The 57671-nt window shown below is 39.6% G+C and carries 55 protein-coding genes, 1 CRISPR repeat array and 2 other annotated features (2 of these 58 cut by a window edge); of the genes, 40 read left to right on the forward strand and 15 right to left on the reverse strand.

What is annotated here, in order from left to right:
- From IGI42_RS22225 to IGI42_RS22235, 3 genes are all read left to right on the forward strand, one after another.
- On the forward strand, nt 1-1133 hold the 3' portion of the coding sequence (locus IGI42_RS22225; RefSeq protein WP_438718249.1) for a glycoside hydrolase family 43 protein. The gene continues 499 nt to the left of window position 1, outside the view; 1133 of the gene's 1632 nt are visible here — the last part of the coding sequence; its start codon lies beyond the left edge, outside the window; the stop codon is at nt 1131-1133.
- Nucleotides 1121-2536 carry a PTS mannitol transporter subunit IICB gene (locus tag IGI42_RS22230; protein ID WP_438718251.1) on the forward strand — a complete coding sequence of 472 codons (1416 nt, stop codon included), beginning with the start codon at nt 1121-1123 and terminating at the stop codon, nt 2534-2536. Before IGI42_RS22225 ends, IGI42_RS22230 begins: the two co-directional genes overlap by 13 nt.
- A 178-nt stretch (nt 2537-2714) precedes the next feature.
- Nucleotides 2715-3431, forward strand: coding sequence for a dihydrofolate reductase family protein (locus tag IGI42_RS22235; protein ID WP_438718252.1), 717 nt, complete (start codon nt 2715-2717; stop codon nt 3429-3431).
- An 82-nt stretch (nt 3432-3513) separates the two neighbouring features.
- Here the strand turns inward: IGI42_RS22235 and IGI42_RS22240 are convergent, their stop codons facing one another.
- The 3 genes from IGI42_RS22240 to IGI42_RS22250 all read right to left on the reverse strand — a co-directional run bounded on the left by IGI42_RS22240 (nt 3514) and on the right by IGI42_RS22250 (nt 5951).
- Nucleotides 3514-4155 carry a DUF2922 family protein gene (locus IGI42_RS22240; protein ID WP_438718253.1) on the reverse strand — a complete coding sequence of 214 codons (642 nt, stop codon included), beginning with the start codon at nt 4153-4155 and terminating at the stop codon, nt 3514-3516.
- Nucleotides 4156-4606: 451 nt separating this feature from the next.
- Entirely contained in the window at nt 4607-5470 is an 864-nt protein-coding gene (locus IGI42_RS22245; protein ID WP_438718254.1) for an aldo/keto reductase, read from the reverse strand.
- A 46-nt stretch (nt 5471-5516) separates the two neighbouring features.
- Nucleotides 5517-5951 carry a MerR family transcriptional regulator gene (locus IGI42_RS22250; protein ID WP_438718334.1) on the reverse strand — a complete coding sequence of 145 codons (435 nt, stop codon included), beginning with the start codon at nt 5949-5951 and terminating at the stop codon, nt 5517-5519.
- A gap of 263 nt (nt 5952-6214) precedes the next feature.
- Here IGI42_RS22250 and IGI42_RS22255 point away from each other — a divergent pair, with 263 nt between their 5' ends.
- The 13 genes from IGI42_RS22255 (at nt 6215) to IGI42_RS22315 (ending at nt 18033) form a co-directional block, all read left to right on the forward strand.
- Nucleotides 6215-6922: a DUF4405 domain-containing protein gene (locus tag IGI42_RS22255; RefSeq protein WP_438718255.1), complete on the forward strand. Its 708-nt coding sequence runs from the start codon at nt 6215-6217 to the stop codon at nt 6920-6922.
- 47 nt (nt 6923-6969) lie between these two features.
- Complete coding sequence (locus tag IGI42_RS22260; protein ID WP_438718256.1) at nt 6970-7386, forward strand: hypothetical protein; 417 nt, start codon at nt 6970-6972, stop codon at nt 7384-7386.
- 12 nt (nt 7387-7398) lie between these two features.
- A complete protein-coding gene (locus IGI42_RS22265; RefSeq protein ID WP_438718258.1) occupies nt 7399-8175 on the forward strand; it encodes an alpha/beta hydrolase in 777 nt (258 codons plus the stop codon).
- A 171-nt stretch (nt 8176-8346) separates the two neighbouring features.
- Nucleotides 8347-8583 carry a type II toxin-antitoxin system RelB/DinJ family antitoxin gene (locus tag IGI42_RS22270; RefSeq protein WP_438718259.1) on the forward strand — a complete coding sequence of 79 codons (237 nt, stop codon included), beginning with the start codon at nt 8347-8349 and terminating at the stop codon, nt 8581-8583.
- 300 nt (nt 8584-8883) lie between these two features.
- Entirely contained in the window at nt 8884-9903 is a 1020-nt protein-coding gene (locus tag IGI42_RS22275) for an AraC family transcriptional regulator (protein ID WP_438718260.1), read from the forward strand.
- Nucleotides 9904-10155: 252 nt separating this feature from the next.
- Entirely contained in the window at nt 10156-11076 is a 921-nt protein-coding gene (gene ttdA / locus IGI42_RS22280; RefSeq protein ID WP_438718261.1) for a L(+)-tartrate dehydratase subunit alpha, read from the forward strand.
- Nucleotides 11076-11687, forward strand: a complete 612-nt coding sequence (gene ttdB, locus IGI42_RS22285) for a L(+)-tartrate dehydratase subunit beta (RefSeq protein WP_438718262.1) — start codon at nt 11076-11078, stop codon at nt 11685-11687. Before ttdA ends, ttdB begins: the two co-directional genes overlap by 1 nt.
- A gap of 70 nt (nt 11688-11757) precedes the next feature.
- Entirely contained in the window at nt 11758-13029 is a 1272-nt protein-coding gene (locus tag IGI42_RS22290) for an SLC13 family permease (RefSeq protein ID WP_438718263.1), read from the forward strand.
- Nucleotides 13030-13098: 69 nt separating this feature from the next.
- The gene (locus tag IGI42_RS22295) at nt 13099-14496 is read left to right on the forward strand and encodes a pyruvate carboxylase subunit B (protein ID WP_438718264.1); all 1398 of its coding nucleotides are present in this window, start codon (nt 13099-13101) and stop codon (nt 14494-14496) included.
- 8 nt (nt 14497-14504) lie between these two features.
- Nucleotides 14505-14789 carry an OadG family protein gene (locus tag IGI42_RS22300; protein WP_438718265.1) on the forward strand — a complete coding sequence of 95 codons (285 nt, stop codon included), beginning with the start codon at nt 14505-14507 and terminating at the stop codon, nt 14787-14789.
- 13 nt (nt 14790-14802) lie between these two features.
- A complete protein-coding gene (locus IGI42_RS22305) occupies nt 14803-15132 on the forward strand; it encodes a biotin/lipoyl-containing protein (RefSeq protein ID WP_438718266.1) in 330 nt (109 codons plus the stop codon).
- Nucleotides 15133-15147: 15 nt separating this feature from the next.
- Nucleotides 15148-16278: a sodium ion-translocating decarboxylase subunit beta gene (locus IGI42_RS22310; RefSeq protein WP_438718267.1), complete on the forward strand. Its 1131-nt coding sequence runs from the start codon at nt 15148-15150 to the stop codon at nt 16276-16278.
- Between the two features lie 474 nt (nt 16279-16752).
- A complete protein-coding gene (locus IGI42_RS22315) occupies nt 16753-18033 on the forward strand; it encodes a DUF1576 domain-containing protein (RefSeq protein ID WP_438718268.1) in 1281 nt (426 codons plus the stop codon).
- A gap of 156 nt (nt 18034-18189) precedes the next feature.
- Here the strand turns inward: IGI42_RS22315 and IGI42_RS22320 are convergent, their stop codons facing one another.
- On the reverse strand, nt 18190-18846 hold the full coding sequence (locus tag IGI42_RS22320; protein ID WP_438718269.1) for a CPBP family intramembrane glutamic endopeptidase: 657 nt from the start codon (nt 18844-18846) through the stop codon (nt 18190-18192).
- 122 nt (nt 18847-18968) lie between these two features.
- On the opposite strand from IGI42_RS22320, the gene IGI42_RS22325 reads away from it, so the two are divergent.
- The gene (locus IGI42_RS22325) at nt 18969-19820 is read left to right on the forward strand and encodes an arginase family protein (protein WP_438718270.1); all 852 of its coding nucleotides are present in this window, start codon (nt 18969-18971) and stop codon (nt 19818-19820) included.
- A gap of 60 nt (nt 19821-19880) precedes the next feature.
- Here IGI42_RS22325 and IGI42_RS22330 read toward each other — a convergent pair whose 3' ends face one another.
- Both IGI42_RS22330 and IGI42_RS22335 read right to left on the reverse strand, forming a co-directional pair.
- Nucleotides 19881-20453, reverse strand: a complete 573-nt coding sequence (locus IGI42_RS22330) for a DUF3267 domain-containing protein (RefSeq protein WP_438718272.1) — start codon at nt 20451-20453, stop codon at nt 19881-19883.
- 130 nt (nt 20454-20583) lie between these two features.
- A complete protein-coding gene (locus IGI42_RS22335; RefSeq protein WP_438718273.1) occupies nt 20584-21258 on the reverse strand; it encodes a lysostaphin resistance A-like protein in 675 nt (224 codons plus the stop codon).
- Between the two features lie 168 nt (nt 21259-21426).
- Here IGI42_RS22335 and IGI42_RS22340 point away from each other — a divergent pair, with 168 nt between their 5' ends.
- The 4 genes from IGI42_RS22340 (at nt 21427) to IGI42_RS22355 (ending at nt 25206) form a co-directional block, all read left to right on the forward strand.
- Complete coding sequence (locus IGI42_RS22340) at nt 21427-22347, forward strand: ABC transporter ATP-binding protein (RefSeq protein WP_438718274.1); 921 nt, start codon at nt 21427-21429, stop codon at nt 22345-22347.
- A complete protein-coding gene (locus IGI42_RS22345) occupies nt 22331-23938 on the forward strand; it encodes an ABC transporter permease (RefSeq protein ID WP_438718275.1) in 1608 nt (535 codons plus the stop codon). Before IGI42_RS22340 ends, IGI42_RS22345 begins: the two co-directional genes overlap by 17 nt.
- A 1-nt stretch (nt 23939) precedes the next feature.
- Nucleotides 23940-24578 carry a TetR/AcrR family transcriptional regulator gene (locus tag IGI42_RS22350; protein ID WP_438718276.1) on the forward strand — a complete coding sequence of 213 codons (639 nt, stop codon included), beginning with the start codon at nt 23940-23942 and terminating at the stop codon, nt 24576-24578.
- Between the two features lie 262 nt (nt 24579-24840).
- Nucleotides 24841-25206, forward strand: a complete 366-nt coding sequence (locus tag IGI42_RS22355; protein ID WP_438718277.1) for a hypothetical protein — start codon at nt 24841-24843, stop codon at nt 25204-25206.
- Between the two features lie 48 nt (nt 25207-25254).
- On the opposite strand, the gene IGI42_RS22360 is transcribed toward IGI42_RS22355, so the two are convergent.
- Complete coding sequence (locus IGI42_RS22360; RefSeq protein WP_438718278.1) at nt 25255-27015, reverse strand: putative polysaccharide biosynthesis protein; 1761 nt, start codon at nt 27013-27015, stop codon at nt 25255-25257.
- A 158-nt stretch (nt 27016-27173) separates the two neighbouring features.
- Complete coding sequence (locus tag IGI42_RS22365) at nt 27174-27869, reverse strand: TIGR00266 family protein (RefSeq protein WP_438718279.1); 696 nt, start codon at nt 27867-27869, stop codon at nt 27174-27176.
- A gap of 94 nt (nt 27870-27963) precedes the next feature.
- Here IGI42_RS22365 and IGI42_RS22370 point away from each other — a divergent pair, with 94 nt between their 5' ends.
- Together IGI42_RS22370 and IGI42_RS22375 are read left to right on the forward strand one after the other, a co-directional pair.
- The gene (locus IGI42_RS22370) at nt 27964-28746 is read left to right on the forward strand and encodes an ABC transporter ATP-binding protein (protein ID WP_438718280.1); all 783 of its coding nucleotides are present in this window, start codon (nt 27964-27966) and stop codon (nt 28744-28746) included.
- Between the two features lie 226 nt (nt 28747-28972).
- Nucleotides 28973-29780: direct repeats of the CRISPR family, unit length 29 nt; unit sequence GTATTAATCTAAAAGAGTGGAATGTAAAT.
- A 165-nt stretch (nt 29781-29945) separates the two neighbouring features.
- Entirely contained in the window at nt 29946-30506 is a 561-nt protein-coding gene (locus IGI42_RS22375; protein ID WP_438718281.1) for a helix-turn-helix domain-containing protein, read from the forward strand.
- A 47-nt stretch (nt 30507-30553) separates the two neighbouring features.
- On the opposite strand, the gene IGI42_RS22380 is transcribed toward IGI42_RS22375, so the two are convergent.
- Nucleotides 30554-32305: a hypothetical protein gene (locus IGI42_RS22380; RefSeq protein ID WP_438718282.1), complete on the reverse strand. Its 1752-nt coding sequence runs from the start codon at nt 32303-32305 to the stop codon at nt 30554-30556.
- Nucleotides 32306-32561: 256 nt separating this feature from the next.
- Here IGI42_RS22380 and IGI42_RS22385 point away from each other — a divergent pair, with 256 nt between their 5' ends.
- Complete coding sequence (locus IGI42_RS22385; RefSeq protein WP_438718283.1) at nt 32562-33620, forward strand: zinc-binding dehydrogenase; 1059 nt, start codon at nt 32562-32564, stop codon at nt 33618-33620.
- 157 nt (nt 33621-33777) lie between these two features.
- Here IGI42_RS22385 and IGI42_RS22390 read toward each other — a convergent pair whose 3' ends face one another.
- Both IGI42_RS22390 and ald read right to left on the reverse strand, forming a co-directional pair.
- Nucleotides 33778-35481, reverse strand: coding sequence for a M3 family oligoendopeptidase (locus IGI42_RS22390; RefSeq protein WP_438718284.1), 1704 nt, complete (start codon nt 35479-35481; stop codon nt 33778-33780).
- A 238-nt stretch (nt 35482-35719) separates the two neighbouring features.
- Nucleotides 35720-36835 (reverse strand): alanine dehydrogenase, encoded by a 1116-nt coding sequence (gene ald / locus IGI42_RS22395; protein ID WP_438718285.1) that lies wholly within the window; start codon nt 36833-36835, stop codon nt 35720-35722.
- Nucleotides 36836-37084: 249 nt separating this feature from the next.
- On the opposite strand from ald, the gene IGI42_RS22400 reads away from it, so the two are divergent.
- Nucleotides 37085-37483 carry a hypothetical protein gene (locus IGI42_RS22400; protein WP_438718286.1) on the forward strand — a complete coding sequence of 133 codons (399 nt, stop codon included), beginning with the start codon at nt 37085-37087 and terminating at the stop codon, nt 37481-37483.
- A gap of 56 nt (nt 37484-37539) precedes the next feature.
- Here IGI42_RS22400 and IGI42_RS22405 read toward each other — a convergent pair whose 3' ends face one another.
- Both IGI42_RS22405 and IGI42_RS22410 read right to left on the reverse strand, forming a co-directional pair.
- Nucleotides 37540-39078 (reverse strand): helix-turn-helix domain-containing protein, encoded by a 1539-nt coding sequence (locus IGI42_RS22405; protein ID WP_438718287.1) that lies wholly within the window; start codon nt 39076-39078, stop codon nt 37540-37542.
- The gene (locus IGI42_RS22410) at nt 39056-40594 is read right to left on the reverse strand and encodes a helix-turn-helix domain-containing protein (RefSeq protein ID WP_438718288.1); all 1539 of its coding nucleotides are present in this window, start codon (nt 40592-40594) and stop codon (nt 39056-39058) included. Before IGI42_RS22410 ends, IGI42_RS22405 begins: the two co-directional genes overlap by 23 nt.
- Before the next feature lie 318 nt (nt 40595-40912).
- Here IGI42_RS22410 and IGI42_RS22415 point away from each other — a divergent pair, with 318 nt between their 5' ends.
- The 3 genes from IGI42_RS22415 to IGI42_RS22425 all read left to right on the forward strand — a co-directional run bounded on the left by IGI42_RS22415 (nt 40913) and on the right by IGI42_RS22425 (nt 43147).
- Entirely contained in the window at nt 40913-41188 is a 276-nt protein-coding gene (locus tag IGI42_RS22415; RefSeq protein WP_438718289.1) for an HU family DNA-binding protein, read from the forward strand.
- A 215-nt stretch (nt 41189-41403) separates the two neighbouring features.
- A complete protein-coding gene (locus tag IGI42_RS22420; protein ID WP_438718290.1) occupies nt 41404-42300 on the forward strand; it encodes a permease in 897 nt (298 codons plus the stop codon).
- A gap of 10 nt (nt 42301-42310) precedes the next feature.
- Nucleotides 42311-43147: a TIGR03943 family putative permease subunit gene (locus IGI42_RS22425; protein ID WP_438718291.1), complete on the forward strand. Its 837-nt coding sequence runs from the start codon at nt 42311-42313 to the stop codon at nt 43145-43147.
- Nucleotides 43148-43382: 235 nt separating this feature from the next.
- On the opposite strand, the gene IGI42_RS22430 is transcribed toward IGI42_RS22425, so the two are convergent.
- The gene (locus IGI42_RS22430) at nt 43383-44549 is read right to left on the reverse strand and encodes a cation diffusion facilitator family transporter (protein WP_438718292.1); all 1167 of its coding nucleotides are present in this window, start codon (nt 44547-44549) and stop codon (nt 43383-43385) included.
- Nucleotides 44550-44774: 225 nt separating this feature from the next.
- Here IGI42_RS22430 and IGI42_RS22435 point away from each other — a divergent pair, with 225 nt between their 5' ends.
- Both IGI42_RS22435 and IGI42_RS22440 read left to right on the forward strand, forming a co-directional pair.
- Nucleotides 44775-45119 carry a hypothetical protein gene (locus IGI42_RS22435; RefSeq protein ID WP_438718293.1) on the forward strand — a complete coding sequence of 115 codons (345 nt, stop codon included), beginning with the start codon at nt 44775-44777 and terminating at the stop codon, nt 45117-45119.
- Between the two features lie 130 nt (nt 45120-45249).
- Nucleotides 45250-47136 carry a glucosaminidase domain-containing protein gene (locus IGI42_RS22440; RefSeq protein WP_438718294.1) on the forward strand — a complete coding sequence of 629 codons (1887 nt, stop codon included), beginning with the start codon at nt 45250-45252 and terminating at the stop codon, nt 47134-47136.
- 320 nt (nt 47137-47456) lie between these two features.
- Here the strand turns inward: IGI42_RS22440 and IGI42_RS22445 are convergent, their stop codons facing one another.
- A complete protein-coding gene (locus tag IGI42_RS22445; protein ID WP_438718295.1) occupies nt 47457-47909 on the reverse strand; it encodes an OsmC family protein in 453 nt (150 codons plus the stop codon).
- A 199-nt stretch (nt 47910-48108) separates the two neighbouring features.
- Here IGI42_RS22445 and IGI42_RS22450 point away from each other — a divergent pair, with 199 nt between their 5' ends.
- The 10 genes from IGI42_RS22450 to trpB all read left to right on the forward strand — a co-directional run.
- Nucleotides 48109-48942, forward strand: a complete 834-nt coding sequence (locus tag IGI42_RS22450; protein WP_438718335.1) for a formate/nitrite transporter family protein — start codon at nt 48109-48111, stop codon at nt 48940-48942.
- A 153-nt stretch (nt 48943-49095) separates the two neighbouring features.
- Entirely contained in the window at nt 49096-49908 is an 813-nt protein-coding gene (yidA, locus tag IGI42_RS22455) for a sugar-phosphatase (RefSeq protein WP_438718296.1), read from the forward strand.
- 68 nt (nt 49909-49976) lie between these two features.
- Entirely contained in the window at nt 49977-50315 is a 339-nt protein-coding gene (locus IGI42_RS22460) for an iron-sulfur cluster biosynthesis family protein (protein WP_438718297.1), read from the forward strand.
- 372 nt (nt 50316-50687) lie between these two features.
- On the forward strand, nt 50688-51791 hold the full coding sequence (locus tag IGI42_RS22465) for an NADH-dependent flavin oxidoreductase (protein ID WP_438718298.1): 1104 nt from the start codon (nt 50688-50690) through the stop codon (nt 51789-51791).
- A gap of 66 nt (nt 51792-51857) precedes the next feature.
- Nucleotides 51858-52085, forward strand: a binding site (T-box leader).
- Nucleotides 52086-52122: 37 nt separating this feature from the next.
- Nucleotides 52123-52354, forward strand: a binding site (T-box leader).
- Between the two features lie 51 nt (nt 52355-52405).
- Complete coding sequence (gene trpE / locus IGI42_RS22470; protein ID WP_438718299.1) at nt 52406-53767, forward strand: anthranilate synthase component I; 1362 nt, start codon at nt 52406-52408, stop codon at nt 53765-53767.
- A complete protein-coding gene (locus IGI42_RS22475) occupies nt 53764-54345 on the forward strand; it encodes an anthranilate synthase component II (protein ID WP_438718300.1) in 582 nt (193 codons plus the stop codon). The genes trpE and IGI42_RS22475 overlap by 4 nt, the downstream gene beginning before the upstream one ends.
- Nucleotides 54329-55342 carry an anthranilate phosphoribosyltransferase gene (gene trpD / locus IGI42_RS22480; protein WP_438718301.1) on the forward strand — a complete coding sequence of 338 codons (1014 nt, stop codon included), beginning with the start codon at nt 54329-54331 and terminating at the stop codon, nt 55340-55342. The genes IGI42_RS22475 and trpD overlap by 17 nt, the downstream gene beginning before the upstream one ends.
- Nucleotides 55342-56097 carry an indole-3-glycerol phosphate synthase TrpC gene (gene trpC / locus IGI42_RS22485; RefSeq protein ID WP_438718302.1) on the forward strand — a complete coding sequence of 252 codons (756 nt, stop codon included), beginning with the start codon at nt 55342-55344 and terminating at the stop codon, nt 56095-56097. The genes trpD and trpC overlap by 1 nt, the downstream gene beginning before the upstream one ends.
- Nucleotides 56097-56714, forward strand: a complete 618-nt coding sequence (locus tag IGI42_RS22490; protein ID WP_438718303.1) for a phosphoribosylanthranilate isomerase — start codon at nt 56097-56099, stop codon at nt 56712-56714. The genes trpC and IGI42_RS22490 overlap by 1 nt, the downstream gene beginning before the upstream one ends.
- A protein-coding gene (gene trpB / locus IGI42_RS22495) for a tryptophan synthase subunit beta (protein ID WP_438718304.1) crosses the window boundary here: on the forward strand, nt 56692-57671 show its 5' portion. The gene runs 214 nt beyond the window's last position; only the first 980 of its 1194 coding nucleotides appear in the window; its start codon is at nt 56692-56694; the stop codon falls past the right edge of the window. The genes IGI42_RS22490 and trpB overlap by 23 nt, the downstream gene beginning before the upstream one ends.

A 57671-nucleotide genomic window follows, 5' to 3' on the forward strand; every position in this document is an offset into this window, starting at 1 on the left:
TAGTGGGTAAACCCACCATGATTTTCAAAGGAACCCACCTGCAAAAAACAGAAGGTCCCGTTATTTATCAACTGAAGGGCTATTATTATTTATTCACGGCAGAAGGAGGGTCTCAATTTGGTCATTCTGTAACGGTGGCTCGATCTAGTCAGTTAAAAGGTCCCTACGAAGTTCATCCTCAAAATCCGATTTTGAATGCTTGGTATGCACCAGAGAATTACTTGCAAAAAACTGGACACGGCTCATTGATTGAGACATCGAATAATGAGTGGTATTTGACTTATTTAGCCACTCGACCGATTAAACGTGCCGGTAAGGGCTTGTTCGAGGAACGAGGGTTTTGCACTCTAGGGCGTGAGACGGCGATTTCCAAAGTCTATTGGGAAAACGACTGGCCCTATATTGAAGGTGGGCAAGTGGCACAACAATTTGTCGAAGAAAGCGGACTACCGGAAGTTCCTTGGCCAAAGCCAGCTAAAAAGCAAACCTTCAAAGATGGATTACCAAACGAATTTCAAACGTTGCGTGTCCCTTTTAATGAGAAGATGGGAGAGATTTCAGAAGCTGGTTTGACTCTTTTTGGTCAGGAATCCTTGTATTCAGTGTTTGAACAATCCTTAGTGGCTCGCCGCTTTGAGGAGTTGAGTTTTACGGCGGAGACACAGGTAGACTTTTCACCTGAATACTATCAACAGATGGCTGGATTGGTTTGTTATTATAATAGTAAAAACTGGACTTCTCTGCAAATTACCCATGACGAAGAAAAGGGAAAAATTTTGACCTTGTTAGCCTGCGAAGGTTCTAGCCTATCTTGGCCTTTGCAAGGAAAAGAAATCATTTTAGACGCAACAACTAAGATTCAGCTAAAAGTAATGGTCGATCCAGTGCATTATTGTTTTGCTTACTCTATCGATGGCTTAACTTGGAATGAACTTCCTTGTACATTTGATACTTACAAACTGTCGGACGATTACATTGCAAAGCCATTTTTAGGGCCAACGGGCAGTGCCTTTACGGGAGCTTTCGTTGGCGTACATTGCAACGACTTGCTTGGAACAAGAAAAGCCGCAACATTCAACTATTTTAGCTATGAGGAAATAGCTGACAAGGAGGAACTGAGATGCAAGAAGTAGTGAATGAAACAAAAGGACAAGGTGTACGCGTGAAGCTACAACGCTTTGGTAGTTTTTTGAGCGGGATGATCATGCCCAACATCTTGGCATTTATCGCTTGGGGGATCTTAGCCGCATTATTTATCCCTACCGGCTGGTTACCCAACGAAGGTTTTAACGAAATAGTCGCTCCGACACTCAATTATTTGTTGCCTTTATTGGTTGCTTATACTGGTGGGAAACAAGTCTATGGCACTCGTGGAGCCGTGGTAGCAGCAATGGTTACTATGGGATTAATTGTTGGTGCGGATGTAACCATGTTCTTAGGTGCAATGGTCATCGGTCCTTCCTCTGCTCTTCTAATGAAAAAAGTCGATCAATTGTATGAAAACAAAGTTCCGGCCGGTTTTGAAATGCTGGTGCGCAATTTCAGTGCTGGATTTTTAGCAGCTATCGTCACCATTTTGTGCTACGTTGGGGTTGGTCCATTATTTGATGGGTTAAACAATCTCTTAACTAGTGGCGTCAATTTCTTAATGGATTACCGACTGATTCCTTTTGTTAGTGTTTTTATGGAACCAGCGAAAGTGCTATTTTTAAATAATGCAGTCAACTTTGGGGTTTTGACACCGATTGGTTTGGAGCAAGTTGCAGAAGCCGGACGATCTATGATGTTTGCAGTAGATAATCCCGGAGTTGGACTAGGAATTTTACTGTCTTACAGTATTTTTGGTAAAGGGGTTTCCAAGAAAACGGCTCCTGGTGCGATCATTATTCATTTCTTTGGCGGAATTGCTGAGATTTATTTTCCTTATGTGTTAATGAACCCTTTGTTGCTAATTCCAGCTATTTTAGGTGGCATGTCTGGAATCGCTACATTAATGATAACCAATGCGGGTATGGTTAGCCCAGCGTCTCCAGGTAGTATCTTCGCATTCATGGCAGTTACGCCAAGAGGTAGTCACCTTGGCATTTTATTAGCAATTGCCGTCGCAACAGTGGTTACTTTCATAGGTGCTTCAATTGTTCACAAGCTGACTAATAATGAAGAAAGTGACGAAGCCTTCGAATCAGCAGCTAGCAAGACAAAAGAAATGAAGCAGGCGAGTAAATCAAGTGTGGGTGCAACCAATCCGATTACTAAAATCATTTTTGCCTGTGATGCTGGAATGGGTTCTAGCGCGATGGGAGCGTCCATTGTCCGCAACAAGGTCAAAAAAGCCGGTATGGATTTAGAAGTAGTCAATCAATCGATTCGCGAATTGTCAGCAGATGCCCATACACTAGTAATTACTCAAAATGAACTCTTGGATCGGGCGAAAAAACAAGCGCCCAATGCTGCCGAATTCTTCGCAGTAGATCAGTTTTTGCAGGGAGAACAGTATGATGAGTTATTAAAAGATCTTGCTAATCGTAAGAATTAGATCGGTTACAGACACAAGTGCAGCCACTAAACAAGGTTGTTACTTGTGTTTTTTTGATGTAAATTTTCTGGTTGGACAATAAGTAGTGATTTTTAAGAAAGTCTGTTAATTACCTATTGACCTGAAGTTCACTTCAAGGGGTAGGATAATAGAAAAGCTCTTCGGAAAGGAACAAATTATGAAGCGACCTTATCTTATTTGCCATATTTTAAGCAGTATCGATGGAAAAATCAACGGGAAGTTTATGAAAGCCCCGCTAACTGGAAAATTTACTAAACAATACGCCGTTACTCGTGATGCGTTTAAGGCTGACGCTTGGGCTTATGGAAGTCTTACGACCAAAGAATTTTTAAACAACCGTAAACTGGAACTAAGTCATCCGATGACCATCGTGCCTGAGGGAGATTTTGTGGCTAAGACTGAGGCTGCTATGTATTTCGTATCAGTGGACACAGAAGGTGAGGTACCATGGGAAAGTGGCACGTATAAAAAAGCTGGACGTCCAGATTCTCACGTGATTGAGATTGTCACTGAGGGAACACCTAAGGAATACCTGTCACACTTGCGATCAATCGGTGCGTCATACGTGATCGCAGGTAAAGAGTGTCTAGATTGTCGGCTTGCAATGGAAAAACTTTATCAATTGTTCGGGATTGAAAAGGTGCTGCTTTGTGGGGGCGGTGGTATTAATTGGACCTTTCTGCAACAAGGCTGTATTGATGAATTGAGTTTAGTTATTGCGCCAATCACTGATGGCGGAACTGATTCCATAACGATTTTTGAGCAATCACCCCATTGGCCATCAGAAGACACGATCGGTTTCACTTTGACAAAGCATCAAGTAATCGAAGAAAGCGGATTTTGGCTGACTTATCAGGTGAACAACAAGAAGTAACTGAAAAAAAGTCTTATAACGACCCTCCAAGTGATAGATTTTTGGTCTAACCTTAGAGGGCCGATACGAATCTATTGTTTAGTTAGCGTTTTTTCTTCTTTTTCCGCTTTTGCTTTTTCTTATTCGCCTCATGATAGGCACGCAGTCGATCCAATCGTTCTTTTCGCGAATCCGCCACAAAATTGTCTGATGCGGAAGGTTGTTCTTTGTCAGTATCGTTTGTGTCAGTTTCAAGTTGACGAGCTGACTCACTAGCTATCCGTGTGTAGGTATTACTGGCAACCTTCTCGGTAGTAGTGGCTAGGGAGTTGCTTTCTTTCAAATCGCTGGTTTCTTCTAATGGTGAATTTACTTTACTAAAACCCGCATTATCTATCGTTTCAGTTGAATTTAGACCTTCGTTTGCTTCAACAGGTGTTGATTTTTCAGCCAGTTGATCTTCTGAAGCAACGATAGATGGTGCAAAAGCGTTGGTTTGATCTGTTACAGGTGCTTCAGCTTCTTTACGTAAATCAAAAATCGGGGTTTCGATGGTTTCGACAAATTTCGCTGAAACCACTTTTTGAAACTGGCGAACACCATTTTTTTGAAACAGGTTCAACGTGGTGATGGTCTCTAAAGCAGCTTGAATCTCTTCGGGACTTTTATTAGGATTTGGATCATTAAAGGACCAATGGTGTTTTTTACCTTGAGCATCCTCAAATACAGTGACTAGTTTTAACATATATATCTCTCCTCTTTATTTTAAGTTATGATGATTCATTCAGTTTTGTTCCGGCCGGTGACTAAAAGATACCTTAAAAGAATAAAAAAACAAAATGCGATTTTTTCCAAATACCTATACATTTTTTCCAGTGCCACTTTGTGAAAAGTTGATTTTATCGCACAGTAAAATGTACTAAAAGAAATTATAGGGGGTAGTATGGAAATTTTCGATTTTAAGATGAAATAGCTGATAAAGACCGATACAATAGGGTTTCTTTCGTTAAGGTAAGATAGACCTAAACAAGAATGTCCGATAAAATAACATCTGATGTGGCGATTGCTTGGATGAATCAACAAAAAATGGACATACTCTGTCTTTCTCGAGCATGTCCATTATGATTGATCTAATTTTTCGATTAGTTCGCAAAAAACTCCCTCAAGCTTTCACCTGGAGGAGAAGAAACCTGTAATTAAACACCCATGTGGCGACTTGCCATCCATTTGATCATTTGTGGATCAGCATGGGAGAAGAATTGGCTTTCGCCAACATTCAAAGTAGCGATTTTTTCTTTGTCTTCATCGGATAATGAGAAGTCAAAGACATCCATGTTTTGAGCCATGCGGTCTGGGTTGACTGATTTTGTCAGAACAATCACATCTTGTTCAACTAACCAACGAACGATAACTTGTGCCACAGATTTGCCATATTTGTTACCAATTTCAGTTAATACTTCATTTTGGAAGATACCGTTTTTGCCTTCAGCAAATGGTGCCCAAGCTTCCACTGCGATGCCTTCTTCTTTTAACGCAGCGATGTTGGCTGTTTGTTGTTGGAAAGGATTAATTTCGATTTGGTTGACTTGTGGTGTTACTTTGTTAAATTCTGCTAAGTCAACGGCACGATCGATTGCAAAGTTGGAAATACCAATGGCACGAACTTTGCCTTCTTCCTGCAATTCTTCCATTGCCCGCCATGCGCCGTAAACATCGTTATATGGTTGGTGTAACAACAACAAATCCACATAGTCCAATCCTAAACGATCCAATGAGCGTTCAACAGAACCTTTGGCTTTGTCGTAAGAAGTGTTTTCTACCCAAATTTTTGTCGTAACGAACAACTCTTCGCGAGCAACGCCAGCTTCAGCCAGACCTTTAGCGATTCCTTTGCCGACAGCTTCTTCATTCAAGTATGATTGGGCAGTATCGATGTGGCGGTAGCCGGCTTTGATCGCTTCGATCACCGATTGTTCTGCTTGTTGTGGATCAGTAATTTGGTAAGTACCAAATCCTAAAATGGGCACTTCAACACCGTTGTTTAGTTTAATTGTTTGCATTTTTGTTGCCTCCTGTGTAGTTTTAATTGAATTTCTAATGATTGGATTACTGATTGCTTTTACTTCGAAAATATTCCATCGTCCAAAGCTCGTCAATGTTATCTTCGGTCATTTCGCCGGCATTGAACTTGGCGATATGCTCGTCATAGGTATCAATTTTGTAGGCCAATAAATCACGGGTCTTGTGCATCTCTTCTAGTTTTACATCTAACTCCTTCAGCTGCTCCCGCAAAATATCTTTTTGAGCCAAACGTTCGTCGCCTTCAAGTTGTGACAGCAAAGCAAATTCCACCAGCGATTCGATGGACAGACCGGCTTTACGCAGGTTTTTGACTAAAAAGACCCAGTTTAGGTCCCGCTTGGTAAAAACACGGTAGCCCTTTTCATCACGGGTAATTGGCGGAATGACACCGATTCTCTCATAGTAGCGAATGGTATCAACAGTCAAGTCAAACATGTCTGCGACTTCTTTTATATTCATTCTCTTCATGCTCCTGCGCCTCCTTCTACCAAAATGAATGGCTAGGCTCGGTCACTCATTCAGTAACTAAAGTATAAGGTATGGAGTTGGCTCCAAGGCAAGCGGAAAGTTTGCTTTTCTCGAAAAAAACTTTTTCTGCTATGAATCGTAAAAAGTACTTGCCTTGGTGTGGACTTTAACCTGTACACTAGGTGTATGAAAAGAATACTGGCTAATTGCTAATACGTATGAATCCAGCAGTTGGACTAATTGGAGGAAAGAAGATGACGAACCGAAGAAAATGTCAAATTTTAATTGATATGGCGATGACGGTGATGCTGCCGGTATTGATGGCCTATTCCTTAGTGGGGGAGGAGCCTCATGAATGGGTAGGGGTGGCAATGTTTGCGGCTTTTGTGATTCATAATGTGATGAATCGCCAGTGGTATAAAGGCTTGACTCGTGGAAAATATAATGCAGTTAGAAAGACTCAGGTAATTGTAAATGTGGCGTTGTTTGTTTTAATTCTGGCAATGATGCTTAGTGGGATTGCGATGTCCCGTCATGTATTTACTTTTTTACCTTTTGATTTCAGTATAAGTTTGGCTCGCTTGGTTCATTTGGCAGCGGCTTACTGGTTCTATGTGATGACTTCAGTGCATCTAGGGCTTCATTGGACGACTATGATGGGGATCTCTAAGAAAATGTTCAAGTTAAAAAGATCTCAGATGCGTAAAAATGTGCTAAGAGTACTTACCTTAGTGATTGCTGGCCTTGGTTTGTATGAATTTATTACGAGAAATTTCTTATTATATATGTTTTTACGGACGGAGTTTGTTTTTATCGATTTCTCAGAACCATTATGGCATTTTTTCTTGTCCTATTTTGCTATTATGGGTTTGTTTGTAGCGGTCGGGCATTATGGTTTGATGTTGGTGAAAAAGATTCCTACTAAGAAAAGAACACGTTCTGTTAATAAATTAGCGGATTAGCCTAAAATAATTTGTGTAATCATTGAAATGAAGGGAGGGAAAAAGGCATGAACAAGAAAATATGGAAAGTAAAACGTGCTCAGATGTTTTTTCAAATCGGTGACACACTGAATGAAGTAATGATTGAACCGGAATTTTTTGAAAAAAAACTGAAGCACTGCTGTCTAAAGAGTCCATTACTCTTTACAAAAGAGCTGGAAAATCATTACTATTTTTCGGAATCGCTGGAACTAATCATCGATGATGAAACGAAGTGTTATTCTTCGGTGGGGGATATTTGTTACTTTCCTGATTGGCAGTGTCTGGGTATTAATTTGGAAGATGAAGATTGTACTTTATGTATTCCTCGCTATAAAATTGGCAAGCTTAAGGGTAATTTTCGCCAAATTCAATCTCTGACTCCCGAAGAGGAAGCACAATTGTACTGGCAATACACCTTAGAGCCACCAAACCAGAAGGACTAGAGGGTAAATTGCATGAGAAGAAAATTTACTGGAGGGCTGACTGTCTTAGTGGTGGTGAGTGGCTTAATGATCAGTTTATTGAATCAGGAATCCGTTAACGAAGATCCTGTCGCTGAAAATTCAACAACAGTTCCACAAATAAAAACAAAAGATTCAACTGAGCCAGTGATACTTAGCGAGGATCAACGTGGTTCATTAGAAACTATTTCGTATCAAACAGCTTTCGAAGATGTAAGCTACGATAAGTCGGCGCAAATTTATTTGCCGGCGGGTTATGAAGAAAATTCCCACCAGCAATATGATGTGTTGTATTTACTACATGGACATACCATAGATTATCAAGATTTTTTGACGGATCGTGATACTGGGGAAGACTCAGCGATTAAGGAAATGCTGGATCGGCTGATTGCTGCTGACGAAATCAAGCCATTGATTGTGGTATCTCCAACGTATTATCCAGATCGAAGCATGATTGAAAGTAGCTGGAGCGCAGATGATCCCTTGAATTTGCGTTTTGCTACAGAGGAACTGTCCAACGACTTAATCCCGACTGTTGAAGAAACTTATCGTACATATGCTAACTCGGTCAGTAGGGCTGATTTAGAAGCTTCGCGTCAACACCGGGCTTTTGCGGGATTTTCGATGGGAGCGATCACGACTTGGTATGTTTTTGAACACCAGTTAACCCTCTTTTCCAAATTTATCCCGATGGCTGGTGATAGTTGGACGGTTCAATCTAGTGGAGGTAGTGGGGCACCAGCAGAAACGGCGGAGAAGCTGGCTCAGTAGAGCTGTTTGGATAAATCATGGCTTTAGTCAAAGTAAATCACGTATTATATAATTTCAATAGAATAACACTCCCGTTAAATTATTCGAATAAATTGACCTAGTAAGTGTATACACTCGTACACGCGCAGAGAGCTTTGTGTTAAAATGTGGGTATAAGGATGGTGAATTATTATGGCAACAATTAGAGTTGATGATAATGTGAAAAAAGAGGCTGATCGAATGTTTGATGAAATCGGCTTGAACACTTCGGTGGCGGTAAAAATGTTTCTAACCAAATTTATAAAAACTGGCAAATTCCCTTTTGAGATCGAAATCATAGACAACAAAGGAAGGGATGAAGCAAAACACACACTTTCTGAAGCAACGGATTTGGTTGAACCCTCTGATACAGTTGATGATAAAAATTGATGCTGAAAAAGGCAAATCAAGATCAAGCATTAGCAGCTCTTGATTTGTCTTTTTCTCTGCTTTTCAATCCACACACGTCCAATATCCTTTATAAAACTGAACAGGTATGAAAAAAAGGGAATTGATCCTGTCGAGTAAACTTATCCTGATTTCAAAGAGTCAAAAAAATATTTCCAAATAATTGCGTTAAATTTGCTATACTGTACTTATTAGAATTGTTCCAAAGAGGGAATGAGTAAATAATGAGATCAACCATCGAATAACACATCGCATATTATGAAGTAAGGATAGGGTGAAGAAATGGAAAGTCGCAAAGAATACAGGTTTGATGCTGTCGCTATTTCCTATGATCAGCTAGTTTATAAAATCGGCAGTTATCATTACAATTGGCACGATGAGATTGAGATTTTGTGGTTATTGACGGGCAAGATTGAAGTCAATGTAGATGGAGAGACGTTCTCACTGGAACAAGATGATCTTATCGTCATTAATTCCAACAGTGGTCATGCGACGTTTGCGACAGTACCTGATAGCATTGCCATGAGATTATACATATCCCCTAATTTTTTCTCTTCTCAGGGCTTTGATTTGTCAAAGGGACGCTTTGAAATGAACGCTAGTCAGGAAAGAATGAATCCGCAATTTGCTTCATTAAGAAAAGATTTAGCCAAATTACAGTTATTGTCAGCGGATAATTTTTCCAACCAGCTTAGTCATAATGCGCTGCTGTTTAGGATTGCTGAAAAGCTGCTTAATTTTTTTGTGGTGAATGAAAAAAAATCCAAAGGCTACACGGTGGGGCAAAAGCGCAACTTCTTGGATCAGGCAATTCAATATATTGAAGAGAATTTTAAAATGGAGCTTACTTTAGAACTGCTGGCTCAACAATGCAATTATTCTACGTCCTATTTATCAAAAATATTTAAAACGGAGTTAGGGATTAATTTTTATGAATATTTGACTAGGTGCCGTTTGCAGCATGCCGTTCGTGCGTTGACCATGACAGAGGACAAGATCGCATCCATCGCTTACGATAATGGCTTTAGTGATGTGAAGGCGTTTAATAAAATGTTCAAAAAACATTTTGGGATGACTCCTTCTGAGTACCGCAAACAGGTTAGCCCAGATCTTCAGGAAATCGACCGTACCTTCAAAGTTGATTTAGATGAAGCGGAACGTGCAGCAATTGAAGCACAACTTTTGAATTATCAGGATCCTCAGCAAGTAACGAGCAATAACCCATGTTTAGTATGTATGAGTAAAGACTACGAGCAGAAATATGAGGAGCTAGTTAGCAATATCCGCAAGATGGTTCAATAAAAAATAGAGAAGATTAATTTTAGAGGAATCACAAAAAAGTGGTTACCTCTTTTTTGTGCCCGAAATAATTGAAAGCGAATACAAAAGCTGTAGAACAAGCAGATGCTAGGGGAACTTTCTTGCTTGTCTGGCGAAAAATCAACGACATATATCATGTTCATCGGATCACAAATGACGTTGACATAAGAAAGAATTGGATAGATTGAAGGGGTTTTTCGGGCAATAATAGAAAAAAAGCAAGGAGGAACCACCATGAGATATACCTATGAAGAAAAAGTATTATCTTCCGAAGCACAAAAAATGCGGGATATTCTGGTTGAATATATCGCAGTAGTAGGAAGACGGTTACCAGATGATGTAACAAAAAAATTGGAGGAGTTATCAAAAATTGAAGTAGATCCGCTGCAGCAGCTGGTTTACGATACGATGAAGGAAAACCAACTGTTGGCAGAAGAATTAAACCGTCCCAGCTGTCAAGATACTGGCGCCTTACAATTTTTTGTAAAATGCGGGACCAAATTTCCATTATTAAGTGAACTAAACGATATTTTGAAAGAAGCAGTCTATCTAGCGACCAAAAAAGCGCCATTGCGCCATAATGCGGTTCAGACGTTTGACGAATACAATACTGGCTTGAATATCGGCACAGGACTGCCGACTGTTTACACAGAAATTGATGGGGACAGTGACTCTTTAGAAATGTATGTGTACATGGCTGGTGGGGGCTGCAGTTTACCAGGGGCCGCTAAAGTATTGATGCCTGGTGAAGGATATGAAGGCGTCGTCAGATTTGTGATGGATCAAATGACCAGTTACGGGATCAACGCCTGTCCACCGCTTCTAGTAGGAATCGGTATTGGAACCTCTGTTGAGACAGCAGCACTAAATTCAAAATTAGCTTTAATGCGAGAAGTAGATAGTGTCAGTCCGAACGAAAACGCAGCTAAAATGGAAAGTCTGCTAGAAGAAGGAATTGATAACATTGGCTTAGGACCTCAAGGATTCGGTGGGAAGAAGTCAGTCATGGGGGTAAATATTATCAACACCGGTAGACATCCATCGGTTATTGGAGTAGCCGTTAATGTAGGCTGTTGGTCTCATCGCCGGGGGAAAATTATTTTTGATAAAGAGTTAAACTATCAGTTACCATTACACGAAGGAGTGGAGCTATAATGAAAGAATTTCACTTAAAAACACCGGTTAGCGCCGAAGATATTAAAGACATTCGAATTGGTGACATTGTTTACTTAGAAGGAACACTCGTGACCTGTCGTGACGTAGCGCATCGGCGCGTAGTAGAAGAGGGGCGTCCACTGCCAGTGGATGTAAAGGATAAAGCCATTTTACATGCGGGGCCGATTGTGAAAGATCATGGCGATAATAATTATGAAATGATTTCGGTTGGACCAACAACGAGTATGCGGATGGAAAAATTTGAAGAAGCCTTTATTAAGGAGACTGGGGTTCGGTTGATTGTCGGAAAAGGCGGCATGGGCAAAGGAACTGAAAAGGGCTGTAAAGACTATCAGGCACTTCATCTCGTTTATCCTGCTGGTAACGCTGTTTACGCCGCAGAAAAAGTGGAGCGAATTGTTGATGCACAATGGAAAGACTTAGGAATGCCAGAAACCTTGTGGGTAAACGATGTTAAAAATTATGGTCCGCTGATTGTTTCGATTGATACACAAGGCAATAACTTATTTGAAAATAATAAGGTGGAATTTAACCGACGAAAAGAAGCAGAAATTGCTCGTATAAGTAAAGAAGTTGGATTTATCAAATAAAATATGGAGGTTGCGCTAGCAACCTCCCAGCTTCATAATACCTAATACACAATTGAAAAGGGGTACTGAAATGAGTCCTGCTATAATTACGTTACTATTTTTAGCTTTTGCGATTATTATGTTTGTAACTGAAAAAATACCTTTAGCTCTAACTTCTATGATTGTTTGTATTGGCTTGATTTTGACAAAAGTATTGGAACCAAAAGAAGCCTTTAATGGATTTGTTAATACCAATGTCATTTTGTTTGTTGCGATGTTTGTGGTGGGCGGTGCTTTATTTGAGACTGGTATGGCCAATAAAATCGGTGGTGTTGTTTCCAAATTTGCGAAATCTGAACGTCAACTGATCGTGGCTATCATGGTGATTACCGGTGTCATGTCGGGTTTCTTGTCTAACACTGGAACAGCAGCAGTTTTGATCCCCGTTGTTATCGGGATCGCATCAAAATCAGGCTATTCCCGTTCAAGATTATTGATGCCGTTAGCCTTTGCGGCGGCAATGGGCGGCAATCTTTCGCTAATTGGAGCTCCCGGGAATTTGATCGCCCAATCGGCTTTACAAGATATGGGCTTGAGCTTTGGCTTCTTTGAATTTGGCTATGTAGGAATTCCTATTTTGATCATCGGTATCATTTTCTTCGCATTGGTTGGCTATCGCTTTTTACCCAAGGATACTCAATTGGAGGATGATGGCGCTTTCTCTGAAGAGGATACGGATTTCTCACATGTACCAAAGTGGAAACAAACCTTGTCACTAATCATTTTGATTATGACGATATTAGGTATGATCTTCGAGAATCAAACAGGAATTCCGTTGTACGTTGCCGGTTGTGTAGGGGCGATTTTACTGGTCCTATTTAAAGTAATCACAGAAAAAGAAGCCTACAAAGCAATTGATATGCAAACAATTTTCTTGTTTGGCGGAACGCTTGCCTTGGCGAATGCACTAGAAGTGACTGGAGCAGGCGAACTAATTGCCGATGCAGTGATCGGTATGCTTGGGCAAAATGCCTCACCATTTGCTTTATTGACAGCGATCTTCCTGCTATCAGCTGTTTTAACCAATTTCATGTCCAATACTGCAACGACCGCGTTACTCGTTCCGATTAGTCTTTCGATTGCTACCGGTATGGGCGCAGACCCACGAGCGGTATTAATGGCTACGGTTATTGGCGGCTCATGTGCCTATGCGACACCGATTGGTATGCCAGCGAACACCATGGTGTTATCACCGGGCGGCTACAAATTCATGGATTATGTAAAGGCTGGATTACCGTTAATCGTTGTTTCTACTATTGTAAGTTTAGTTTTACTGCCTATATTATTTCCGTTTTACCCTTAAGTGACAAGCTAAAGCCTCCTTTATTTAACAAGGAGGCTTTGACTTTCAGAAAAGCGAAAGGACGATACGATGAACGTTCAAATTACTGACACAATATTACGTGATGCGCACCAAAGTTTGATGGCTACCCGAATGTCAATGGAAGACATGGAGCCCATCTTACCTTTACTGGATCAAATTGGTTATGCTTCGTTGGAATGCTGGGGAGGAGCAACCTTTGATGCCTGTATTCGTTTTTTACAAGAAGACCCCTGGGAAAGACTCAGAAAGATCAAACGTTTAGCACCTAATACACCACTGCAAATGCTGATTCGGGGCCAAAATTTATTAGGCTATCGCCATTATGCCGACGACGTGGTGGAACGATTTATTCAATTATCAGCAGAAAACGGTGTTGATGTTTTTCGTATTTTTGATGCCTTAAATGACCCTAGAAACTTGGAAACAGCGGTAAAAGCAGTAAAAGATACCGGTAAAGAAGCCCAGTTAGCAATTGCTTATACAATCAGTGATGTACATACAATTGATTATTATCAGCAGCTAGGACGAAAATTTGCCGAGATGGGTGCCGATTCCCTTTGTATCAAGGATATGGCGGGGATTTTGACCCCTAACAAATGTCGTCAATTGGTCAAACGATTAAAACAAGTGACGGGATTGCCAATTATTGTACACACACATTGTACAAGTGGTATCGCTCAATTGACCTATCAAGCGGCCATCGAAGCAGGAGCTGATCGCATCGATACTGCGTTATCACCATTTAGTGAAGGAACCAGTCAACCAGCTACTGAATCGATGGCTTTAAGCTTGAAAGAAGATGGGTATGACGTCTCTTTGGATGTACAAAAGCTGGAGGAAGCGGCTAATTACTTTCGTGAGGTTAAGGATCGCTATTTAGAAAACGGCTTGCTAGATCCGAAGATGCTTACACCCGATCCACGAGCACTGATTTATCAAGTGCCAGGCGGTATGCTGTCAAATATGTATTCACAATTAAAGCAGGCAAATGCGACAGACCGTTATGAGGAAGTATTGAAGGAAGTCCCTGAGGTACGAAAGGATTTAGGTTTTCCACCATTAGTGACCCCCTTAAGTCAGATGGTTGGAACCCAAGCGGCCATGAATATTTTAACCGGTGAGCGGTACAAAATGGTTTCTAACGAAGTTAAATCTTATCTATTGGGAGAATATGGCAAGTCGCCGGTTCGGATCGATGAAGCATTTATTCAATCCATTGTTGGGGAACACCCCCGCATAGATGATCGCCCAGCAAATCACCTTGATGCTGAGCTTGAAAAGTTAAAAACGGAGATCGGTTCTTTAGCCAAAAATGATGAAGATGTACTGACTTATGCGTTATTTCCGCAGGTTGGAAAAACCTTCTTAGAGGAGAAGTATTCATTGGCGGCTGCCAAGAATGATGTGAATGAGATTGTAAAAATATTTGGCTATACGAGAGGATAAATGAGGGTATGGAACATACGTTGACGGATTCATTAAGCTTAACCATCGTGGCGATGTCAATCGTCTTTCTTCTACTGACAGGACTGATGGTCTTAATGGAATTAACTGCAAAATTTGTTAAAAAAATAGAAAAACAACCAGCAGAAAAGTTGGCAACGACTACGAAAGTGTCTAGTAACCTGACTGCTACAGCAGAGTTAGAACGAGTCGCTATGCTGTGTGCTTTAGCGAAAGCTTCAGAAGACGAATCAGGCAAACATTATCAAATTGAAAAAATCCAACGAGTAAGATAAGGAGTGTTTTTGAATGAAGCAATACGAGATTACGGTAGACGGTCAAGTGTACCAAGTATCATTAAAAGAAATTAGCGCACAGGAAGCAACAGCTGCCAAAACCAATCCGGTACCCAAGCCTGCTAAAGGTTCAGGTAAAGAAATACCGGCACCTATGGCTGGCAATATCTTATCTATAAATGTAAAAATAGGTGATACAGTATCTACTGGTGATACGTTGGTTGTGCTTGAGGCGATGAAAATGGAAAATGAAATTGTATCTCCAATCGATGGGGTTGTTTCTGAGATTATGGTTGAAACAAATCAAACGGTTGAATCGGGGCAATTACTGATTCTACTATAAAGATGGAGGAAAACTATGTTAGAGATAGTAAATCAAATGATCGAAACATCGGGTTTTGCCAACCTTACATTTAACAATCTATTTATGATTTTACTCGCTTGTTTTTTCCTGTACTTAGGAATTAGAAAACAGTACGAACCTTATCTGATGGTTCCAATTGCGTTTGGTATTTTACTGGTTAATTTGCCGTTGGCTGGATTAATGAATGAAGCGGCCAACAATAGTCCCGGGGGATTACTTTATTATTTATACCAAGGAACGAATTTGGGGATTTATCCGCCTTTAATCTTTCTTTGTTTAGGTGCTTCCACCGATTTTGGTCCATTGATTGCTAACCCGAAAACAATTTTGCTAGGTGGGGCTGCGCAATTTGGGATTTTTGCTGCCTTTTTCCTAGCTACAGCGTTAGGAATGACACCGACAGAATCTGGAGCGATAGGGATCATCGGAGGAGCAGATGGACCAACCGCCATTTTTGTAACTACTCGTTTGGCGCCGCATTTATTATCCGCAATTGCTTTGGCCGCTTATTCCTATATGGCGTTGGTTCCAATTATTCAACCGCCAATTATCCGCTTGCTGACCACTGAAAAGGAACGCAAAGTAGAAATGGTTCAAACTAGAACGGTCTCACCTACCGAAAAAATCTTGTTCCCGATCGTTACCACAATATTTGTAAGTCTACTTGTACCTAGTGCGACCACACTCATTGGTTGCCTGATGCTAGGAAATTTGATCAAAGAAATCAAGATTGTTCCAAAATTAACAGAGACACTACAAAATTCACTGATGTATATTGTAACGATCTTGTTAGGTGTTACGGTGGGGGCAAAAGCCGATGGGGATTTATTCTTATCCCCTACCACATTAAAAATTATTATTTTAGGTTTACTGGCTTTTGCGATCGGAACAACTTCTGGAGTATTGCTTGGCAAAGTCATGTACAAGCTTTCAGGCGGGAAAATAAATCCAATGATTGGTGCAGCGGGCGTTTCGGCTGTTCCGATGGCTGCTCGAGTGGTCCAAAAAGAAGGGCAAAAAGAAAATCCAGGGAATTATCTTTTAATGCATGCCATGGGACCTAATGTAGCGGGTGTTATTGGATCAGCTGTGGCTGCCGGAGTACTACTAGCATTTTTTAGTTAAATTAGAAGCTGAGGAGTATAAGATTCAACTCCTTAGCTTCTAATTGTGAATTTGACTACTTATTTCTGTGGGAGGGGTGAAAGCATTCAGCGCTGTTAAACTTTTCATCATTTAGCTTTTTTTAAGATTTTGAAATTTTGCAGTGTTCTTTAAGTGTTTTTTTATATACATTTGCTTACCAACCTTTTATAATTAAAATGAGATTAAAATTAAGTGATATTATAGAAACTTTGAGTCCGGAAAAGGTAGATATCTGACAGTCGAAAAAAGCAGATGACCACAATAAAATCGTTATTTACTGACAACAACTATTCAGTAATAGAGGTGTAGGTGGTAAAAGATTGTAAGGCAAATTGTCTTGGACTCGTTTTTATTCAATGAGAACAGGAGGGAGTATGTCGATTTTAAAGCGATTAGCTTAAATTGAGTTGTTGATGTGAATTGGTGCCTCTTTGATTTAGAAAAGGAGACAAAATGAAAAATATAAGTATGACTAAGAAGAATGATGCAGCATGGGTGCAGCAACAAGGATATCTTTTCCTTTTCTGCCTAAGTCTTTGTTTTATTGGCATTAGCCTAGCGATTAGTTCACCCAAAGAAATGATTACCGGACTTAACACGATTCTTTTTTCTCCCGCAGTATTACTTACTGACTATTCTGTCGTAGGTAATAATGGTAGCGCTTTTTTTAATAGTGGTTTTTTGATGCTTTTTTGCACGTTTTTGCTAAAAATTCACCGCCGAAAATTTTGCGAAGAAATGATCTCGGCTGTTTTTGCTTTAGGCGGTTATGCCTTTTTCGGGAAAAATATTTATTGCTTGTTACCGATTATCTTGGGCACCTTTCTCTATGCAAAAATTAGAAAGGAACCGTTTTCGGAGTATATTTTGGTGGGCTTCTTCGGCGGTGCTTTATCTCCGGTAATTGGTCACGTTTCATTCTCTTTAGGGATTGAAGCGCCTTATAATTTTATGTTGGCTTATGTATTAGGTGCGCTAATTGGCTTTGTTTTACCGCCGCTTACCACTCACTTTTTCCACTTTCATAAAGGAAACAGCCTGTATTCTGTTGGGTTTGCTTCGGGAATTGTGGGCATTATTTTGCTGAATATTTTTAAAGTATTTAGTGTAGAACCGACAGCGATTCCAATGACGTTGGTGGCCGATAGCCGCTTTTTCCAATTTTGTTTGGTAGCTATTTTGTCGTTTATTCTGATCTTAGGTTTGATTATTGAAGGATTTGATCTTTCTGAGATAAGAAAGTTTTCAAGAGAAGATGGCCATCGGGTGAGTAACCAGCTGACTCATTGTGGCTTTGGCATGATCCTATTAAATATGGCTTTTGTCGGTTTTCTTTTAGTTGCAGTACTTTCTCTCATGCAAATACCGATTAATGGCATTTTATTTGGGACAACCTTAGCAGTAGTAGGTTATAGTGCTCGAGGTATGAATGTAAAAAGTATTGTTCCTATCCTTTTAGGAGCAGGATTGATTTTGTTCTTGGTACCAGATTATTCAGTGGATCGGATTGAGGTAATAATGGCATTGCTTTTTAGTATTGGGTTATCACCGATTACGACAAATCATGGCTGGCTTTGGGGATTTATTGCAGGGATGTTCCACTTGATTGTTGCGCCTGCTATCTGTGGGTTCCATGGGGGCTTAAGCTTGTATAATTCTGGATTAGCTAGTGGATTGATTGCCGGGTTTCTTGCTCCTATAATTGATATTGCGAAACAAAAAAAGCGGTTGTAACAGAAGTGTTTAGCTACGAGAAATAAGCCGCATAATCCAAAAATAGCTTCATATTTTTGCGATTATGCGGCTTATTTCGTAAAAGAGCTACTTCAGTCACACCGATTATTCGGTTTTCAGTGGCTGTGGCGTTTAATGTCACAGCCACGTAATTTTTTACATAAAAAACACTATGACAAGCGCCGGCAATAAATTATTCAAGGCATGGGTCAACATCGACATTTCAATTCGACGAGTTTTGTAATAAACAAAGGCCATCGTCAAAGCCAAACTAGCATAGGTGAAAAAGCTGATAAAATCAGTCGGCACATGCACCACGGTAAAGAGCACAGAAGAGAAAACAAAAGCCAGAATTGGATATTTGCGGAAAAAGAATTTAAAGAAAAATCCGCGAAAAACTAATTCTTCCAAGACTGGTGCCATCACTACCATCGCAAAGAACATTAAAACCGGTGAAGCTTGTGTCGACAAAGCTTGCAGCGCCTGGTCATTTTCGGTGGCCTGCAAGTTGGCAAACAAGGCTAAGAACATCACGAAAACCCGCAGGAAAATCCCGCCGCCAACTGCCCAACCAATAGAAGAACTTAATTTTTTGGCTTTTCCTAAATAGGAGGAGCCGTTAGTTGTCCAAATATTGTTCTTTTTTGCTATCAAGGCAAAGACAACTAGCAATACCAGTAAAGTTACTCCTCCAATGAAAACATGCTTGGTTCCCGCCAACATGACTACTGTTAAGGGGATAGTTCCAAATAATATTAGTAATATCAAAAGAACAATTCGTAAAAATAAGTTCATCTGTCTATTTTCTTCCAACGTTTCAACACTCCAATCTTATTGTTCGATATACTTAATTGTACCAGAAAGATAAGATTTTTCGGTGAAGGAAAGATTGTGAAGGAATTATATGGGAAAAACTCGATAAGGAGAAACTAATTATGACTCACACGATTCGTTTGAAAATCCCTCAATGGCAGGGAGGAAATAACCCAACTTATTCACTGGGTTCCGAATTATTGTCTTGGCTAGTACCTAAAAATGATCAACAAAAGGAAGTTGACGTACCGATTCCTATTTTTGAAGCGCCGTTGGAAAAGGAAAATGGTGTCACCGCTCAAAGTATCGTTGCTGCGAATGTCGATCGTACTGCCGAAGTGATTGCCGAAGAAAATCCCGACAAGATCATCACGTTAGGCGGCGACTGTCTAGTTTCTCAGGCACCTTTTGATTATTTGCACGGTAAGTATGGCTCTGATCTAGGGATCATCTGGCTTGATGCTCATCCTGATATTTCGACGCCGGAGATTTTTTACAATGAGCATGCGATGGTTCTGGGTAATTTGTTGGGACAGGGCGATCCAGTATTAGCCGAAAAGGTACAGCATCCTTTTGATGCAGCATCAGTTTTGTATGTAGGTTTGCAGCAGCCCTCGCCGGATGAGCACGTTCTTCTAGATGAGATGGGAATGGACTATCAGGTGCAGACAGAAAAAATGATCACACCTGATGAAGTAAAAGCTTGGTTGAAAAAGAATGGCTTTACCAAAGCAGTCGTTCATTTTGATCTGGATGTTTTGGACCCGAAAGAGTTTCGAATGTTGTATTTTGCGGAACCAAGTGTTGAGGAGTATGGTGTAGCTGGCGGTAAAATGACTTTGGACCAAGTGAAGGAAATTATACTGGCGATTGCGGAGCAAAGTGAGGTTGTAGGTTTGACGATTGCCGAGCTTTTACCGTGGGATGTAAAAAATTTACAAAAACTGTTCAATGATTTTGAGATATTTTTCTAATAATCACAAAGAAATCCTACCAGCATGATGTGGCATGATTTCTTTGTGTAGATAAATTTTTTATTTTACTTGGTCAAAAACAACATATCCTGCTTTTGTAGGATGATCGATGATTTGTGCATTTTTTTCTTCTTTTGATACCTTTGAAATGATTAGCAGATCTCCACCGGCTGCCGTGAAGTTTACCAGTGCAATCAGCAAAGTAACGGTACTGGGAATAACCAATAATAACAAAAGACTAACTAGTCCTAAAATCATTAATGGCAAGACAGCACCAATTAAATAGGCTTTTTTCTTGAGTGGGGATTTACAGGCACAATAAGGCATCATAGAAGTGAAACCATAGTTTATCTGATTCCATTCTAATTTTCCTGCTAATACCCAGCCAAGCCCATGCAAAAACTCATGGATAATGACACTAACCACAATAATAAGTAAAAATACCAGAAAAAAACGCATCCCACCGATATCCATCAAAGAAGCACGCTTAGATAGAACAAATCGGAACCAAAATCCTATGACGACAATAAAAGGTAAGGCATACAAAAGGCCGACTATTGTCGCAGTTGTGCTTGAAAAAGTAACTTCTCTTTTTCCATGGCGGGTGTCTAAAAGCATCTTCTCAATAGTCATAGTTTATCCCCCCTGATTTTAATTAAGCAAATCATAGTAAGACGAGCGGTATCAGCCTGTGTTCAACCCGATTCTTCTAAATGGACTATTCTCTAATCTATCAATGATTGTGGGATTTGTTTATCCGTTACTATATCAAACCAAAACTAACAAAGATTGCTGGCAATATATTATTGATAAAATGGGTTAGTATTGACATTTCCATGCGGCGAGTTTTGAAGTAAACAAAGCCCATCACCAAAGCCAAACTACCATAAGTCACAAAGCTGATTAGATCAGTTGGCATATGAACCAGCGTAAACAACAAGGAAGAAAGCAGATAAGCGAAGATAGGTTTTTCTCGGAAAAAGAATTTAAAGACAAATCCGCGGAAGACAATTTCTTCAATGACTGGGGCCATGATGCCCATCGCAAAAAACATTAAGAGTCCAGAAGTTTCGCCAGCCATCGATTGTAGCGCTTGATCGTTGGCGGTATTCAAAGGAATAATCATATTTAATACAACTACCCATACCCGTAAAAAAATACCGGCACCAACGGCAATCCCGATAGAAGTGGACAGTTTCATGCCTCTGCCCATAAATGAACGTCCATCCTTTGTCAAAACCTTACTTTTTGCAGCAATAAACACGATCAGGCCCAATAAAACTAGCTGAACAGCTGCACCTACTAATACACCGGGTGTCCCTTCGATGAAGCTGGCAAACACGACAATAGTAGTAGGCATAAGGCCTAAAATCATTAGGATAACCCATAGTACGATACGAATAAATAAGTTCGGTTGATTTCTTTCAATTGTTTCCATGGTTCAACACCTCTTTCTATTTCACATTATAAGGAAGACTTTGCTAGAAAAGGGCAGTGTTTCACAAATAGTAGTTATTTCGTCCTAAACGGTCAAAAACGCATTGACTCACCGGTCAATGCCGCGGTATACTTGTATTGACCAAAGAGTCAATGAGAGGTGATTAAGATGCAAAAACCAATTATTCAATTGCAACAGGTGAAGAAACGTTTTGGTAAATTTGAGGCACTGAAGGATGTCAGCTTTGAATTAAATAAAGGTGAAGTAATGGGCTTTATTGGACCAAATGGCGCTGGAAAATCAACCACGATCCGAGTATTGTTAGGAATGCTAAAAAAGAATGGCGGCGAAGCAAAGATTTTTGGGAAGGATGTTTGGCAAGATGCAGTAGCAATCCATCGTCAAGTAGCTTATGTACCAGGGGACGTGAATTTATGGCCGAATTTAACTGGTGGTGAAATGATTGACTTACTATTACGCTTGAACCAGCAGAAGCGAAACCAAGAAACTGAGCGATTGATTGAGATATTTCATTTGGATACGAGTAAAAAGTCTCGAAATTATTCTAAGGGAAATCGTCAGAAGGTGGCGTTAATAGCGGCTTTGTCGCAGCCGGCGGAGCTATATATTTTTGATGAGCCCACTTCCGGCTTAGATCCATTGAACGAGCGAACCTTCCAAAAAGAGGTCCTGCGTTTACGTGAAGCGGGTAAAAGTGTGCTGTTATCTAGTCACATCTTATCTGAAGTTGAGAAAATGTGTGATCAAATTGCCATTATCCGTGAAGGTGAAATTATTGAACAGGGAAGCTTGAAGGAGTTAAGGCATTTGACTCGTTTGGAATTGACGGTGGAAACGATTGGAACCTTGGCTGAATTAACCCAGCGTACCGCCATTTATGATTTGAAGTTTGAGAATACGGAAAAAACAAAAGCGACGTTTACTTTAAATCAAGAGGAACTAGCAAACCTAATGATCTGGTTGAGTCAGAAGAAGCTGGTTTCAATTGTTAGCACACCGCCAACCTTAGAGGATTTGTTCCTGCATTACTATGGCAAGGAGGGGAGCGGCGATGGGCAAAGCAACTAGCTTTCTCTTTTTCTCGAATTTGAAGCAGAATCGGGTGTTATTGCTGGTTTGGACAATTATGCTGGTGGGTTTATTTGCTGGAATGGCCTTTTATTTTAACGATTTGTTTGGTACACAGGTTGAGATCGATTCGATTGCAAAAACAATGCAGTCGCCCGCAATGGTCAGCATGTTTGGCGCCTTTGAACCAGAGCTGATGAAGACAACAGCGGGGTTGATGGCAGCGATGTTGACCGTCTTTATGGGGATTTTTATGATCATTTTGAATATTCAATTGGCAGTTAATGGTAGTCGCAAGCAGGAGGACAGCGGCTTATTGGAATTGGTGCGCTCGCGAGCTGTGGGTCGTAATGTGCCGGCAGCCGCAAATGCTCTCCTGATTTTCTGCATTAATTTTGTTTTAGGTGTGTGCTACTTTGTTACACTACGCTTGGCTGGGCTTAATGATAGTAACTTGGCAGGAGATGCGGTGTTTGCGGCATTGCTGGCTAGTGTGGGCTGGATGTTTGGATGTCTTACTTTGCTGATGGCACAAATAGCCAATGATACTCGTCAGACGTATATGTTAAGTTATTTGATTTTTGCCGTGAGTTATTTGGCACGGATGATGACCGACGTAACCAATCCTGACTACTCGTGGTTTTCACCATTGGGTTGGTTAACCAAAGCTGATATATATAATGGAAATAACTGGTTTCCGATTGGGCTGATGATGACGGTAGCCGTAGTTTCAATAGGAGTGGCCTTGATTTTATCCAATCGACGAGATTTGGATCGCGGACTGCTGCCGCAACGAAATGGCCGACACACAGCTAGTAAATTATTGAGCACGCCGTTTGGTTTAGTTTTACGTTTAGAGCGAAATGTGATCATCGGCTGGGTGATCGGTTCGGTCGTTCTGGGGGCTGCCTATGGATCTGTTTTTAACAGTATTGGCGATATATTGAAAATCAATCCTACCTATGAACAAGTTTTAGGGGTAGATGCGATGAATACGGCAAACAAGACGATTATGCTGAACTACGTGAATATGCTAGCAGTGATTTTCTGTCTGACCTCGGTAATCTGTGGGGGAATAATTTTATACAATTTGAAACAGCATGAGGAAAAAGGCTATTTAGAAATTGTCCATACTAAGGCAGTTTCTCGCACGAAGTTGTTTATTAGCTATTATGCTGTTGCTGTCATTGCCGGTTTGCTTTGTTTGGCGGGCTCGATTTTGGGAATGGCAATTGCTGGAAATCTTACCTTAGACGAGCGTCTGGATGTTGGGTATTTTTGGCAAACCTTTGGGGTGAATAGTTTAGTCGTGCTGACATTTCTTGGACTTGCAGCGTTTCTAGTGGGATTTTTGCCGAAACTTTCCGCTTTTTTGTGGGGATATTTGATGGTAGGCTTTATCAGCTGCTACTTTTTACCACTATTGGACTTTTCCGATGAATGGGGGCAAATTTCTCCTCTTGGCTGGACGGACACAGTGCCAGTTGGTTCGCTTGCCACACACTGGCTGATTGCCATGATTATTCTCAGTATTTTGCTAACATTACTAGGAGTAATTGGGTATAATAAACGTGACGTGCAGGGGGGATAATGTGAAGGAAATTGTCAAAGATCCGAATAAAGAGCAGGCGATGATCGATGCCAGCATGGAGCTGTTTGGTGCTAAAGGCTTTTTGGGAACTAAAATGGAAGAAATTGCCAAAAAAGCTGGTGTATCCAAGGGCCTATTGTTCCATTATTTCGGTAGCAAAATAAATTTATACTTAGCCACATATGATTACACGCGAAATTTCTTTTACGGACTGGCAGAACTGGATGTGTGGACGACAGCAAGTGATTTCATTGAAATGGTGACCCGATCAACGCGCCATAAACTAGGATTACAAATCAAATACCCAATTGAATTTAATTTTCTCTTTTGCTGTTTAAGGGAGCAGCCCCAATTGCCTGATGAGGTGAAAAAAGCACTGGATGAAAAGTTGCAGGGGGAATACCAATTTACTATGGAGTTGATCGAGCCGGTGCTGGATCGGATGGAAATCAAAGAGCCCTTCACAAAGAAGGATGTTCTGCGAGTTCTTTATTATGTGGTTCAGGGAGAAACTGAAACGATTCAGACAGTCATGAACCAGCACCCAGAATGGACGACCATGGATCAGCTAGAGCCACTGATCGTACAGATGAAAAACTCGTTGGCAATGGTACAAATGGGATTCTTGAAAGAGAAGTAAATGAAGGAAACGAGAAAAGGTGAGGCTTATGAATGGGTGGATTTGCTGGATTTCTTACATGGGCTCGTAAAACACTAGTTGATCCAATCTCCTAGGAAAAACAGAACAGGAAATTTTTGACCGAGGAAAGTGTTCTCTCGGTTTTTTGTTTTTTAGCCGAAATCATCGGCTTAAATTTATTTTTTAATCATGCGTTATTCGTCCATGATATACTAAAGAAGAATTACCGATAGAATGAATTATTTTAAGAGGGGGAATAAAGATGATAAGAGCTGTCTTTTTCTTGCTTTACATGTTAGCTATAGTTGGACTGAACCGAAAAGCGAAACATGGGAAAATTGTAATTATTGTAGCTGGAATATTGATGCTGATTTTACTTGCTGTTTATTCATTTTACTTCCAGAATAACCTAACTGCTAAGGTTATTACTCAAATTTACCCATGGGTCCAGGTTTCATCTGTAGCCTTCTTTTTGCCTCTTGTATACGGTAGTTTGAGCATGGTAATAAGAGCCGCAGGCAATCAAAATCACAAATTGCTGATTTCTGTTGTTTATCTTTTAGCGGCATTTGTTGTTTTTTATATGTGGCATGTAGCCGTGGTAGCTTTGACCGTAGGCTTGGTCTAAATCAAAAAAACCTAGATCACATAAGCAATCTAGGAAATGAAAATCATATTAACGCATCCGCAAACGTCGACGAATGCCTTCTACCCGTGTACCTAACAATTTGTCGGCAATACGGGTTTTTAGTGCTAGCAGCATGTAAGTGAATCCGCCAAAAGCAGCGACGATCAAGATAATCAATAGCGATTGCGTCTTAGAATCAGGGCTCAAGAAAAGCTGACAACCCCATTTCACCAAGGTAGCAACAATTCCCATAACAACAGCCATACCCGCAATGTTCAAGATGGACTTAGCTGTTGCGCGCATCGGAAATCCTGTCACACCGTGAATTCGATCAAGAATAAATAGGACTGCTACCAATAATCCCATAAACGTTGCCAGTAAAGGACCATAAGCCTTAAATAGGAAAGTTAACGGCAGTTGAGCCATCAACTTCACCACAATGCCGATCAGTAAGAAACTTACGGCTTGTTTATTGCCATCCAAGCCCTGGAGCATTGTAGAGCACACCATGAATAATCCCATGATAATTCCTACGAAACAAGAGGCGGCTAGTAAACGTGCGGCTAAGGCATTTGGCTGATAGAACAACGTGTTCAAAGGATAAGCGAGCACCATCATGCCTACAGTTGCTGGCATCATCGCAAAAAAGAATAGCTGAAAGTTATTGGAAGCCAAACTAGCCAATCCGGTAAAGTCTTTTTTAGTGAATCGTTCAGTAATCAGCGGTAACCCGGCAGTTGCCATCGCAGTTCCAAGGGCGATAACTACCATTGTCAGCTTATCAGGATTCGGCGAGATGTAAGCGAATAACTCCGCATTTCGTTCTGCAGTATTGGTGGTTACCCATGCCATAATTTTCTCGAAAGAATATTGGTCAATTAGTTTAAAAATACTAATTCCACTGCCCACAATAATAAATGGCACGGCTTGCATTACCATTTGTGTGACTAGTTGGCGACCTGAAAAACTGATTTCATTTTTGCTTTCTCGTTCTAATTCACGATACATTGTTCGTTGCTTGAATAATGAGAATAACAGCACTGACATGGCAGCTATCACACCGATAAATGCCGCAAAGGTAGAATGGACTACTGCTGTTTTGTAGCTTCCTTGGTTGATCTGCATGATCAAATAAGCAGAAGCAAGCATATAAAATACCCGTGCAATTTGTTCAATAATTTGTGATAGAGCATACGGCTTCATGTCGCTGTTTCCTTGGAAGAACCCACGAATCACACTCATCATTGGAAAAATTAGTAATACAACACTTAACGAACGCATCACTGGAATTAAATCAGGATCACCTTGAGCCAGCAGTGGTGCTCCAAAGAACATGACGCCCGCAAAAACAATCCCGCCAACCAGCATGATCCGCAAGGTATAGAATAACAAGCGTTTACTTGTTTTAAATTCATTCATTGAATTGTAACGGGCTGTTTGTTTTGCTACGGCTGCTGGAATACCCGCTGTCGAAATCATCAGAAACAACGCATATACATTGTAACCCTTCCCATATAAAACATTGGCCGCATCTCCATGTGGCTGCATCCACATATACCAAGGAATCACGTAGACGGCACCAAGTAATCGAGAAAAAATATTGCCGATCGTTAACCAGACCGTGCTTTGGACCATTTTTTCCTGAGTAGTGGCTTGTTTTTTCTTTTGCGATTTGGGTGCTTCCTGTTGAGGTGCTTGTTGAGGTGGCTTTTTCAGTTCTTCTTTATGATAACGTGCCATCCGTGAAACCAGCGGCTTACCTTGATAAATTTTTGTTTCTAAGTCGTTGTAATCATTTTTTTCAGTCATTCTAACCAGCCTTCTCCAAAAAGATTCTTTCATATTTTACCTGTTATTGGCAATAGTTACAATGGCGAATAGAAATCTTAATGGAATTGCCAAGAAATCGGTTACTTTTCCGACAAAAAAAGCCTCACAACACGCTTGTGTCACAAGGCAAAGTCTATTTAGCTTTTAGCTGAAAAACCATGGATTTGACTAGCAAAAGTTTCAACATTACGGGTTTGAATATAAATTTCCCCCACGCCATGAAACTCATTAACTAGACCTTCACCGGTTTTAAACCCAAACATGCCAGAGGCAACCTTAATGTCATAATCTAAAGAACTGGTCCAAGCAATAACGTGTTGATTATCGACAATCGCTGGTTCAGAACCGTCTAAAACGATTTTTTCGACATCGCCAAAGGCAGAGACTAATAAATCGCCACTACCAGAAGTCTCCATTACAAACAATCCACCAGTACCACCTAATAAAGCTCCCGACAACTTTTGGCGTTTCATTTGATAACTAACACTTTGGTCACTAGCTAAAAAGGCACCCGTATTTAGCCGCCAATTTTCCTGTCCTACATCCAATTTGAAAATAATTCCCGGCGCACCTGGAGCAATTGCAATTACCGCTCCTTCGGATAAACCAGTCGCTGTGCTAATAAAGAAACTTTCACCACTGGAAACTGAACGACCAAGAGCACTGATAGCACCGCCAAATCCTTTTTTACCATTGGCATTCATATGGCCTTCAAGTTCAATTTGTCCCAGTTCGTAAACCATTGCGCCCGGTTCAATTCGAATTTGTTCATTTTTTGCTAACTGAATCTTTGCGATTGGAGCAAAAACACTTTCAGTAATTTCAACCTTCATTTTTTCAACCTTCTTTCTTGAAAAAATTATACCATTAGAACGATCCAAGAAGGAGATTTTTTGGTATGATAAATAAAAGGTAGGAGGATGACAGATGGCAATTTTAACTTTTGAAGATATTTCATTAATCCGGCAGAAAAAAGTTTTGCTGGATACCATTAACTGGCAAATCGAAGAGGGAGAAGACTGGGCTTTGTTAGGGCTAAACGGGGCAGGCAAGACGTTGCTTTTACAGATGATCTCTGGAAATATGTGGCCGAGTAAAGGAAAACTAACTGTTTTAGGTGAGGTATTTGGTAAAACGTCAATTCCCGATTTAACCAAACGCATTGGCTGGGTCAGCAATATTTTGCAATACCGATTCCAGCAAAATGAAACGGCAGAACGAATCGTGCTGTCAGGAAAATTTGCCAGCATCGGCATTTATCAAGAATATACTGAAGAAGAAATGCAGGAAGCCAAAGACATTTTAGACTCGCTAAGCGGCAAAGATTTGGTTGGTAAACCATACCAGGTTCTATCACAGGGGGAACGTCAAGTGGTTTTAATTGCCCGCGCACTGATGGCCCAACCTGAACTCTTAATCTTAGATGAACCTTGCACAGGACTAGACTTATTCGCTCGGGAAGATTTATTAGAGCGTATCCAGCAAATCAAACAAGGTGAAAATCCACCAAGTCTCCTGTACGTCACCCATCACACGGAAGAAATTTTACCGTTGATTAGCCACGTCTTGATGGTAAAAGATGGAAAAATCTTTAAACAAGGGACTCGTGAAGAATTGATCACTGAAGAAACGTTAACCCAATTTTACACCCGTCCAATCGATATTCATGAATTAACTGCTGACCGCTTAATGGTCATGCCTAAGAAATAAATAGTGAAAAAATGACGAGTTTCTTCCTATTTAATAATGTAGAAACTCAATCTGTCGACCGTCAATAATCCTAAAATCCCATAGTTACGACAGATGACTAAAAGCCCAGTATTGAAGGAGTTTTGAGAAATCAGGCGTTATCTTTGGTGAAATGTGAACTGGAAATGGATCGGTCGACAGAAATGATTGCTTTAGCCTTGATATGATCAGCCTAAATCGGTGCGGGGTATTAATCTAAAAGAGTGGAATGTAAATTTCATTAACTTACTTAGAAAGTCAGTTTCTTTTTGTATTAATCTAAAAGAGTGGAATGTAAATCTTTTTGAGTACAGATGATGGATTGTTAGATGTTGAGTATTAATCTAAAAGAGTGGAATGTAAATTTTGCTCCGTATAGATCGTAAAGATACAACATGTCTTCGTATTAATCTAAAAGAGTGGAATGTAAATGATTACTCGACATTAGTAAGTTTGGCTTCGGGATTGTATTAATCTAAAAGAGTGGAATGTAAATCCGGCAAGCTTAGTTCAGACGCAAACATAAAACATCGTATTAATCTAAAAGAGTGGAATGTAAATTGGGTCAAAGCCAGCAAAAACGCTCGCTCTAATATGGTATTAATCTAAAAGAGTGGAATGTAAATTATTTCTTAAACGATCAAAGTAGCTTCTCAATAAATCGTATTAATCTAAAAGAGTGGAATGTAAATATAAGATGTTGGAGATACTAAAGGGTGAAGCTCATGGTATTAATCTAAAAGAGTGGAATGTAAATTTTGTACAAGCACCCCGCATTTGATAGAATGCTAAGTATTAATCTAAAAGAGTGGAATGTAAATTTCCACCCTTCTAGACAAACAAAAAAGAGCTTTTAAGTATTAATCTAAAAGAGTGGAATGTAAATTAGGCAATCATACAAATCATCACGATTACAAAATCGTATTAATCTAAAAGAGTGGAATGTAAATGACGGAATAGTCGAAGTGATCCGTGAAGAACAAACCGGTATTAATCTAAAAGAGTGGAACCGAAACAGATACATATTTTTTGTAGTAGCCTGCAAGTAAGCAACATCTTTTAAACATGCATCAATTTTTTCATCACAACACATCTCAGCCCCGCCACATCAGCAATGCAAAGAAAAATTGCTAGCAATAATTACCTTGTCGCTTATACTCTAAGTGTAGGAGGTAGAAGCCATGGTTGGAGATATTTTAAAAACCCGAAGAAAAGAATTGAATTTGACTCAGCAACAGGTGGCCGATAAGCTACACATATCTAGACAGACCTTTTCCAATTGGGAAAATGAGAAAAGTTTTCCTGACATTTTTATGCTGATTGAGTTAAGTATTTTTTTTGAGTTGTCATTGGATTACATGATCAAAGGGGATGAAAAGCTGATGAAAAAGATTAAAGAGGATGCTACTTTAAATCCGTTGATTCAGCAAAGCATATTTTTATTTGTTGTCTGTTTAGCTGCTTCTGTTTGGGCGATCTTATCATTGCCCAGAACAGGATTAGTAATCGAAAACGGCTTAACTGTTTTGTCGGTCGATGTTTTATGGCAATTAACCATGATTATTGCGGTTCTGTGGATGATTTTCATTTATATGCGCAATTTCTATGCCCTAGCTGAGAACATGTTGATAAAAACGATCCATAAAGTCATTCAAGCCTTTTTAGCACTTTCCTTCATCATTACCATCTGCTGCTTTGTCATGACGATACTAAATTACATGGGGATTATTGCCTTCAAATAAATAGACAAAAAAGGAAGACACAGCTTAATTCTTCCTTTTTTTTCATCTCATCGTTTCAATGGATAGACATATCCAGTTAAACCAACTAGATTTTTTCCAATGATTTCCTTCATTTTACCAAAGACAGCTGCCATGATAAAAAAGGCAAAACTCAGTAGTGAAATCATCAATGACCATTGAAAGAATGTGGGAGCTTGATATCTTAGCTCTAAGTGGTTTCTATTCAATTTCTGGGGAATAGTAATTACGCCAATTTCACTATAGTCAATATCCTTTTTATTGAGAACTTGCCCATTTAGTCTCAACACAGTATTGTGATAGCTAAAGACAGGCACCTGTATTTTTTTCTGATCTTTTCCATCCCAAGCAACAACCAAACGACCATCCTCCACCTTTTTTTTAAAGAATGGATCTTTATCGATGATTTGCGTCTGATACAGCTTATAGCGACTGCCGTCATATTCGCGATGGACAGGCAAATAATCAGGAGTGGATTTTTGGATATACTCTAAGGCCAAACTTAAATCCTGGGAATAAAATGCTTCCTTTACTTGTTGAGCAGGAATATCAGCGATCGTTGTATTAATCAACGAAAAAAGATAGTTTTCCGGTTTCCACCAAGTTGTTATCAATACGGTTTGCAAGAGTAACGTTTGAATAATCGCAAGCACCACCATTGATTTCACCTTAACTGTTTTTAGTTTTTCAAAATGATCCTCATTCAAGAGAAGAGCCCAGGAAACCAGCAGTAAAACCGTCGCTGGAATGACAAAGCGAAAAGGAAACTGAATGAGCTGAACCATTCGAATGTTTTTTTTCAATAAAAACGTCCAAGGAATCAAATTCGAACCTAATAGAAGAAAAAACATGCTGGTCCAAATCGTGATCTTCAACATCGGTGATAAATTGTTTTCTCTGTAGGCAATCATCAGGATTCTTACAATAATGATTAGCAAAAAGCACGGCGTAAAAAGACAATAAAAGCTGGAATAGGTGAGCGTACTTTCAGCCATACTCTGGTTGATGAAGGGAGCTAAAATCTTGTCACTAGAATAAATTTGGAAAAGACTGTGCCACAAATTTAATGTGAGGAGGAAAAAGCAGCCGATAGCTAATCCAGTCTTCAACATAAATTGTCCTTTTTTAGTCGACTGAACAAAAGCTCTTAGATAAAAAGGGAGATAGCTCATCACTAAAAAAAGAGTGGACAGAAAATGAGTTTGAAACATCAGAGCGGTATAAAATCCCAAATCTAGCTTCACGTCATGTTTTTCTGTCATGGAAATAATCGGAGTTAAGCATAAAGGCATGAATGCAGCTCCCCAGCTACTAAAGCCTTGTCGCGTGATCCAATATTGCACCGCAAATGTACTCAAATAAATCACGGCTGTCGAAAAAGCAATTTTCGTTTTTACCTTCAGTTTTTTTAGCAGGTTATACATAGAAAAGCCGGATAATACATAGAGTAAAAAATTCGACAATAATTGATAGTTGAACCATGTTCCAGCAATTAGTAACAAGGCGCCATGAAGGTAAGCCAGATAAGGACTATAAAGTGCGTTAACAATTCTACCCGATTGTTGGAAACCATACATACTGCTGAAATATTGAAGGTTGCCATCTTTTAGTTGCATCGCAGCATCATAAAAACGATTGAAGTGAAAAATTGAATCTGAGCCAACAATCATATTTCGTGACAAAATTTGTGGTAGTAACAGGAGCAATGAGACACCGATTATCCCTATGAAGGGATGCCTGTTTAACGTCTTTTCCAACTCTGAAATCCATTTCTTGATCATAGGAACCACCTCTTTTGTAAAAATCTCTTCATAAGAATTAACTTCTTCTCCAGAAAAATCATTTAATCCTATTTATAAAATATAAATATCGCAAATAAGATAAGTGCTAAAACCCACATAAAAGTCAATAGTAAATAAAATAAGAAAGTGGGATTATCAAGCCAATTTTTTTCATTTATCAGTTGTTTTCGCTTGACCTAAAGTCCACTTCAACACTTATACTAGTACTATTCTAAATCATGAAAGAAGGAATTTTATGAAAGCGGCAATTTTTGAAAAAGCTGGACTGGTAACGGTTCAGGAAGTTGAAAAACCAAGTTTACAAGCGACAGATGATGTCATTATTAAAATTGTTCGTGCCTGTGTCTGTGGATCTGATTTGTGGTCTTATGCCCATGGTGATAACAAAGAAGCCCACTCTGTAAATGATGGTCATGAAGCGCTAGGCATTGTTGAAGAAATTGGCTCGGATATCACAACTGTAAAACCAGGAGACTTTGTGATCGTGCCATTTACCCATGGTTGTGGTGAATGTGATGCTTGCCGAGCTGGTTTTGATGGAACCTGTGACCGCCATCAAGGAGCAAGCAATTGGTCAAACGGATTCCAGTCAGAATATGTTCGCTTCCACTATGGTAATTGGGCTTTAGTCAAAGTTCCAGGCCAACCTTCAGATTATACAGAAGGTATGATTAAATCACTTTTGACTTTGGCAGATGTTATGCCAACTGGCTATCATGCCGCTCGTTGTGCTCATGTTGAAAAGGGCGACAAAGTGGTTGTCATTGGAGATGGTGCTGTAGGTCAGTGTGCGGTCATCGCAGCGAAGATGTGTGGCGCATCACAAATTGTCCTGATGAGTCGCCATAAAGATCGTCAAGAAATGGCACTTCAATCAGGAGCAACGGCTGTTGTAGCTGAACGTAGTGAAGAAGGAATTGCCAAAGTTCGCGAAATTCTCGGTGGCGGTGCGGATGCTGCCCTTGAATGCGTAGGAACAGAAGCTGCGATTGAGCAAGCGATTGGTGTTCTCCATAATGGTGGGCGCATTGGTTATGTAGGTGTTCCTCATTATACGAATCGTCCGATCGGTTCAACCTTTGCGCAAAATATTTCTATCGCCGGTGGCTCAGCTTCGGTTACAACTTATGATAAACAATTTCTGCTTAAAGCAGTTCTTGATGGGGATATTAATCCTGGGCGGGTGTTTACTCAGACATACAGTTTAAATGATATCAATCAAGCCTATGAGGATATGCAAGACCGAAAAACTATCAAGTCGATGGTGGTAGTTGATGATACTTTGACAAACTAAGTTTAGCTTTTCAATAGCAATGAAGGTTTTATGGCGCAAAAAACAATCCATCTTTGGGTTGTTTTTTTGTCATCCTTACTACAAAAAAGCTAGCGGAGGCTAGCGATCAAGGAGTTAAAAACAGCAGGAAAGTGGAATTCCTGCTGTTTACTTAATTCTAATTTTGCAAACTTTCTTCTGGCACTTCAGCTAAATAATCAGCCACCGACTGAATCACCGTTTTCATAGCTTCGGTATCAAAAGGCGAAGCCAAATGACCCAATTGGACAGTCTCCAAGAAATTCTTCGTTCCACCAACTTTACAAATAGCAAGATAATCCTCCCAAACGTGAGGATCTTTTTCCACAATTGCTCGTTGCCAAAATTGAAAAGCACAAACTTGAGCCAAGGTGTAGTCTATATAATAGAAGGGAACTTCAAAAATGTGTCCTTGGCGATACCAATAGGTGCCTCGTTCCAAATCAGAAGATTGGCGATAATCTCGTTCCGGACAGTATTGTTTTTCTAGTTTCCGCCAGCAAGCCTTCCGCTGAGCCGCAGTCCATTCTGGATGGGTGTAAACCTCCTCTTGGAAGTGGTCAACTAAAGCACCATAAGGTAGAAATTGCAGAGCGCTACTTAAATGGGCAAAGCGATATTTATCACTGGCACTGCCAAAGAACTGATCCATCCAAGGCCAAGTTAAAAATTCCATACTCATGGAGTGGATTTCTGCTGTATCTGAGGTAGGAAAGACCAATTCTGGTTCCTTCACCCAACGAGAAAGATAGGTCTGAAAGGCATGACCTGTCTCATGGGTTAAGACATCCACATCATCAGAAGTTCCATTAAAATTAGCGAAAATAAACGGCATATGATAGGCATCGATGAATTCACAATAGCCGCCGCTTTGTTTACCAGCTCGGCTAGTTAGATCCATCAGTTGCTGCTGGGTCAATAAATCGAAAAAAGTACCGGTTTCCTCAGAAAGCTGATGATACATTGTCCGAGCTTTTTCCACTAAATCAGATTCTGTACCTTGAGGTTTGGCATTACCGTCAGGAAATACTAGCGGCAAATCATAATAAGCTAGCTCAGACAGCTGCAGTCGTTCGGCTTGGCGTTTATATAGTTCTTGGTTTTTTGGCACAACTTCATCAATAATAAATTGGCGAAACGCCTGAATTTGTTTACGATCATAGCTCCAGCGGTTCATGGCGATATCCCCATAAGCCACATAATTCTCAAAACCTAGCTGCTGAGCTATCTTGGTTCTCAGCTTGATTAGCTGATCAAAAATTTCGTCAAAGCGAGCTTCGTTTTTAGTGAAAAAGCTTTGGTAAGTTTTCTGCGCTTTGCGGCGAGTAAAGCGATCCATGACGGTAAAGCAAGCAGAAATCTCGGATAGCGTATATTTTTTTCCATCAAAAAGTAATTGAGCCGAGGCAATCAACTGGGTGTATTTGCTGATCCATTCGTTTTCCTGTTGTTTGAGCTGAACTACTTTGTCATCCAGAAGTCGCACTTGATCTTTTGCTAGTAAAAACAACGTTTCGGGAAAAAGCTGCTTTAACTCATTTTGAAAAGGAGAAGCCAATAACGCTTGATAAAATTCATGATGAACTTGATCAAACAACGGCTGATGCTCATCCCAATACGCATTTTCCGCAGCATAAAAACTGTCTCTTGTATCAACGGAATGACGAATATAAGCTAATTTTGCCATCGTATCAATATCAGTACGTAACGTATTTAGCTGGTTTAGAGCCTCCTCTGCACTTTTGAAAGATTTGGCTTCGATAAAATGGTTTAGCTGTTTCTTAAACGAGTGACTGTAGCCATCAAAGTCAGGCCGCTTATAATCAAATTCTTTAAATTGCATAGTGATTCCTCCCATACTTTCTTTTATTATAACGCACTAAAGCAGGGGTGGGGAAACTAAAAAAGTGTCTGTGACATAAAACGTCACAGACACTGAAAACCGAATAATCGGTGTAACTGAAGTAGTTCTTTTACGAAATAAGCCGCATAATCGCAAAAATATGAGAAGCTAATTTCGGCTTATTCGGTTTATTTTTCAGAGCTGAACACTTCTGTCACAACCTCGAAAAAAATAGTAGTTAGTCTAAAACATCATCCAACGGTGTGTATTCCATAGACAAGTCATTGGCAACAGCTTCTAAAGTTAATTTTCCTTTGTACGCATTCACCCCTCTATGCAAGGCTAAGTTTGCTTTCAATAATTCTTCTAATGGGTTATTCGCTAACAAATTAGCATAGGCTAAAGTGCTGTTACTTAACGCATAAGTAGCAGTTTGAGGTACTGCACCAGGCATATTTGCTACTGCATAATGAACGACACCTTCTTTAACATAAGTAGGATCATCATGGGTAGTCACACGATCGACTGTTTCGAAAATCCCTCCTTGATCAATCGCCACATCTACAATTACAGAATGGTCAGGCATTCCTGCCACCATGTCAGTTGTCACAAGAGTAGGTGCTTTATGACCAGGAATTAGCACGGCACCAATTACTAAGTCAGCTGTTTTTAACGTTTCTTGTATATTGTAACGATTAGACAATAGAGTCTGAACTTTATTGTCAAAAATGGTATCCAATTCTTTTAGACGGGGAACACTTACGTCGAGAATTGTCACGTTTGCTCCTAGCCCCAAAGCAATTTTAGCAGCATTAGCTCCAACCGTTCCACCACCGATGACCACTACATTACCCCGTCTTACACCGGGAACACCTGCCAATAGGATACCTTTGCCACCATTAACACGTTCTAAGTAATTTGCGCCGATCTGTGAAGCCATTCGACCAGCTATTTCACTCATAGGTGCCAATAGTGGCAGGGAATTATCAGCAGGTTGCACATTTTCGTAAGCAATAGCTGTTACACCGCTCTCAACTAGTGCTTCAGTTAATTCTTTATTTGCTGCTAAATGCAAATAGGTAAATAGCAATAAGTCATCTCTAAAATACTGATATTCTTCTTTTAAAGGCTCTTTTACTTTCATCACCATGTCACAAGCCCAAGCTTCTTTAGCTGTCTGAACAATAACAGCACCGGCTTCTTCGTATTCTTCATCAGAGATCGCAGAACCTTTTCCGGCACTGGTTTCAACTAGTACTTGATGACCACGACTAGTTAAGTCAAAAACACCTGATGGCGGTAATGCCACACGGTTCTCATTGTTTTTAATTTCCTTTGGGATTCCAATTTTCATAGCAATCACTCCTCGTTATAATTTGTAAGCGTTTACTACACTATTGTATAATAGATTCAGCGGAAATCAATTAAAATGCGTTAAGAAAGAAAAAGACTTTTGTTATTTACTTAGCATTGTGAAATTGAGATCAAATCTACACAAGATAGGTTAGGATGTAAAAAGATAAGATTCTCTTTTAATGAAAAGTTTTTCGTTGCGAAATTGTTGCAAACTAGTGATAATAAAAGAGAGCAAAGGAGTTTTTGTATGTCAAAAAAAAGTCCAACAGATATAATAAAAGAACAAATTAGTTTTATTGAAGCTCGAATTACCCGTTACGAAGAATTGCGAGATGGCTCAGTTTTTCGACGAATTCTTTTTGGTGGTGGTCGGCAATCTAAGTTGGGATTCCTCGGCTTGATTGTTGGTTTGGGATTGCTTTTTTATGCGATATTGCATTATTCAGCGGGAGTGGAGATTTTAATAGTGGGGGTGTTGTCGCTCTTACTTCTTGGCTATTGCTTGCTCCAGTTAAATCTCATCCGTAAAAGGAACGATCCTGAAAAATTCGATCGGATGGTGTATAGCCTTTCTCAAGAAAAGGCTTCAATGGAAAAGGAGTTACAGCGCTTATTAGTTACCGATGATAAGATTAGAAAGCAATAAGAATGATCAAGGTAACTATTGTATGTGAAAGATTCACAAATAAACGACAGAGTAATTTATTGTATACTCCGTCGTTTTTTTGCTTGTTTTCGTATTTTTGTTTTCGTTTGATGAATTTCTTCCACTCGACGCTGCAATTTGTTGAGCGTGTAAATGCTTGGACATAATTCTACCGCTAATATCGGGGTAGGACAGTTGGGTAGGTCAACAGTGGAAGTACAGATGACCAAATCGTAGTTACTAAATTCAGACGAGCAATCTGCGGGATTTAGTTGATTGGAAGTCACATGCGAGATTAAGTAATTTCCACGAACAGAAGAGTGTATTAGTTGAGTTAACAACTGTTCTTGAGTAGTAGAATCAGAAGCAACAATTAAGATATTGACTGGCTCATCAAGCTGCTTCATGCCAGTTAAGCACTCCGGTATGGTAGCAATTATCTGATAGACATAATTGTTGATAAATTCTTCTGATTCAAAGATATGATGTTTATGAGTAAAATCCTTTACCAAGGAACGAATACTATGTACACAATGTGCATGAAAATTTTCAAGTAGGTTAATATAATCTCGCTTTCCGTCACGAAGAACGCTGATATATTCACGAGTGTCAATTAGAAAAAGGTGTTGGTTGATTAGAATGACAGTCAATCGTTCCTTTTGTTTTTTTGTCAAAGGTGTTACTAATAGGCGATTGAAATCTTCAACTAATTCTTGATGTTTTGCATAATTGTAAGATAAGTTGTAGTTATTTTCCAACGCTTTTTTCTTTTGCTCTTCCCCCAATAAAAACAAGTCTGAATACAGTAACCAAAAAGATTCTTTCATGACTTCGTCTGTATATTCCATTCCTGCTTCTTCTAGTAATTTTTCTGCAAAATTATAACAAAGAATTCGATCAGGCGGCAAAATATTTTTTGAACTCAAAAAGCGCTGTGGAAAGAAATGACCGTTTTTCACCCGTTGCAAGCTGATGAAAAACATCATACACAAGCGGTTATATTGGCTGTATGAACATTCCAACTGATTGTTTTCGATCAATGAGCGAATTACTTCTTCACCCAGTTCAAAGAATTCTACGGAGCGGCGCAATTCTTCTTTTACAACCTTCTTCTCAGAAAAAAGTAAGAAGAATAATTGACGAACTGTTTTTTCATTTCCGACAATTCGAAAGGGGCGCCGTTGAATGGTTAGTTTCCATTTTTTCAACACTTTCATTAAAACATTCAGATGCGTTTGAACAGAGGAAACGCTACAGAATAATTGCTTAGCTATGTCCTGTAGTTTGTCATATTCTTCAAAAAAGACTAGTTCTAAGATTTTGAAAGATAAGGAGTTGCGGATCATAGTCGAAAATAAGGCATCGATAGTTGCGTTATCTTCGACCTCGAGAGAATATAAGCCATTTTCTCTAGTTATTCGATAGTATTCCATCTGAGTATTGATTGAACGAATATCACTGGATAATACTGGTGCTGTACAGTCTAGAAGTTGTACAAGCTGATCAGTCGTCATGGGATATTTTGAATAGTATAATGTCTCAATTAACAAAAGCTTACGTTGATTATCACGTTTAAGTAGACAACGTAGGTTCATGTTCAGTTTCCTTTCTATCGGGGATCGAAGTGTCAAGACTATTAAAAAAATTTCGAATGTTAGCAATGTCCTGTGGTGTTGGATAAGAATTTATTGCGATTACTGGGCAAAAGCTTTCTAGCTCAGGCATAGTGATATCCGTAATGAGCAAGTCGAATTTTTTGGTCACTTGATTCAAATCTTGCATATTGATATAAGGATAATTCGAATAACTACAAAACAGAGGCGTCTGAACCCATGAACTCAGCATCAAACGCCAAAATTTTTCCTGATTCGGCGAAGCATCAGATAGCAATAAAACCTTCACTGGTTTCTCAACAGTGGCAAATCGTTGAAGCAAACCATCAATCGACTGAATTAAGCTAAAAAAGTAGAGCTCACAATATTCCTCACTATAGGGCAAACGATTCTTATAAAGAAAATCGTAAATTGTATTCATTAGGCGATCGACTGTTCGACCATACTTCTTTCTTAGCAACAACAAGGTATAGTGTTTAGAATTTCCAAGAATAGTTATTAGCTCGTTATCTGGAAAATAGATAAGTACATCATTGCCTAAAATACGCAGACTCTCTTGAATCTGGCTTTCAGTCAGACTGTTTTCTAAAATTAAATTGATAGCTCTCATCAATTTAGTATGTAAATCGTAGAAATTTGCTAGTTTATAATTTGTTTTCTCCTGCTGCATTTGCTGCGAAGGGGTTAAAACTAAATGATCAGAAAAAACAGGCCACAAGGCTTCCATCATCAAGTCAGAGTTATATTCTAACCCGCATTCTCGTTTGAGTAATAAAACTAAATCAGAATGTTCAGACTTATTAGGTAATCTGAAATAGTGATCAGATGGAAGTTGTGCATCTAGATGGAATTTTTTCTTGTTGCGATACAAACAGATTAAGGTACTGTGCATTAACTGAAGATGCGTGTTCATATTATTTCGAACATTATTCTTTAGCAAAAATTCGTGAATATAATGATCGACAGCAAGTATTAATTTGTCAGAAAATCCGTAACTTTTCAAAGGAAGGCGCCGCTCCTTGAAAAAAAGATAATAAAAATGCCGAATCATTATCTCGTCACCTTCTATCCGACTGGGCCGTTGAGCTACATGGATATTCCAATTCGGTAATAGCTGCTCGATTCGTTTTAGGTGGCGTTGTACATTTGAAAAGCTACAACGAAGATCTGTTGCTATTGCTGAGATTCTGTACTGACGTTGGAAGAATAGCTCCGAAATAATTTGAAATTCTACTGAAGTTTCTAAAATATTTGCGTAAACTGAATCGATTGTTGCCGAAGCTTCAAAGTTTAACTTGTATAAATTTTTGATCTTTATTATTGTAAATTGTAAATCATTCTCATTTAGAGCCTTAATATCACTATGTAAAATCGGAACAGAGCAACCTAGTAAATCACTCAAATGTTGCACAGACAAAAGAGACTCTGAATAGTAAAGGGCTTCGATCAAACAAAGTCTGCGGTACGTTTCTTGTTTCATTAATTCTCTTAAATCCATGATCCATCCCCTAATTTTTATTTAAATATATTTTTTTAAAAGTGGAAAAACCAATTGATATCCCTTGTTAAGTTTCATCTTTCATTATTTAACTAATGCCAGACGATAATCATTATAAGGAAAAAATTGTAATAAAATCCAAAAAGCTTAAGGCTTAAAAAAATCTTAGAAAAAATTATTTTATTTTTGTTTTCTGGTTAAATAAAAAAAAAATCTGCCAAAAAAAATTCGCGAAACTGAGATATAACAGTTGCCTTTCTGTCAAAGAACGAATAGAATTAGCTTTGGAATAACTAAAAGAATGATGGAGGCTATATCATGATGAACAAGCAAAGCTTAGTAGAAAAAGTAGCAGAAAAAACTGGATTGACAAAAAAAGATGCAACTGCAGCAGTAGATGCTTTATTCACTACGATCCAAGACGCATTGAAAGATGGCGATAAAGTTCAAGTTATCGGTTTTGGTAACTTTGAAGTACGCGAACGTGCTGCTCGTAAAGGACGTAACCCTCAAACTGGCGAAGAAATTACAATCGCAGCAAGCAAATCACCAGCTTTTAAAGCCGGTAAACAGTTAAAAGACGCTGTAAAATAAAGTCATCGAGCTGTCCCGACTGGGCGGCTTTTTTTCTTTATATAAGCGAAGACGTATTCGAAAAGGACATCTAAATGGTCATTCCAATAAATAATTAACGTTATTTAAAAAAGGCTGAATAAAAAAATATTAAGACACTTGCTTGTTTTTTAAAAGAGCTTGTGTCTTTTTTTGTGCGGGAGTATAGTAATGAGCGACATAGAGGAGGTTCAGGGATGCTGACATTTATTCCCAATTCGATCTTACAAATGAGTACCATCTTTCTTTCAATCATTGTTGAAGCTATTCCATTCGTTTTACTTGGTTGCATTATTTCGGGTGCCTTGCAAGTATATTTAACGTCTGAGCGCGTACAGCACTTATTACCAAAAAATAAGTTCTTAGCTATATTAGTTGGTTCAGGCTTAGGATTTTTCTTTCCTTCTTGCGAATGCGGTATTGTACCGATTGTTACACAATTTATAAAAAAAGGCGTTCCGGAATATACCGCCTTCGCTTTTATGGTTACTGCACCGATTATTAATCCAATTGTATTGTTTGCTACTTTTGTTGCATTAGGCAATAGTGCTCGTTTTGCTTTGTTGCGGGTAGGTGGAAGTTTGCTAGTGGCCTTAACCATAGGTTCGTGGATTGCTTATTTCAACAAGTTGCCGATTATGAAAGAGGTACTTGTGGTGGAAGCTAAACAGCACCACCATGAGCATGCACAGCTGAGAAAGGATAAGCACATATTCGAAGTATTGACTCACGCCATAGATGAATTCTTTGATACAGGACGCTATCTGATTATCGGTGGTTTAATTGCAGCAAGTATGCAGGTTTACTTACCTACACAGCTATTATTGCAACTTACTTCCTCAAGATTAGTCTCAATTTTAGTTATGTTGGTGTTGGCATTTACTATGTCTTTGTGTTCTGAGGCAGATGCTTTTGTAGGGTCTTCATTGTTGTCTTTGTTTGGGGTCAATTCAGTGGTGGCCTTCTTAGTCTTTGGTCCAATGGTTGATATCAAAAACTTGATGATGATGAAGCGAGTCTTTCATGGTAAATTCATCGTGCAGCTGATGGCAATCATTACAGTGGTTGTTGCCTGTTACGCATACTTGATTTAGGAGGTAATTTATGTTTCGTTTTTTGATTTTATCCGGCTATTTCGAGTGGATGATGTATTTGCAGGTGTCTGGAAAGTTGAACCAATATATTAATATTCATTATATCTATTTGGTTTATTTAACAATGGCCTTATCTTTGCTGCTAGCTTTGGTTCAGTTAAAGCTATGGGTTGAACAAAGTGAGGGGAAAGAACGGACTCACGCTCATCATGGTCACGAACACGGTGGCATGAAACGTTCGCAAAAAATGGTGACGTATCTGCTGCTGAGTCTTCCTTTGATCGCGGGCACACTTTTTCCAACAATTAGTTTGGACACAACGATCGTGGAAGCCAAGGGTTTTAGTTTTCCTGTAAGTAAAGAATCGGTTGGTGATCCAGAAATGAATACGCAATATTTGAAGCCAGATACGAGTATTTATTACAATAAAGATGACTATGATAAGCAAATGGAGGAACTATTAGCAAAATATCAAGAAAATGACGTCCTCCAGGTGACGGACGAAAATTATCTGGAAGTGATGGAACTAATTTATACTTATCCCAATACTTTTGTTGGTAAAAAACTTTCCTATGAGGGATTCGATTATCAAACGACAAAAGACCAAACGTACAATTTCCTCTTCCGATTCGGAATCATTCACTGTGTAGCAGATTCTGGGGTATTTGGGTTGATGATACATTTTCCTGAAAATGAAAAGGTGAATAACAATCAATGGCTCCATGTAGAAGGAACAATTGAACTAGAATATTTTGAACCTTTTAAACGCCAACTACCAGCACTCGCTGTTGAAAAAGTTCAGCCGATTGCGACACCAGATAATCAGTATGTGTATCGCTCGTTTTAGCAAAAGTTAAGCGGTAGTGACATAAAACCTTACAGCCGCTAAAAACCCAATAATCGGTGTAATTATAGCAACTCTTTCGAAACAAGCCGAATAATCGCAAAAATATGTGCTGCTATTCTTGGATTATTCGGCTTTTTTTTGGAGCTGAACACGTCTGTCGCAACCTATTTTTTTGATGCATTGAGATGTAAAGCTTTTTCTAGATCATAAACGAAACAGTTTTTTATAGGCTCTTCTATAGCAAATAAGTCCGGTCAAAGATAATGGACATACTTGCGGATATATTTTCTTTGTTATAGTTTTTGGTAATTAATTCTTGTAATTCTTCATTGGATAATTTTAATCCTTCTGGAACAACTAAATCAAAATAGATTACCTCAGGATCGATAGTATTATCAATCCGTAAATCATGAAAACGCAACTGAGGATGGATATCACGCAGAACCTGTTTTAAGTTTGGTGCGACGCGCTTAAAATCAGGGTCATCAAGAGGGTAAGGGTCCACATGGCAGACCAAATCCACACCAGTATTCGTTTTTACTTCCTGTTCAATCGTATCAATCACATTATGGGCGTGGCTCAAGCTCCAATCTTGGTTTACTTCAATATGAACTGAGGCAAATACGCTGTTTGGTCCATAGCTGTGAATTAACAAATCATGATAACCGATGATATCGGGGAACTTATCCAAATGAGCTCGAATCTCACCGATTTCGTCTTCGGGTGCTCGTACGCCCATCAATTCATCGATAAATTCCTTAATCATCTTAACTCCAGTATATATAATATATAAAGCAATCAGAAGGCCAACATACCCATCGATCCGCCATCCTGTAATCCACTCAGTTATAGCTGAAAATAAAACCGCAATGGTTGTGTATACATCATTAAAGCTGTCTTGTGCAGTAGCTTGTAGTGTATTTGAGTGAATCCTCTTTCCTAAACGCTGATAAATACTACCTTGTAAAAATTTCATTAAAATGGAAAGTGTTAAAACTATATATACAATTGAAGAAAGTTGAATGCTTGTCGGATGAAGAATCTTTACAAATGAACTATCTAAGAAGCGAATCCCAACGTATGTTACCAGAATGGAAACCACAAATCCACTAACATATTCGAAGCGTTCATGACCATAAGGATGATCCTTATCGGCTGGCTTTCCAGCAATTTTAAACCCTGCTAAGGTAATAAATGAAGATGCGGTATCGGATAAATTATTCATCGCATCTGCCGTAATCGAGACACTACCAGATAGCGTACCGATGAAAAGCTTGGCAAAGAACAGTAATAAATTTGATAAAAGTCCCATACTCCCTGCTAAAATTCCTATGGCAGTGCGCTCATTGCTTTTAAAAATTTTCTGTATTTTATCGATTAATCTAGTCAATATACGTTCCATCCTTTATTTGGCATTAGTTGATAGTATAGCGTAAATAAAAGTCAGAAAAAAGCATTAAGGCGAGCCTAAATGATAAAAAATATTTTAAAGGTAAACTTTAATTTATTGGGGTTTACCTTTAATTGGGTAATAATTTGAAACTTTTTTTCGTTGAAACGGGACATCTTAGCTGAGTTTCTTTATAATAGATTTAAAGGAACACAATTGTTGAGGAGGAAACGGTTAATGGATCATCAAGAGAAAGATATTACTTTATGGGATATTGAGAATGAGAATGTTATTACTGCACTAGAGGACTTTATAGAAGATTGGAAAGTTTCTCATAATAGTGATCTAGAAGAATACTTGAGAAGCTACACCATCTACTTCAAAAGTGATGATGCCACAAAAGAAGCGATTCGTTTAGTTTTAAGCTATGCGAAAGAATTAATGGATGGTAAACGTACAACGGTTGATTTTTATGAAAACAAAATTTGGGAGCTCTCGGATGGCCGACGCGTGCGCATGGCTCATTATTTTGAACGTTCGAGTGCTGATTTAATGCGAGGAATTATTTCTGGGGAGAAATAAGGCATTATTGAGTGATAAAATGAGAAAAAATGAAAAAATAGTTAGGTATCTTTTAGACAACAAAAATAAAGCATGTTACAATAAAGATAAAAATTTAATTTTACATGCATAATAGAAGCGAGGGATAGATTTGCAGCATAAAAAGATAGCTACTATATTAACTTTAGGGGTGCTTATAGCGCCAACTGTTCTTTCAACGCAACAAGTTTTGGCCGCGGAAACACAGGAGTCTACCGTTCAATCATCGGAGCAGACGACTGAATCTTCCAGCGTACCGGTGCCTGATCCGCAGCCCACACCAGAACCAGCGCCTGAACCAGCTCCAGAACCTGAAATAGCGACATATAGTTTATATATTGCAGGAAATGCGTTAACTCAAAATAATTATGCCGATAGTGATGGTAACCAGATTCATTTTGATCGATTTTCTGAGATTGAAAAAGGCGGAGGTGTAAAGTACGAAGTAAGCTTGAAAGATAGTGATAAAAACATTATCAAAGAAGTGAAAGTAATTGATCGCTCTAAACCAGAAAACGAAAATGTTGTGATGAGCAGCGACCAAGCAACTGGTAGCTTTACCATGCCGGAATCTGATGTTGAAGTGCAACTAATTGTAGAACCAAAACCAGCTCCAGAAAAACCCAACGAGAATACGGATAATAATAATGAAGGGCAAAAGCCTGATGACAAAGAACCCGCTGATACTGGTAATAATACACCGGCACCAACGCCGACAACTGATCAGCCGAGACAGCCTGATTCAGGTAGCAGTGATATACGGGTTCCTTCAAATGAACCTGTACCAACTATAGGCAATGATGTACAAAATGCGATCGTTCAAGAAGCGCACCGCCATTTAGGCAAACCTTATGTTTGGGGTGCTAAAGGACCTAACGCTTTTGACTGTTCGGGCTTAGCCTATGCTGTTTATGCAGCAGCAACTGGTCATTATATCGGTGGTTGGACAGGAGATCAGCAGTATTCTGGTACCCAGATCCCTGTTAGTGATGCCCAACCTGGAGACTTATTATTCTGGGGAGCACCTACTAGCGTAACAACTCACGTAGCAATTTATATCGGTAATGGACAGTATATTCATGCTCCTCAGCCGGGAGATGTGGTAAAGATCGGTACTCTTAACGGTTTCATGCCAACATTTGCGGTGCGAGTAAATGTCGCGGGATTGCCAAAAGCAACCAGTTCTCTAGCCAATGCTTTTGGGGAATACAATACGGATCAACCATTTGTCTTCAATAAAAACCAGACGACGGATCAATTCATTGAAAAAGTGGGTGAATGGTCTCGTGAAATTGGCCAGAAGAACGGTATTTATTCATCTGTTATGCTTGCACAAGCTATTTTAGAAAGTGGATCAGGTAATAGTTCACTAGCTTCTGCACCGAACTTTAATCTTTTCGGAATTAAAGGCAAATACCAAGACAGTAGTGTCGCTTTCCGTACGTTAGAGCAAGATGCTGGAGGAAACAGTTTCCAAATTACGGCTGAATTCCGTAAATATCCATCTTACAAAGAATCGTTAGAAGATTATGCAAAATTGCTCAAAGAAGGCATTTCCGGTAATAGTGATTTCTACAAACCAGCATGGAAATCAGAAACCGAAAATTACAAAGAAGCTACTGAATATCTGCAAGGACGTTATGCTACAGATAAACGCTATGCTGAGAAACTAAATGCAATCATCGAAGCATATAATCTGACTGATTACGATCAAGAAAAAGCCAATAAACGGCCTGAATTGACCAAGCTATCAACTAAGTTTTCAATTGGCGATACTTTGAGAACGAAGCTGATTACTTCATTGAACTTTAGCTCAGAAATTCCTGATGCTATTTCAACAAAATACTTTGTTGATTTGTTCAGAGGTGACAGTTTGATTGCACTAGCGGCAAGCTCGGTTCGTACAAAAGATCAAATTAGTAAAACGAGTCAAGATGAATCACCTCTTTATGTAGCGTTAAGCAAAAGTTTAGTGGCAATTTTGCCGCCAATTAAATAAAATGAATAGAACCTCAACACGCCAATACAGGTGTTGAGGTTCTATTTTCTGTGAAGGATTTAGCTATTGTAGCCAAAAAGCAAAATGAACAAAATTAGGTATAGGATCACTAATTCTACTACGATGCCTACTAGAAGGAAAGACAGTTGTATCACTCGTCTTCCTGCGAAGGATTTAAATGCTCCCTTCATTATGAAAAATCCTGCTGCTGCTAAAGCAATCAATGAAAAAATAAAAATCATCTTAGTGCCAAAAAATGTATCAAAAAATTCGAACATAAGAATCACCTTTCAATGCTATGGGAATGAGGCAACGGACAATTAGTCAATGATATATTTTTTAAACGAAAGATTGCGTTCCATTTCTGGTGTATTGACAAGGGTGTCCTTAACCGGGCAGGTGCGCTCAATGAAGGCAATAAAGGCATCTATTTCTTCCGGAGTGTTTTCGGCAACGATGGTATAGTTCGTGGTAATTTTTGAGAAGCCTATCTTTATGTTGGGCTGGCCCTTCAAGCGATCGGAGTCGATTTCGCCTAGCATTTCCACCTTCATCGATTTCAGCTGAATGTTTTGAGACTGATAAAAGAAACGAGCAACCATCATTTTGCAGGCACCTAGCGAGCACAATAGAGCCTCCAAGGGATTCATCGCTTGGTTCGTACCACCGACATTTTCTGGTTCATCTATTAAAAATTCAAATCCTCTAGCGGAGCATTTTAGCTGTAAACCACCTAAAGCTTCCACTTCTGCTTTCAAAATTTGTTTGACCATGGGTTCTCCTCCTAACTTGTTTAATTAATCATAACTTGTTTATTAACATGTTAAAAGACTTACATGATAAAAGATTAATGAAATAAATGTTGAAAACGTCATGGAAATCATGTATTATATGTTCAGTTATGCCCCTATTATAGGAAAAAGGATGGGAACAATGAAATCAAATCTAACAATGGAAATAGATGAGGAAACAATGGAAAATTCAAAAACACAAGAAACAGCTCAAGCAACTGTGAAATACTTCCCATTAATGAGTCAATTGGACAAGTCAATCAAGAAGAAAAAGGAACTATTGGATAGCAGTTTACCTCGTTATGCAGTCCGTTCAATGTTGGCGTGTTTGTTCTTAGCTTTAGGAACAGCCATTGCCTTTTACATTGCGATTCGTACGCAGCAAGCCATTCCAGGTTTGGAAAAAATGAGCTATGCCTTTATGTTCAGCTGGTCATTGGTAATGATCATATTTATGAACGCAGAGCTTGGCACTTCTAACATGCTTTATATGACAGTCGGTGTTTATCGTAAAAAGGTTTCGTTTGGCTTTGCAGCGAAATTATTGTTTACTTGTATCTTCTTCAACTTAATTGGTGGAGTGCTTTGTGGGTATTTATTATCACTAACTGCACCGTTTGGTCATTTAGAAGCTGGCAACTACATGTTTACCGGTATTGCTGATAAATTAAGTAAATCAACACTTCAAATTTTGGTTGAAGGTATGTTTGCTAATATTGTTGTTAACATTGCTGTTTTAGCTAGCATGCGCATGAAAGATGACGCAGGTAAAATTATGGCAATCATTTTCATCATCTTTATCTTTGCTTTCTTAGGATTTGAGCACGTTATTGCTAACTTCCCAGCATTCTCATTGGCTTACTTTGCTTCTCACGGAACTATTGAAGGCATGAATGCAGCTAGCGTATTACACAATCTATTCTTTACGTTAATCGGCAACTTTGTCGGTGGCGGATTGGTCATGGGATTAGGTTATGCTTGGTTAAATAAAACAGAAACTTCATACGTCGACTAAACACTGCTTATGCAGTGTTTTTTCTTTGGCTTTATTTTGGAACATTGGGTAAAGATTTGTTGATGGGTCAAGAAATTCTTGCAGTAGGTTCAGCATTGTGTTTAACTGGTAAATGGAAGAAACTTTAAGATACAGAGGCATTAGGAGGAAATTATGTCAGTAAAATTAGTTGCCATTGATATGGATGGAACCTTATTAAATGAACGAGGCGAGCTTTCATCAGCCGTAATAGAAAGTGTAAAACAAGCACGAAAAACAGGGGCTTACATTGTCATTTGTACAGGACGCCCTTTATCAGGTGCTTTGGAGCAATTAGATGAATTGGAGCTACTGTCAGTAGATGACTATGTCATTTCTTATAACGGTAGCTTAGTTTTAAATACCAATACTTGGGAAGTAGTATCTCAACATGGTTTAACGCGAGACGATTATTTATACTTCGATATGTTAGCACGCAAAATCGGGGTGCATATCCATACGGTTGATCGGGATGCAATTTATACATCCAACCGCGACATCAGCCGCTATTCTGTCAATGAAGCTCATATGGTTAACTTGCCATTGAAATATCGGACGCCTGAAGAAATTGCGGATGAAGTATCGGCAGTAAAATTAATGATGATCGATGAGCCGGAAATCTTAAAAGCGGCGATCGAAAAAATTCCTAAACATCTTTTTGAAGAATATACTCTGGTTACCAGCTCTCCATTTTATTTGGAAATTTTAAACAAAGATGCTAGCAAAGGCTCGGCTGTCAAAGAACTAGCAGATCACTTAGGCATCAAGCAAGAAGAAGTCATGGCAATTGGTGATGCAGAAAATGACCTATCTATGCTGAAGTATGCGGGTGTGTCAGTGGCAATGGGCAATGGGACACCTGAAGTCAAAGCAGTGGCTAAATACGAAGTCGCATCGAATGCAGAAGATGGTGTAAAAGAAGCATTGGAACGTTGGGTATTACAATAAATTTTTGAGCAAATTGTTTTTGTCTCCTTTTTTCTCGCGGTATAATTCAAAAGAAGGAGGAGATAACTATGAAACTTACAATTCGCGACCAAGCGGTTGAAGCCCTAACAAGCAAACTTGATTCCAAGAATGGATTTATTCTAGCGTTGAACGACGGCTCTAACCAATTTTCAACTGTAGGCGGTTCTTGTGCGGTAGGAGATAAATTCCAAATTATTCCTGCCGACGAACCAACCGGCCAATTCCAAGAAAAATTAGAAAATGATCGTTTCAACGTATACATCTCTGATGAAGAAAAAGTTTTTTTAGGTAATGAGGTTGTGATCGACTTCAACGACCGTCTAAACACATTTTCCTTGAAGAATGAAAGTGGCGTGTTAGATCCAAATATTTTATTAAAGAAATAGTAAGCTGAAGCAACCCTGCAATTCCTTGGGGTTGCTTTTTTGCCAGTCCTGCTTTTTGCAGTATATTAGGTAAAAGGTGAATTTAATAAGTATCTACTGATCGTTAGTAGAGCAATTTAGAAGGATGGTAAGCGTACGAAAATAAGATTGATTTTTTGTGGTCTTGGAAAAATCAATTCCTTAAAAAAGAGGTAGCTGCCAGTCCTACTTTTTGCAGTATATTAGGTATGAGATGAATTTAAAGAGTATCTACTGATCGTTAGTAGAGCAATTTAGAAGGATGGTAAGCGTACGAGATTTTGACCTACTTAGAAAAATGAGAACCTTAATTGTAGTGTAATATGTTATTCTAAATAAAAAGGAGCTGATTCAATGTCAACAATCGATGAAAAACTAACTTTTAAACGAGGGTTAACGTTAAAGAACCGAATCATGATGGCGCCAATGACTACCAAAATGAGTTTTTACGATGGAGTGGTCACGCAAGACGAGATTGACTACTATAGCATGCGTGCTGGAGAAATTGGTGCAGTGATTACTGGAGCTGCTAACGTTCAAACGGACGGCAAAGGCTGGGAAGGGGAGTTAGGCGTCTATGACGACAAATTTATTCCTGGGTTAGCCAAATTAGCAGCGGGAATTAAGAAAAATGGTACTAAGGCAATTTTACAGATTTTCCATGGTGGACGTATGACAAATAGTCAAGTTTTGCGTGGGACTCAGCCAGTATCGGCTAGTGCAATTGCAGCAGAACGGCCGGGCGCCGAAATACCTCGAGCTTTGGAAAGTGAAGAAATTGTTGCGTTAATCAGCAATTTTAAAGCCGCAACCAAACGAGCAATTGCGGCGGGTTTTGACGGAGTAGAATTGCATGGTGCTAATACTTATTTGTTGCAGCAATTCTTTTCACCCCATTCGAATCGTCGAGATGATGAATGGGGCGGCAGCTTGGAAAAACGTTTTCGCTTCATTAAAGAAGTGGTTGAAGCAGTGACTTCGGCAGTGGATGAATCAGAGGTTGAGAATTTTATTGTAGGCTACCGTTTTTCACCGGAAGAATACGAGACACCGGGTATTCGTTTTGAGGATACGTTGTATTTAGTGGATCGTTTAGCGGAAATGAACTTGGACTATTTGCATATTTCTTTGAATCAGGCTGATAAGATTTCAGTCAGCGAAGACTATCAAGAAAAATCCATGATGACTTATGTTTACGAAAAGATTGATGGGCGCTTGTCTTTGATCGGCGTAGGGGATGTACGAGTAGGAGAAGATGCAGAAGCCATCTTGACTCAAGCAGATGCGGTAGCAGTAGGTAAATCTTTATTGCTAGACCCAAACTGGCTGCCAAAAGTCTTGAATGGACAAGAAAATTTGATTCGCCAAGAGCTTTCTCGTTTTGACTGTGAGGAGCTGAAGATTAGTAACGGTGTCTGGGGATTTTTAGAAAGTATGATGCCTGATCGATTATATTAAAATAAGCTAAACTTTTTTTAATTAATTACTTGACTATTCTCATAAACAGGCGTATTATTTTAAAAAATAGATGTCATACAAAAGAGTAGTAACATGATTTTTTCTTTTCAGAGAGCTGATGGGGCTGTGAATCAGTAAGGGAAATGATGCGAATGGGCTTTTGGACTGAGGCTTTGAACAAAGTAGGAGCTTCCGGGCACTCCCGTTATAGAGAAAGGCTGTTGCTAGACAGCTGATAAAGAGATGCTTTTTAAGCATATATTGAGGTGGCACCGTGGAATAACCGCCCTCAAGTTGGACATCCGTCTGACTTGGGGGCTTTTTTTATGAAATGAAAGCAAGAACAAGAGAAGTAGTTAGGGAAAGAAAAAGTACAGAAAGCTTCCAGCGATGAGAATGAAGCCTTTTTCACCTGATGAATGGACTTGTTGGCGCATCCTTGAATCATAGTAGGGGATGACGGGCACTCCCGTTACAGAGGAAGATTGTTGATAGACGATCGATTAGAGATGCTTTTTTGAAGCATGTATTGAGGTGGTACCGCGTGTAAACACGCCCTCAAGCTGGATACACTATCTAGCTTGGGGGCTTTTTTCTTTGGAAAGGATGACAAGATGAAAATTGTAAAAAAATTAAGTGCTGACTGTGTAACGCCCGTATCCTTGTATTTTCGATTAAGTGGAGAGGTGAAATGTTTATTAGAGAGTATACCTCGTGATTCTGAGACCAATCGGTACTCCTTGATCGCGTTTAACCCAGTCCATCATATCCAGTTTTTGGAAGGTGAATTTTATTTCGACAATAATCATTATGTCTGTGCCGATCCGTTGAAAGAACTGGAGCTTTATGTTTTAAAGGATGAACCAATGGAAGGGTTGCCCTTTGAAGGCGGAGCGATCGGCTATGTTGGTTATGATATTGCTGCCTTGTATGAGGATTTGGGTACAATTCCTGAAGATGCGTTGGAATTACCGGATATGCAATTTTACTTATTTGAAACTTTTGTCATTTATGATCATCAAAAACAAACACTAAATATTGTTGCCAGTGATCTCTATAGTCAATGCGGCGAAGAAGTATTACAGGAACGGGTAGCTAAAATTGAGGCAGAAATCTTCACTTTACAAAGAGAAGAGAATCAACCATTAGAACCAATTAAGCTGAGCTTTACTAGTAACTTCACTCAAGTAGAATACGAAGCTGTGGTAGAGCAAGCAAAACAATATATTCGTGAAGGTGACCTATTCCAAGTAGTACCTTCTCAACGATTAAGTGCCGATTTTCCAGTGGATCCGTTTCATTACTACCGACATCTGAGAGTAACCAATCCATCGGCTTACTTATACTATTTACCTTTTCCAGATGTCACCGTAATTGGTAGTTCACCAGAAAGTTTAGTTCGAGTGAAGGGCGATACAGTGACCACCAACCCGATCGCAGGAACGAGGCGACGAGGGTTAAATGAAATAGAAGATGACGGTTTAGCAGAGGAACTATTGACAGATGAAAAAGAAATAGCAGAACATCAGATGTTGATTGACCTAGGTCGTAATGATATTGGCAAGGTGTCAGAGATCGGTAGTGTCCATGTACCATTATTCATGACGATCGAGCGTTATCGGTTCGTGATGCACATTGTCTCTTTAGTCGAAGGCAAGCTGCGGAAGGATCAAACAGCCATGGATGCCTTGAAAGCAACGTTACCTGCTGGAACTGTTAGTGGTGCACCGAAGATTCGGGCGATGACTCGGATTTATGAATGGGAGCCGGTTAAGCGTTCCATCTATGCCGGAGCAGTCGGGTATCTATCCTGTGACAACCAAGCGGATTTCGCAATTGCGATTCGAACCATGGTAGTCAAGGACAAAAAAGCCCATGTACAAGCTGGCGGCGGCGTGGTTTACGATTCAGATCCCACCAGCGAATACTTAGAAACGATGCAAAAAGCCAAAGCCTTATTGGAGGTAGGAAAATGATCTTATTAATTGATAATTATGATTCCTTTACGTATAACCTGGTTCATCAATTCGGCACTGAAGATGAGTTGATCGTGGTGCGAAATGACGACCCGGAACTATTCCAGCTGGCAGAAGAGGCGGACGGAATTGTCCTTTCACCAGGACCAGGGAAACCAGCCGATGCTGGTTTGATGGAAGAAGTGATTCGCCGCTATTATTGCGATAAGCCGATTTTAGGTATTTGCTTAGGACATCAAGCTATCGGTGAGGTTTTCGGCGGAAAAGTCATTTCAGCTCCCACCATTATGCACGGCAAACAATCGACAATATTCTTTAAAGCCAAAGGATGTTTTAAAGAAATTCAGACACCGTTGCAAGTGATGCGCTACCACTCATTGATGATTGACCAAGAAAATTTTCCAGAAGCATTAGAAATTGTAGCAGAATGCGACGGCTGTATCATGGCTGTTCAACATAAAAAATATCCGGTCTACGGGTTGCAGTTCCATCCAGAATCAATCGGCACTGAAAAGGGTCAGCAGCTGATTGATCAATTTATTAAGGAAGTAGGGAATAAACATGCAAAAATTATTTGAAAAGGTTTATCAAGGGAAAGATTTAACTACAGATGAAATGATTCGAATTTCTAGCAATATTTTTGAAGGTAAATTAAGCGATGCACGCATTAGTGCGTTACTAATCGCTTTGAAATTAAAAGGGGTAACCTCAGAAGAGTTGACGGGTTTAGCGACAATTATGCAAGGAAAAGCTGAAAAAATGCTGACACCGCCTAAAGGTGTGATGGATAATTGCGGAACAGGTGGCGATCATTCCAACAGCTTCAATATCAGTACAACGGCGGCATTCGTTTTAGCAGGTGGCGGCATTCCTATGGCAAAGCATGGTAATCGCAGTGTATCTAGTCGTTCTGGAAGTGCCGATGTACTGGAATCCTTAGGCATTAGCTTAACGGTTTCGCCTGAAAAAATTGATTATCTACTACGGGAAGTCGGTATTGCCTTCTTATTTTCACCAGCAATGCATCCGGCGATGAAATACGTAATGGGAATTCGCCGTGATTTAGCTACTCCTACCATCTTTAATTTAATCGGACCAATTATTAATCCCTACCGTTTAGATAATCAGTTAATGGGGACCTCTGCTGGCGACACAATCAGCGAAACCGCTGAAACATTAGGAAAAATGGGACGAAAAAAAGCAATTGTGGTTCATGGAGCCTACGGAATGGACGAGGCTAACTTGGCAGGAACGACAAATTGTGCTATTTATCAAAATGGCAAAGTATCGAATTTCTCTTTTACACCAGAAGAATTTGGTTTTAAACAAGCGCCATTGTCCGCTATTGTGGGCGGTGAGGCAGAACATAATCGCAATATCTTACTATCCGTTTTGAAAAATGAAACTTCAATCTACCATGATACAGTTTTACTTAACGCTGGCTTAGGATTTTTAGCTAGTGGTAAGGTAGATTCTTTAGAAGCAGGCATTGCAGAAGCCAAGCAATCGTTAAGCTCTGGTGCAGCATTGGATTGTCTTTATAAATTGGTTCAAGAACAAAGGGCGGTGGCTTAATGGATTTTCTAGCAACAATTTTGGAGAAAAAAGCAGAAGAGGTTACACAGCTGCCTTATATGGAAGTTGAAAATGAGCAGACTCGGCCCTCTTTTTATGAAACGGTCAAACAAGCGCCTGATCGTGTGCACTTAATTGGCGAAATTAAACGGGCCTCACCTTCTAGAGGGGATATTCGCACGGATGTGGACATTTTAGCCCAAGCGAAAACTTACGAAGCTAGTGGAGTAACGGCTATTTCTGTTTTAACCGATGAGGTGTTTTTCAAAGGAACGATTACCGATTTGCAAGAGGTTTGCCAAGTCGTTAAGCTACCTGTTTTGTGTAAAGATTTCATTATTGATGAACGCCAATTAGTCCGAGCGAAAAATGCTGGGGCTAGTATCGTTTTGTTGATCGTCGCAGCTTTAACGGAAGAACGCTTAGCTGAACTTTACCAAGCTGCCAAAGAAATCGGCTTAGAAGTTCTGGTGGAAACCCACAATCAGCAAGAGCTAGATGTCGCTCATCGCATCGGAGCTAAAATAATTGGGGTAAATAATCGGGATTTAACCACCTTTGAGGTGACGATTGCTACAAGTGAAGCTTTAGCACAATCAGCAAATGATCGAGTATATATCAGTGAGTCTGGGTTTAAAACCGTTGAAGATGTTCAACGCATCGCCAAAGACTATCAAGCGGTATTAGTTGGAGAAACGTTAATGCGCGCAGATGATTTAGCGGAAAAAATCAATGAACTGCGGGTGAAAAGGTAGTGACTAAGATCAAAATTTGCGGTTTGTCCACTACTGAAGCAGTAGAAACGGCTGTGAAAAGCGGCGCAGATTATTTAGGTTTTGTCTTTGCTAAAAGCCCCAGACAGGTAACGGCGAATCAGGCGAGAGAAATTACTAAGACTATACCCGAAACGGTAAAAAAAGTAGGCGTATTTGTCTCACCAACGCCTCAAGAAGTAGAAGCCGTAATCAAAGTTGCTGGCTTGGATTTTGTTCAGGTACACGGTGAACCGCTAACTAAAACGGTTAGTGTGCCAATTATTCAAGCGGTCAGTATTCGAAAAACTGCGACCCTACCAAAACCCGGAATAGAGGAATACTTATTACTAGATGCGCCACCTTCTAAATATATGGGGGGAAATGGAGAAGTTTTCAATTGGCAAGCAGTTGATCCCACCGAGTTGCCTCAAGAAAAACTGTTTGTCGCAGGTGGCTTAACCTCAGAAAATGTCAGAGATGCGATTCGCTATTTCAAACCATTGGCCGTCGATGTCTCCAGCGGCGTTGAAACGGATGGAAAAAAAGATATGAAAAAAATAACTGCCTTTTGCCAGGCAGTCAAGGAGGAAACACATGTATCAGCAACCAACAACTAAAGGATTTTACGGAGAATTTGGCGGACAATTTGTTCCTGAAACATTAATGTATGCTGTTCAAGAACTAACTGAAACTTATGAAAGCTCGAAAGAAGATCCTGAGTTTCAAAAAGAGTTAGCTTACTATTTAACACAATATGTAGGACGGGAAAATCCTTTATACTTTGCCGAACGTTTAACCGAGAAACTTGGCGGAGCTAAGATTTACTTGAAACGGGAAGACTTGAACCACACCGGTGCTCACAAAATTAATAATGCCATTGGCCAAGTATTGTTGGCTAAACGGATGGGAAAAAATAGAATTGTTGCTGAAACAGGCGCTGGTCAACATGGCGTAGCAACCGCAACCGCAGCTGCTTTGTTCGGGATGGAATGTATCGTTTTCATGGGTGAAGTGGACGTGAAACGTCAAGAATTGAACGTTTTTAGAATGGAACTTTTAGGAACGAAAGTGGAAAGTGTCGTTTCCGGTAGTAAGACCTTGAAGGATGCCGTGAATGAGGCACTAAGATATTGGGTTGCGAATGTGGAGGACACGCACTATGTGATGGGATCCGTTTTGGGTCCACATCCGTTTCCTGAAATTGTGCGGGACTACCAAAGTGTAATCGGGAGTGAAGCACGTCGTCAGATTTTAGCTGCTGAAGAACGTTTGCCAGATGTAGCATTAGCTTGCGTAGGTGGCGGCAGCAACTCTATGGGTCTATTTTATCCTTTCGTAGAAGACAAGGGTGTTCGTTTGATCGGTGTAGAAGCGGCTGGTAAAGGGCTAAACACGGATGAACATGCAGCTCCTATTACTCAAGGAGACATCGGGGTTCTGCATGGTGCACGGATGCACCTTTTACAAGATGACGATGGTCAAGTGATTGAAGCTTATTCAATCTCAGCTGGTTTAGATTATCCTGGAGTTGGTCCAGAGCATTCTTACTTGTCAAGTATTGAGCGAGCAGAATA

It is taken from the genome of Enterococcus sp. AZ109, assembly GCF_051714625.1.
Lineage (GTDB): Bacteria > Bacillota > Bacilli > Lactobacillales > Enterococcaceae > Enterococcus_A.

What these genes read in the sequence shown, in the direction of transcription:
- IGI42_RS22230 (WP_438718251.1), top strand. Translation starts at nt 1,121, where the DNA reads ATGCAAGAAGTAGTGAATGAAACAAAAGGACAAGGTGTACGCGTGAAG.
- IGI42_RS22235 (WP_438718252.1), top strand. Translation starts at nt 2,715, where the DNA reads ATGAAGCGACCTTATCTTATTTGCCATATTTTAAGCAGTATCGATGGA.
- IGI42_RS22240 (WP_438718253.1), bottom strand. Translation starts at nt 4,155, where the DNA reads ATGTTAAAACTAGTCACTGTATTTGAGGATGCTCAAGGTAAAAAACAC.
- IGI42_RS22245 (WP_438718254.1), bottom strand. Translation starts at nt 5,470, where the DNA reads ATGCAAACAATTAAACTAAACAACGGTGTTGAAGTGCCCATTTTAGGA.
- IGI42_RS22250 (WP_438718334.1), bottom strand. Translation starts at nt 5,951, where the DNA reads ATGAATATAAAAGAAGTCGCAGACATGTTTGACTTGACTGTTGATACC.
- IGI42_RS22255 (WP_438718255.1), top strand. Translation starts at nt 6,215, where the DNA reads ATGACGAACCGAAGAAAATGTCAAATTTTAATTGATATGGCGATGACG.
- IGI42_RS22260 (WP_438718256.1), top strand. Translation starts at nt 6,970, where the DNA reads ATGAACAAGAAAATATGGAAAGTAAAACGTGCTCAGATGTTTTTTCAA.
- IGI42_RS22265 (WP_438718258.1), top strand. Translation starts at nt 7,399, where the DNA reads ATGAGAAGAAAATTTACTGGAGGGCTGACTGTCTTAGTGGTGGTGAGT.
- IGI42_RS22270 (WP_438718259.1), top strand. Translation starts at nt 8,347, where the DNA reads ATGGCAACAATTAGAGTTGATGATAATGTGAAAAAAGAGGCTGATCGA.
- IGI42_RS22275 (WP_438718260.1), top strand. Translation starts at nt 8,884, where the DNA reads ATGGAAAGTCGCAAAGAATACAGGTTTGATGCTGTCGCTATTTCCTAT.
- ttdA (WP_438718261.1), top strand. Translation starts at nt 10,156, where the DNA reads ATGAGATATACCTATGAAGAAAAAGTATTATCTTCCGAAGCACAAAAA.
- ttdB (WP_438718262.1), top strand. Translation starts at nt 11,076, where the DNA reads ATGAAAGAATTTCACTTAAAAACACCGGTTAGCGCCGAAGATATTAAA.
- IGI42_RS22290 (WP_438718263.1), top strand. Translation starts at nt 11,758, where the DNA reads ATGAGTCCTGCTATAATTACGTTACTATTTTTAGCTTTTGCGATTATT.
- IGI42_RS22295 (WP_438718264.1), top strand. Translation starts at nt 13,099, where the DNA reads ATGAACGTTCAAATTACTGACACAATATTACGTGATGCGCACCAAAGT.
- IGI42_RS22300 (WP_438718265.1), top strand. Translation starts at nt 14,505, where the DNA reads ATGGAACATACGTTGACGGATTCATTAAGCTTAACCATCGTGGCGATG.
- IGI42_RS22305 (WP_438718266.1), top strand. Translation starts at nt 14,803, where the DNA reads ATGAAGCAATACGAGATTACGGTAGACGGTCAAGTGTACCAAGTATCA.
- IGI42_RS22310 (WP_438718267.1), top strand. Translation starts at nt 15,148, where the DNA reads ATGTTAGAGATAGTAAATCAAATGATCGAAACATCGGGTTTTGCCAAC.
- IGI42_RS22315 (WP_438718268.1), top strand. Translation starts at nt 16,753, where the DNA reads ATGAAAAATATAAGTATGACTAAGAAGAATGATGCAGCATGGGTGCAG.
- IGI42_RS22325 (WP_438718270.1), top strand. Translation starts at nt 18,969, where the DNA reads ATGACTCACACGATTCGTTTGAAAATCCCTCAATGGCAGGGAGGAAAT.
- IGI42_RS22330 (WP_438718272.1), bottom strand. Translation starts at nt 20,453, where the DNA reads ATGACTATTGAGAAGATGCTTTTAGACACCCGCCATGGAAAAAGAGAA.
- IGI42_RS22335 (WP_438718273.1), bottom strand. Translation starts at nt 21,258, where the DNA reads ATGGAAACAATTGAAAGAAATCAACCGAACTTATTTATTCGTATCGTA.
- IGI42_RS22340 (WP_438718274.1), top strand. Translation starts at nt 21,427, where the DNA reads ATGCAAAAACCAATTATTCAATTGCAACAGGTGAAGAAACGTTTTGGT.
- IGI42_RS22345 (WP_438718275.1), top strand. Translation starts at nt 22,331, where the DNA reads ATGGGCAAAGCAACTAGCTTTCTCTTTTTCTCGAATTTGAAGCAGAAT.
- IGI42_RS22355 (WP_438718277.1), top strand. Translation starts at nt 24,841, where the DNA reads ATGATAAGAGCTGTCTTTTTCTTGCTTTACATGTTAGCTATAGTTGGA.
- IGI42_RS22360 (WP_438718278.1), bottom strand. Translation starts at nt 27,015, where the DNA reads ATGACTGAAAAAAATGATTACAACGACTTAGAAACAAAAATTTATCAA.
- IGI42_RS22365 (WP_438718279.1), bottom strand. Translation starts at nt 27,869, where the DNA reads ATGAAGGTTGAAATTACTGAAAGTGTTTTTGCTCCAATCGCAAAGATT.
- IGI42_RS22370 (WP_438718280.1), top strand. Translation starts at nt 27,964, where the DNA reads ATGGCAATTTTAACTTTTGAAGATATTTCATTAATCCGGCAGAAAAAA.
- IGI42_RS22375 (WP_438718281.1), top strand. Translation starts at nt 29,946, where the DNA reads ATGGTTGGAGATATTTTAAAAACCCGAAGAAAAGAATTGAATTTGACT.
- IGI42_RS22380 (WP_438718282.1), bottom strand. Translation starts at nt 32,305, where the DNA reads ATGATCAAGAAATGGATTTCAGAGTTGGAAAAGACGTTAAACAGGCAT.
- IGI42_RS22385 (WP_438718283.1), top strand. Translation starts at nt 32,562, where the DNA reads ATGAAAGCGGCAATTTTTGAAAAAGCTGGACTGGTAACGGTTCAGGAA.
- IGI42_RS22390 (WP_438718284.1), bottom strand. Translation starts at nt 35,481, where the DNA reads ATGCAATTTAAAGAATTTGATTATAAGCGGCCTGACTTTGATGGCTAC.
- ald (WP_438718285.1), bottom strand. Translation starts at nt 36,835, where the DNA reads ATGAAAATTGGAATCCCAAAGGAAATTAAAAACAATGAGAACCGTGTG.
- IGI42_RS22400 (WP_438718286.1), top strand. Translation starts at nt 37,085, where the DNA reads ATGTCAAAAAAAAGTCCAACAGATATAATAAAAGAACAAATTAGTTTT.
- IGI42_RS22405 (WP_438718287.1), bottom strand. Translation starts at nt 39,078, where the DNA reads ATGAACCTACGTTGTCTACTTAAACGTGATAATCAACGTAAGCTTTTG.
- IGI42_RS22410 (WP_438718288.1), bottom strand. Translation starts at nt 40,594, where the DNA reads ATGGATTTAAGAGAATTAATGAAACAAGAAACGTACCGCAGACTTTGT.
- IGI42_RS22415 (WP_438718289.1), top strand. Translation starts at nt 40,913, where the DNA reads ATGATGAACAAGCAAAGCTTAGTAGAAAAAGTAGCAGAAAAAACTGGA.
- IGI42_RS22420 (WP_438718290.1), top strand. Translation starts at nt 41,404, where the DNA reads ATGCTGACATTTATTCCCAATTCGATCTTACAAATGAGTACCATCTTT.
- IGI42_RS22425 (WP_438718291.1), top strand. Translation starts at nt 42,311, where the DNA reads ATGTTTCGTTTTTTGATTTTATCCGGCTATTTCGAGTGGATGATGTAT.
- IGI42_RS22430 (WP_438718292.1), bottom strand. Translation starts at nt 44,549, where the DNA reads ATGGAACGTATATTGACTAGATTAATCGATAAAATACAGAAAATTTTT.
- IGI42_RS22435 (WP_438718293.1), top strand. Translation starts at nt 44,775, where the DNA reads ATGGATCATCAAGAGAAAGATATTACTTTATGGGATATTGAGAATGAG.
- IGI42_RS22445 (WP_438718295.1), bottom strand. Translation starts at nt 47,909, where the DNA reads ATGGTCAAACAAATTTTGAAAGCAGAAGTGGAAGCTTTAGGTGGTTTA.
- IGI42_RS22450 (WP_438718335.1), top strand. Translation starts at nt 48,109, where the DNA reads ATGGAAAATTCAAAAACACAAGAAACAGCTCAAGCAACTGTGAAATAC.
- yidA (WP_438718296.1), top strand. Translation starts at nt 49,096, where the DNA reads ATGTCAGTAAAATTAGTTGCCATTGATATGGATGGAACCTTATTAAAT.
- IGI42_RS22460 (WP_438718297.1), top strand. Translation starts at nt 49,977, where the DNA reads ATGAAACTTACAATTCGCGACCAAGCGGTTGAAGCCCTAACAAGCAAA.
- IGI42_RS22465 (WP_438718298.1), top strand. Translation starts at nt 50,688, where the DNA reads ATGTCAACAATCGATGAAAAACTAACTTTTAAACGAGGGTTAACGTTA.
- trpE (WP_438718299.1), top strand. Translation starts at nt 52,406, where the DNA reads ATGAAAATTGTAAAAAAATTAAGTGCTGACTGTGTAACGCCCGTATCC.
- IGI42_RS22475 (WP_438718300.1), top strand. Translation starts at nt 53,764, where the DNA reads ATGATCTTATTAATTGATAATTATGATTCCTTTACGTATAACCTGGTT.
- trpD (WP_438718301.1), top strand. Translation starts at nt 54,329, where the DNA reads ATGCAAAAATTATTTGAAAAGGTTTATCAAGGGAAAGATTTAACTACA.
- trpC (WP_438718302.1), top strand. Translation starts at nt 55,342, where the DNA reads ATGGATTTTCTAGCAACAATTTTGGAGAAAAAAGCAGAAGAGGTTACA.